Annotated in this window: 51 protein-coding genes, 1 tRNA gene and 1 pseudogene (2 of these 53 cut by a window edge); 28 read left to right on the top strand and 25 right to left on the bottom strand. The window is 68.5% G+C overall.

The genetic code is table 11. The annotated features are described in order from the left end of the window. The 3 genes from BLV31_RS06560 to BLV31_RS06555 all read right to left on the bottom strand — a co-directional run. Positions 1-160 carry the beginning of an Rdx family protein gene (locus BLV31_RS06560; RefSeq protein WP_039584985.1) on the bottom strand. It extends 167 nt beyond the left edge of the window, so the window shows 160 of its 327 coding nt (coding positions 1-160); the start codon lies at positions 158-160; its stop codon lies beyond the left edge, outside the window. 218 nt (positions 161-378) lie between these two features. Further along, complete coding sequence (locus BLV31_RS24935) at positions 379-540, bottom strand: hypothetical protein (RefSeq protein ID WP_019290926.1); 162 nt, start codon at positions 538-540, stop codon at positions 379-381. Positions 541-623: 83 nt separating this feature from the next. Then, the gene (locus tag BLV31_RS06555; protein ID WP_064060413.1) at positions 624-1,766 is read right to left on the bottom strand and encodes a glycosyltransferase family 4 protein; all 1,143 of its coding nucleotides are present in this window, start codon (positions 1,764-1,766) and stop codon (positions 624-626) included. Between the two features lie 176 nt (positions 1,767-1,942). Here BLV31_RS06555 and BLV31_RS06550 point away from each other — a divergent pair, with 176 nt between their 5' ends. From BLV31_RS06550 to BLV31_RS06535, 4 genes are read left to right on the top strand one after another with little or no spacing between them, the layout of a single operon-like run. Next, positions 1,943-3,934 (top strand): hypothetical protein, encoded by a 1,992-nt coding sequence (locus BLV31_RS06550; protein WP_052227257.1) that lies wholly within the window; start codon positions 1,943-1,945, stop codon positions 3,932-3,934. A 5-nt stretch (positions 3,935-3,939) separates the two neighbouring features. Then, positions 3,940-5,424 (top strand): archaeosortase/exosortase family protein, encoded by a 1,485-nt coding sequence (locus BLV31_RS06545; protein ID WP_248846192.1) that lies wholly within the window; start codon positions 3,940-3,942, stop codon positions 5,422-5,424. Continuing rightward, on the top strand, positions 5,409-6,884 hold the full coding sequence (locus BLV31_RS06540; protein ID WP_064060411.1) for a glycosyltransferase: 1,476 nt from the start codon (positions 5,409-5,411) through the stop codon (positions 6,882-6,884). Before BLV31_RS06545 ends, BLV31_RS06540 begins: the two co-directional genes overlap by 16 nt. Next, a complete protein-coding gene (locus BLV31_RS06535) occupies positions 6,881-8,527 on the top strand; it encodes a glycosyltransferase family protein (protein WP_174556307.1) in 1,647 nt (548 codons plus the stop codon). The genes BLV31_RS06540 and BLV31_RS06535 overlap by 4 nt, the downstream gene beginning before the upstream one ends. Here BLV31_RS06535 and BLV31_RS06530 read toward each other — a convergent pair. From BLV31_RS06530 to BLV31_RS06520, 3 genes are all read right to left on the bottom strand, one after another. Next, complete coding sequence (locus BLV31_RS06530) at positions 8,519-9,583, bottom strand: beta-mannosidase (RefSeq protein WP_039584990.1); 1,065 nt, start codon at positions 9,581-9,583, stop codon at positions 8,519-8,521. The genes BLV31_RS06535 and BLV31_RS06530 overlap by 9 nt on opposite strands. 87 nt (positions 9,584-9,670) lie before the next feature. Beyond that, positions 9,671-10,261: a dCTP deaminase gene (gene dcd / locus BLV31_RS06525; RefSeq protein ID WP_016696219.1), complete on the bottom strand. Its 591-nt coding sequence runs from the start codon at positions 10,259-10,261 to the stop codon at positions 9,671-9,673. Positions 10,262-10,295: 34 nt separating this feature from the next. Then, a complete protein-coding gene (locus BLV31_RS06520; RefSeq protein ID WP_006552639.1) occupies positions 10,296-10,931 on the bottom strand; it encodes a TetR/AcrR family transcriptional regulator in 636 nt (211 codons plus the stop codon). Between the two features lie 27 nt (positions 10,932-10,958). Here BLV31_RS06520 and BLV31_RS26070 point away from each other — a divergent pair, with 27 nt between their 5' ends. The 3 genes from BLV31_RS26070 (at position 10,959) to BLV31_RS06510 (ending at position 11,411) form a co-directional block, all read left to right on the top strand. Next, positions 10,959-11,156 (top strand): oxygenase MpaB family protein, encoded by a 198-nt coding sequence (locus BLV31_RS26070; RefSeq protein ID WP_367889050.1) that lies wholly within the window; start codon positions 10,959-10,961, stop codon positions 11,154-11,156. Next, positions 11,153-11,350: a hypothetical protein gene (locus BLV31_RS06515; protein ID WP_024102017.1), complete on the top strand. Its 198-nt coding sequence runs from the start codon at positions 11,153-11,155 to the stop codon at positions 11,348-11,350. The genes BLV31_RS26070 and BLV31_RS06515 overlap by 4 nt, the downstream gene beginning before the upstream one ends. Next, a tRNA-Gly gene (locus tag BLV31_RS06510) sits at positions 11,341-11,411 on the top strand. Before BLV31_RS06515 ends, BLV31_RS06510 begins: the two co-directional genes overlap by 10 nt. A gap of 161 nt (positions 11,412-11,572) precedes the next feature. Here BLV31_RS06510 and BLV31_RS06505 read toward each other — a convergent pair. The 3 genes from BLV31_RS06505 to ahpC form a co-directional block, all read right to left on the bottom strand. Continuing rightward, complete coding sequence (locus BLV31_RS06505; protein ID WP_064060410.1) at positions 11,573-12,460, bottom strand: hypothetical protein; 888 nt, start codon at positions 12,458-12,460, stop codon at positions 11,573-11,575. A 206-nt stretch (positions 12,461-12,666) separates the two neighbouring features. Next, on the bottom strand, positions 12,667-14,262 hold the full coding sequence (gene ahpF / locus BLV31_RS06500; RefSeq protein ID WP_033096297.1) for an alkyl hydroperoxide reductase subunit F: 1,596 nt from the start codon (positions 14,260-14,262) through the stop codon (positions 12,667-12,669). A 146-nt stretch (positions 14,263-14,408) separates the two neighbouring features. Further along, the gene (gene ahpC / locus BLV31_RS06495) at positions 14,409-14,972 is read right to left on the bottom strand and encodes an alkyl hydroperoxide reductase subunit C (RefSeq protein WP_006552642.1); all 564 of its coding nucleotides are present in this window, start codon (positions 14,970-14,972) and stop codon (positions 14,409-14,411) included. Between the two features lie 214 nt (positions 14,973-15,186). Between ahpC and BLV31_RS25695 the strand changes: the two genes are divergently transcribed. Continuing rightward, a complete protein-coding gene (locus BLV31_RS25695) occupies positions 15,187-15,315 on the top strand; it encodes an alpha/beta fold hydrolase (RefSeq protein ID WP_255312757.1) in 129 nt (42 codons plus the stop codon). Between the two features lie 62 nt (positions 15,316-15,377). Here BLV31_RS25695 and BLV31_RS06490 read toward each other — a convergent pair whose 3' ends face one another. After that, the gene (locus BLV31_RS06490) at positions 15,378-15,620 is read right to left on the bottom strand and encodes a DUF2630 family protein (RefSeq protein ID WP_006552644.1); all 243 of its coding nucleotides are present in this window, start codon (positions 15,618-15,620) and stop codon (positions 15,378-15,380) included. A gap of 100 nt (positions 15,621-15,720) precedes the next feature. Here BLV31_RS06490 and BLV31_RS06485 point away from each other — a divergent pair, with 100 nt between their 5' ends. Further along, positions 15,721-16,143: a hypothetical protein gene (locus tag BLV31_RS06485; protein WP_064060409.1), complete on the top strand. Its 423-nt coding sequence runs from the start codon at positions 15,721-15,723 to the stop codon at positions 16,141-16,143. Positions 16,144-16,235: 92 nt separating this feature from the next. On the opposite strand, the gene BLV31_RS06480 is transcribed toward BLV31_RS06485, so the two are convergent. After that, positions 16,236-16,742 carry a VOC family protein gene (locus BLV31_RS06480; protein WP_006552646.1) on the bottom strand — a complete coding sequence of 169 codons (507 nt, stop codon included), beginning with the start codon at positions 16,740-16,742 and terminating at the stop codon, positions 16,236-16,238. A 237-nt stretch (positions 16,743-16,979) separates the two neighbouring features. Here BLV31_RS06480 and BLV31_RS06475 point away from each other — a divergent pair, with 237 nt between their 5' ends. After that, entirely contained in the window at positions 16,980-17,408 is a 429-nt protein-coding gene (locus BLV31_RS06475; protein WP_006552647.1) for a hypothetical protein, read from the top strand. A 3-nt stretch (positions 17,409-17,411) separates the two neighbouring features. Here BLV31_RS06475 and BLV31_RS06470 read toward each other — a convergent pair whose 3' ends face one another. Further along, on the bottom strand, positions 17,412-18,197 hold the full coding sequence (locus BLV31_RS06470) for a DUF1206 domain-containing protein (protein ID WP_006552648.1): 786 nt from the start codon (positions 18,195-18,197) through the stop codon (positions 17,412-17,414). A 180-nt stretch (positions 18,198-18,377) separates the two neighbouring features. On the opposite strand from BLV31_RS06470, the gene BLV31_RS06465 reads away from it, so the two are divergent. Beyond that, positions 18,378-21,689: a bifunctional proline dehydrogenase/L-glutamate gamma-semialdehyde dehydrogenase gene (locus BLV31_RS06465; protein WP_072740555.1), complete on the top strand. Its 3,312-nt coding sequence runs from the start codon at positions 18,378-18,380 to the stop codon at positions 21,687-21,689. Between the two features lie 66 nt (positions 21,690-21,755). Beyond that, the gene (locus tag BLV31_RS06460; protein ID WP_016696235.1) at positions 21,756-22,136 is read left to right on the top strand and encodes a hypothetical protein; all 381 of its coding nucleotides are present in this window, start codon (positions 21,756-21,758) and stop codon (positions 22,134-22,136) included. A gap of 4 nt (positions 22,137-22,140) precedes the next feature. On the opposite strand, the gene BLV31_RS06455 is transcribed toward BLV31_RS06460, so the two are convergent. Then, on the bottom strand, positions 22,141-23,715 hold the full coding sequence (locus BLV31_RS06455; protein ID WP_064062068.1) for an SGNH/GDSL hydrolase family protein: 1,575 nt from the start codon (positions 23,713-23,715) through the stop codon (positions 22,141-22,143). 110 nt (positions 23,716-23,825) lie between these two features. Between BLV31_RS06455 and BLV31_RS06450 the strand changes: the two genes are divergently transcribed. From BLV31_RS06450 to aroD, 3 genes are all read left to right on the top strand, one after another. Next, positions 23,826-24,149, top strand: coding sequence for a hypothetical protein (locus BLV31_RS06450; RefSeq protein ID WP_064062075.1), 324 nt, complete (start codon positions 23,826-23,828; stop codon positions 24,147-24,149). A gap of 117 nt (positions 24,150-24,266) precedes the next feature. Next, the gene (locus BLV31_RS06445; protein ID WP_064062069.1) at positions 24,267-25,919 is read left to right on the top strand and encodes an MDR family MFS transporter; all 1,653 of its coding nucleotides are present in this window, start codon (positions 24,267-24,269) and stop codon (positions 25,917-25,919) included. 41 nt (positions 25,920-25,960) lie between these two features. Beyond that, positions 25,961-26,731 (top strand): type I 3-dehydroquinate dehydratase, encoded by a 771-nt coding sequence (aroD, locus tag BLV31_RS06440; RefSeq protein WP_064062070.1) that lies wholly within the window; start codon positions 25,961-25,963, stop codon positions 26,729-26,731. Here the strand turns inward: aroD and BLV31_RS06435 are convergent, their stop codons facing one another. From BLV31_RS06435 to BLV31_RS06425, 3 genes are read right to left on the bottom strand one after another with little or no spacing between them, the layout of a single operon-like run. After that, a complete protein-coding gene (locus tag BLV31_RS06435) occupies positions 26,732-27,100 on the bottom strand; it encodes a fluoride efflux transporter FluC (RefSeq protein ID WP_064062071.1) in 369 nt (122 codons plus the stop codon). Continuing rightward, a complete protein-coding gene (locus BLV31_RS06430; RefSeq protein WP_019290899.1) occupies positions 27,097-27,558 on the bottom strand; it encodes a fluoride efflux transporter FluC in 462 nt (153 codons plus the stop codon). Before BLV31_RS06430 ends, BLV31_RS06435 begins: the two co-directional genes overlap by 4 nt. Further along, entirely contained in the window at positions 27,543-28,442 is a 900-nt protein-coding gene (locus tag BLV31_RS06425) for an alpha/beta fold hydrolase (protein WP_064062072.1), read from the bottom strand. The genes BLV31_RS06430 and BLV31_RS06425 overlap by 16 nt, the downstream gene beginning before the upstream one ends. Before the next feature lie 85 nt (positions 28,443-28,527). On the opposite strand from BLV31_RS06425, the pseudogene BLV31_RS06420 reads away from it, so the two are divergent. Next, a pseudogene (locus tag BLV31_RS06420) lies at positions 28,528-28,770 on the top strand (cytochrome P450); the annotation flags it as partial. Between the two features lie 19 nt (positions 28,771-28,789). Then, a complete protein-coding gene (locus BLV31_RS06415; RefSeq protein ID WP_139192936.1) occupies positions 28,790-30,910 on the top strand; it encodes a thiamine pyrophosphate-dependent enzyme in 2,121 nt (706 codons plus the stop codon). 16 nt (positions 30,911-30,926) lie between these two features. Here BLV31_RS06415 and BLV31_RS06410 read toward each other — a convergent pair whose 3' ends face one another. Both BLV31_RS06410 and BLV31_RS06405 read right to left on the bottom strand, forming a co-directional pair. Continuing rightward, positions 30,927-31,634, bottom strand: a complete 708-nt coding sequence (locus BLV31_RS06410) for an HNH endonuclease family protein (protein WP_006552660.1) — start codon at positions 31,632-31,634, stop codon at positions 30,927-30,929. Positions 31,635-31,675: 41 nt separating this feature from the next. Then, the gene (locus tag BLV31_RS06405) at positions 31,676-32,698 is read right to left on the bottom strand and encodes a beta-ketoacyl-ACP synthase III (protein WP_006552661.1); all 1,023 of its coding nucleotides are present in this window, start codon (positions 32,696-32,698) and stop codon (positions 31,676-31,678) included. A gap of 163 nt (positions 32,699-32,861) precedes the next feature. Between BLV31_RS06405 and BLV31_RS06400 the strand changes: the two genes are divergently transcribed. Together BLV31_RS06400 and BLV31_RS06395 are read left to right on the top strand one after the other, a co-directional pair. Next, positions 32,862-33,470 (top strand): class I SAM-dependent methyltransferase, encoded by a 609-nt coding sequence (locus BLV31_RS06400; protein WP_064062073.1) that lies wholly within the window; start codon positions 32,862-32,864, stop codon positions 33,468-33,470. Positions 33,471-33,567: 97 nt separating this feature from the next. Beyond that, a complete protein-coding gene (locus BLV31_RS06395; protein WP_006552663.1) occupies positions 33,568-35,403 on the top strand; it encodes an acyl-CoA dehydrogenase in 1,836 nt (611 codons plus the stop codon). Positions 35,404-35,634: 231 nt separating this feature from the next. Here the strand turns inward: BLV31_RS06395 and BLV31_RS06390 are convergent, their stop codons facing one another. Together BLV31_RS06390 and BLV31_RS06385 are read right to left on the bottom strand one after the other, a co-directional pair. Next, a complete protein-coding gene (locus tag BLV31_RS06390) occupies positions 35,635-38,166 on the bottom strand; it encodes a VanW family protein (protein WP_064062074.1) in 2,532 nt (843 codons plus the stop codon). A gap of 230 nt (positions 38,167-38,396) precedes the next feature. Beyond that, entirely contained in the window at positions 38,397-39,710 is a 1,314-nt protein-coding gene (locus BLV31_RS06385; protein ID WP_006552665.1) for an acetyl-CoA C-acetyltransferase, read from the bottom strand. A gap of 124 nt (positions 39,711-39,834) precedes the next feature. Here BLV31_RS06385 and BLV31_RS06380 point away from each other — a divergent pair, with 124 nt between their 5' ends. Together BLV31_RS06380 and BLV31_RS06375 are read left to right on the top strand one after the other, a co-directional pair. Further along, positions 39,835-41,181 (top strand): 3-oxoacyl-ACP reductase, encoded by a 1,347-nt coding sequence (locus tag BLV31_RS06380; protein ID WP_072740558.1) that lies wholly within the window; start codon positions 39,835-39,837, stop codon positions 41,179-41,181. Continuing rightward, entirely contained in the window at positions 41,182-42,039 is an 858-nt protein-coding gene (locus tag BLV31_RS06375) for a MaoC/PaaZ C-terminal domain-containing protein (RefSeq protein WP_033096310.1), read from the top strand. A 114-nt stretch (positions 42,040-42,153) separates the two neighbouring features. Here BLV31_RS06375 and BLV31_RS06370 read toward each other — a convergent pair whose 3' ends face one another. Next, complete coding sequence (locus tag BLV31_RS06370) at positions 42,154-42,762, bottom strand: TetR/AcrR family transcriptional regulator (protein ID WP_006552668.1); 609 nt, start codon at positions 42,760-42,762, stop codon at positions 42,154-42,156. Between the two features lie 75 nt (positions 42,763-42,837). Then, positions 42,838-44,016: a glycoside hydrolase family 3 N-terminal domain-containing protein gene (locus BLV31_RS06365; RefSeq protein ID WP_024102046.1), complete on the bottom strand. Its 1,179-nt coding sequence runs from the start codon at positions 44,014-44,016 to the stop codon at positions 42,838-42,840. A gap of 113 nt (positions 44,017-44,129) precedes the next feature. Between BLV31_RS06365 and BLV31_RS06360 the strand changes: the two genes are divergently transcribed. From BLV31_RS06360 to BLV31_RS06345, 4 genes are all read left to right on the top strand, one after another. After that, entirely contained in the window at positions 44,130-44,597 is a 468-nt protein-coding gene (locus tag BLV31_RS06360) for a universal stress protein (protein WP_006552670.1), read from the top strand. Between the two features lie 55 nt (positions 44,598-44,652). After that, positions 44,653-45,735 (top strand): isochorismate synthase, encoded by a 1,083-nt coding sequence (locus BLV31_RS06355; RefSeq protein ID WP_064061924.1) that lies wholly within the window; start codon positions 44,653-44,655, stop codon positions 45,733-45,735. Positions 45,736-45,875: 140 nt separating this feature from the next. Next, positions 45,876-46,049: a DUF2613 domain-containing protein gene (locus BLV31_RS06350; RefSeq protein WP_006552672.1), complete on the top strand. Its 174-nt coding sequence runs from the start codon at positions 45,876-45,878 to the stop codon at positions 46,047-46,049. Then, a complete protein-coding gene (locus BLV31_RS06345) occupies positions 46,030-50,316 on the top strand; it encodes an alpha-(1->3)-arabinofuranosyltransferase (protein ID WP_064061925.1) in 4,287 nt (1,428 codons plus the stop codon). The genes BLV31_RS06350 and BLV31_RS06345 overlap by 20 nt, the downstream gene beginning before the upstream one ends. Here BLV31_RS06345 and BLV31_RS06340 read toward each other — a convergent pair. Further along, entirely contained in the window at positions 50,205-51,377 is a 1,173-nt protein-coding gene (locus BLV31_RS06340) for an acyltransferase family protein (RefSeq protein WP_033096313.1), read from the bottom strand. The genes BLV31_RS06345 and BLV31_RS06340 overlap by 112 nt on opposite strands. 246 nt (positions 51,378-51,623) lie before the next feature. Here BLV31_RS06340 and pgfA point away from each other — a divergent pair, with 246 nt between their 5' ends. Next, positions 51,624-52,859: a cell envelope lipid trafficking protein PgfA gene (gene pgfA / locus BLV31_RS06335; protein WP_072740554.1), complete on the top strand. Its 1,236-nt coding sequence runs from the start codon at positions 51,624-51,626 to the stop codon at positions 52,857-52,859. A gap of 28 nt (positions 52,860-52,887) precedes the next feature. Here pgfA and BLV31_RS06330 read toward each other — a convergent pair whose 3' ends face one another. Next, positions 52,888-54,189 carry a lipopolysaccharide biosynthesis protein gene (locus BLV31_RS06330; protein ID WP_019290885.1) on the bottom strand — a complete coding sequence of 434 codons (1,302 nt, stop codon included), beginning with the start codon at positions 54,187-54,189 and terminating at the stop codon, positions 52,888-52,890. Between the two features lie 42 nt (positions 54,190-54,231). Here BLV31_RS06330 and BLV31_RS06325 point away from each other — a divergent pair, with 42 nt between their 5' ends. Beyond that, entirely contained in the window at positions 54,232-55,983 is a 1,752-nt protein-coding gene (locus BLV31_RS06325) for an MmpA family trehalose lipid delivery protein (protein WP_064061926.1), read from the top strand. On the opposite strand, the gene BLV31_RS06320 is transcribed toward BLV31_RS06325, so the two are convergent. Further along, on the bottom strand, positions 55,894-57,123 hold the full coding sequence (locus tag BLV31_RS06320; protein ID WP_064061927.1) for a glycosyltransferase family 4 protein: 1,230 nt from the start codon (positions 57,121-57,123) through the stop codon (positions 55,894-55,896). The two genes, BLV31_RS06325 and BLV31_RS06320, sit on opposite strands and share 90 nt — an antisense overlap. A gap of 165 nt (positions 57,124-57,288) precedes the next feature. Between BLV31_RS06320 and BLV31_RS06315 the strand changes: the two genes are divergently transcribed. Further along, positions 57,289-57,671 carry the 5' portion of a class I SAM-dependent methyltransferase gene (locus tag BLV31_RS06315; RefSeq protein WP_006552681.1) on the top strand. The gene runs 373 nt beyond the window's last position, so only the first 383 of its 756 coding nucleotides appear in the window; its start codon is at positions 57,289-57,291; the stop codon falls past the right edge of the window.

Genomic DNA, 57,671 nt, shown 5'->3' with positions numbered 1-57,671 from the left:
CAACGATGCGGAACACTCCCCCCGTCCCGGGAACGAGCGCGACCTCGCCGAGAGCGGTACCGAAGGTGTTCAGCATTTCCTGCGCCATCCATCCGGCGCGCAGCAGCCACTTGCACTGCGTGCAAAAGGTGACCGCGACGCGGGGAGCCTGCTCGGTCATGAGCGACAGGATATCTCCGCCGGAAACAGGCCCGGGAATAGGTGAAGCCCCGGCAATCGTGGTGGTGGATCGGCCGGGGCTTCTGCACGGACCGGCGATGGGGGGTAGCCGACCCGTGCGGCCGTCCTCACATGGGGGGACAGGAGGACGACGCGGAACCGAGTCTAGACACGAGAAATTGTTACTCGCGAGTATCGCGCAGGCGGACGTCCGGCGTGTCAGGAAGCGACGGGAGGATTCGCAGGATCGCGCTGCTCCCGCTGCATCTCGACGAGCTGTTCCTCCCTCTCGGAGACGAACAGGAACCGACCGACCGCGAGCGCGCCGAGAGCCGAGAGGCCCAGCCACGCCGCCAGCGCCGATGCGATCCACACCCACATGGCTCACAGTGTGCGCGAATCCGCCGGGAACACCAAACATCGGCGATCACAACATGGTTGCAAAAGCAATACTCGAGGCCGCCTCACGATGTGACGCCCGTCGCCCACAAGGCGTTCACCATGGCCGGCAACGTGACTTCGATGTCGTGGCGCTCCTCCACCCGGCGACGCGCGGTGACGGCAATGTCGTTCCGCAGGTCGGGAGCGGACATCAGTCGCCGCAACGCCTCTGCCAGAGCCTTCGCATCGCCGGGCGGAACGAGCAGTCCCGCGCCGTCGGCCAGATGCTCGGCGGTCCCTCCGTGATCGGTGCCGACGACGGGCACACCGTGCGCCATCGCCTCCAGTGCGACCAGCGGCCCCGCCTCCGGCGAGGTGCTCGCGGAGACCATCACGTCCCACACCGCGAAGACCTCGGCGGGATCGACCCGACCCAGGAACGACACTCGTCCGCGCAGGTCGGGGGCGTGTGCGCGACGCCGCAGTTCGTCGAGGAAGGCTTCGTCGCCGGGGAACGGTTCCCCCGCCACATCGAGACGGATCCCGGGCACCTCGGCCACCGCCTCGAGAAGGACACGGTGTCCCTTCCATTCCGTCACCGACGCGAGGATGCCCACCCGCACGGTCGAGGCATCGGGAGTCGAGTCCTCGGGAGTCGAGGCATCGGGAGATGTCGACCGGGACGGAACAGGCGGGATCGGGACGCCGTGCGGTGCGACGACCACCGGATATCCGCATTCACGGACCGGCACGGCCGAGGCCCGCGAGACGGCGACCGCTCCACCCACGGCACCCCTGCCCATCCGGGCGACGATGCGCTGCTTACGGGAGGACAGAGTGTCGTGCACCAGCCACCCGGTACGTTCACGGTGGGACGTGCCGAGCACGGCGAGCCGCAGGGACGGCAATGCGAACAACGAGTTGCACACGACCCGCGGCCGCTCCGCGGCGAGCACGCGACGGAGCCTGCGCGCTCCCACCAGCCACCGCACCGGAAGACCCGCCAGGCCCGCGATCCGCCCGACTCCCCTCTGACCCCACATGCCCAGCCGGGGCAACCGGACACGGACGCATCCGGCCGGGAGGGCGTCGGCGAGCGGCCCGTCAGGGCACGCCACCACGACCCGACGCCCCTGCGCGAGAGCGACGTCGACGAGCATCAGCATGACCTTCTCGGCACCCGACCGCTCACCGGTGTGCGCGACGAACAACAGCGGATCGCTCACGGCGCCGCAACCGTCCGATCCCTCGCTGCTTCCGCCACGGGGCCTCCTGATTCGTCCGATTCGAGTCGTCGGCTGAAATCGAGGCCGGCCGTCGTTCCGTTACAACAGCGCAACGTCACACCGAATTGTTGCCGCGTCTGCAATATTCTCGTGATCGGACGCAATACGCTGCTCGAGTGACATCGCCCAGAACCGGTCGCCGTTCCCGTCGCACCCTCGTGCTGGCTCTTGCCGCCTCGATGACGTTGTGCGCGAACCCGCTTACCGCTGCAGCGCAGGATCTCGAACCGACGGAACCGACTCCTCCGGGCGAGGTCGCATTCCCGACCCGCAAGCTCGGGCTCGGGCCGAACATCGAATTCCGTGGCAATTCCGATGTCGTCACACTCGCATTTCCTGTCCCGGCCGGAAATACTCCCGCCTTCCTGGACACCACCGCCGAACTGCCCACGAATGTCGCGCGCGGATGGATCGACGTCGTCTCGGACGGGCGCCTGCTCACCCGCGTGGAACTGCCGCCCGGTGGCGCCATCGTGCCCCTGTCGATTCCGCTCGCCGGGGCGAAGGTGGAGAACGGCGCCGCGGTGGTCTCGCTCGATCTGCACCTGGTCGCCGTCGACAACATCTGCCCCGACGACTGGACGCTGGGTTCGGTACGTCTGCGCGACGGTCTGGTCCGGTACGCGGGCACACCCGCGGCGCCGCAAGCGGTCGCCGACTACCTCCCGCCGGTCCTCGATCGCCTCGAGTTGTATCTGGCCGAGGACCCCACGGACGCCGAAGCGGGCGTCGCCCTCGACCTCGCAGCGACCGTGAGCGCCCGGTATCCCGGGCGGCAGGTGCCCGTGGACGTACGTGAACTCCCGGCGAACGGCCTACCCCCCGCAGCCGACACCCCGCTCGTCCGGCAGATCGTCGTCAGCGAGGGCGACCAGACGGGTGCGGAGGTCGTGCCGGTGCCCGACGGGCCGCCCGCCCTGTACGTCCGAGGCGACGCCCAGACCCTCCTCGACCAGGTAGGCCTGGTGAACAGCATCCTGTCCGGTCTTGCCGTCGGTTCCGACGTCGCCGTCGGCACCTTCGACGTCCCGCCCATCCTCGCTCCGGACTCGACCACCCTGTACGACCTACGCGTGTCCGACCTCGAGACGAGCGGTCTCGGCCTCGCCGACGTACACCTCTTCCTCGACCAGACCGAATTCGGGCGGCCGGTGCGCGATGTGCGCATCGACCTGCAGGGCACCTACACCCCGCTCCCCGCCACCCAGGGCGGGTCGATCACCGTCTCCGTCGGCGACATCATGCTCGATTCGTGGGCCGCCGACGCGAGCGGCGTCATCGACCGTGTCGTCACGGTTCCGAACTCGGCCCTCGGGCGGCTCACCGACATCAGTGTCGAACTCCGCACCACCGGCGCGCAGCAGCAGTGCGGTCTGCAGCAATCCGTCACCCTGCGCATCGACGGCGGCAGTCGTGTCTTCAGCACCCTCGCGGATCCGCCGCTGCCCGTCGGCTTCCCGTCGCTGCCCCAGACGCTGATGCCGAAGGTCGACGTCGCCACCTCCGATCGCAGCCTCGTCGACGTCGCCCGTGCCGTCGAGCTCGTCGCCGGGCTCCAGTCGCTCACCAGCCGTCCGCTCGACCCCGAATGGGTGACGATCGACGAAGCGCTCGCCTCGTCGGGACCGGCAGTGATCGTAGCCGCGAACGGTCTCCTGCCCGAAGATCTGCAGTCGCAGCTGCCGCTCGTCCGCACCGAGGACCGCCGATTCGAGGTCCGCAACGCCGACGGCGAGAGCACCAGCCTCACTTTCGGCACCGAGGTGGACTTCGCCTCGTTGCAGGTCGTGCGGGACGACGGACGCACCGTGCTGGTCGCCACGTCGACCGGTGCTCCCGAGGAACTCGATCGGACGCTCGACTGGCTCTCCGCCGAGCCCGGTCGCTGGTTCGAACTCGAGGGCAGCGTGCTGTTCACCGCGCCCGACCGCGAACCGATCACCCTCATCGATCCCCACACCCGGGACGACGACGTCGACGCGGCGTCGTCGGAATCGGACAGCACGGTGACCGCAGTGGTCGTCGCGGGGGTCGTCCTGCTCGTCGTCGGTGCGGCGGGCGCCGCGGTGTGGTCGCTCACCCGTCGGCGCCGTCCGCAGTCGCGGTGAACACGATGACCACGACAACCGAGCATCCGTCGTTCATCGAGCGGTTCTTCACGAACGCGATGCTGCACACCACCAATCGGTGGATCGCGATAGTCGCCGCAACCCTGATCGGCTTCCACTCCACCTGGCTGCAGCTGCTCGACGAGATCCGCACCGGCACCACGGGTGGTTACGTCCTCATCGTGCCGCCTCTCGTCGCGATCGTTGCGATCGGCATCACGCGGCAGCGGAAGAACGAACTGCCGATCCACGACCGGCAGACCGACATCATCACGTCGGTGCTCCTGCTGCTGATCGCGCTCGCGATCAAGGGGCTGCTGATGCCGCGCTACGCGACGAACTATCAGGTGATGCACCTCGACGTGCTCGCCGCGTGGGTGTTCGTGTGCGGGGCGTGCGTCGCGATGTTCGGCCTGCGCGTGACCGCGGCGTACTGGCAGGCGTGGGCGATGCTCTTCCTGAGCTCGCCCGTGCTCTACCGGATCGTGCTCGTCGAGGCCGGGGGCACGAAGCTCGCGGCGGGACAGGTCACGCTCGTGCTCGCCGCCACGGCTGTCGGACTCGCGACGCGGCGCACCCGGGCCCGCGGATTCTTCTACGGCTCCGCAACATTCGTGACCGGTCTGATGGTGCTCGTCCTGGTCGATCAGCGGTGGCCGGACGCACCCATCGCCGTGTCGCAGTACGTGCCGGCGGTGGTCGCGACGGTGGTCGTCGGGGCCGGTGCCTATCTGTGGACCTACCGCGGGCTCGCGCCACGCACGCTGCCACCGAATCCGGTGTCGGTTCCCCAGGCCGTGCGCGGAGCGATGTGCGTCGCGGTGGCCACCCTGCTCGCCGCACTCCTGCCGCTTCCCGACCAGCGCCTGACGCCGGTCTCGGTCGGGCCCCCTTACTCGGGCACCGCCACCCAGATCGTCCCATCCGGATGGGTGCAGTTGTCGTCCGTCGACTACGACTGGCCCCGCGCATACTTCCGTCAGGGATCGGTGCTGCGCCGGCAGATGCTCCGGGCGGAGGAACCGAACCCGGAGTGGGATCGGCTGCTGCGTCCCCGCACCGTCGCCGTGCAGACCCTGCAGGTGCGTCGTGTCGGTTCGTTCGCGGTGTACCCCACCGAATCGATGTACGCACTGGGCAAATCACGGGTGAGCCCGAAGGAATATGTCGATCTGGGTCGCGGCGTCACCGCCGAGTACTTCACCGTCGTCGACGACAACCTGCTCCTGACGTGGAGCCTGCTCAGCTTCGTGTGGACCCGCAGCGACACCGTCGCCCAGCGCGTGAGCCTGCTGACGGTGGACAACCACGAACTCGATGCGCCGTTCCCGCAGCCCGAGCCGAACACCGTCGCCAACGCGCGCACTCTGATGCGAGTGTTGCTGCGCGGCAACGGCACCGTCGAGGACACCGATCCCGAGTACAAGGACCGTTCCATGCTCATCGAGGTGGGTCGCGAACTCGTGGAGGCGCAATGGCAGGGCGAGTGAACGTCGGCTCGGGACACGATGTTCCGCCCGAAGACACCGTCGAGTTCGACGCCTACCGGACCGCGGCCCTGCACGAAGCGGTGCACGGACTGCGCGAACGCAGCCCCGTCTCGTCGGCGTCGGTCGCGTTCGTGCCGTGGCAGAAATACCTCGGATTCGCACTCGCGGGGGCCTTCGTTCTCGCGCTCGTCGTGGCGACGAAACCGACCCTGATCGTCTTCACCGTGCTGTGCACCTTCGGGTACATCGCGACCCTCGCCGACCGGCTGCTGCTGTTCACCCGCGGCATGGCACGCGACGCGCAGTTCATCGTCGACGACGAGCAAGCTCTCGCCCTCACCGACGACCAGTTGCCGCCGTACACGGTGCTCGTCCCCGCTTACAACGAACCCGAGGTGGTGGGCGATCTGCTCGCCGCGATGGCCGCGCTCGATTATCCGGCCGACAAGCTCCAGGTGTTGTTGCTGCTCGAGGAGGACGACACCGTCACGATCGAGGCCGCGGAGAAGGCCGGGCTCGGCGAGAGCGTCGAGATCCTGCTCGTCCCGGCCGCCGACCCCCGGACGAAACCGAAGGCGTGCAATTACGGACTGCACTTCACGACGGGCGAGATCGTGACGATCTTCGACGCCGAGGACCTCCCCGAGCCCTTGCAGTTGCGCCGGGTGGTCGTCGTCTTCGACCGTCTCGGCGACAACGTGGCATGTGTGCAGGCGAAGCTGGCTTTCCACAACGGAACCCAGAATCTGCTGACCGGCTGGTTCACCGCCGACTACGCGCTGTGGTTCAACTTCATCCTGCCCGGACTGATGAAGTCGCACTCGCCGATCCCGCTCGGCGGGACGTCGAACCATATCCGCCGATCGGTGTTCGACGAGATCGGTGCGTGGGATCCGTACAACGTCACCGAGGACGCCGATCTCGGTGTCCGGATCGCCGAATCCGGCTACTCCACTGCGGTTCTCGACTCGACCACGCTGGAGGAGGCGAACAGCGATCCGATCAACTGGGTGCGGCAGCGATCCCGGTGGTACAAGGGCTATCTGCAGACCTGGCTGGTCCACATGCGCCGGCCCGTCCGGTTGTGGCGGGTGATCGGCACCGCGGGGATGCTGCGTTTCACGACCCTGCTCGCGGGCACGCCGATCATCGCGTGCCTGAACATGGTGTTCTGGATGACAACGCTCGCGTGGCTGCTCGGCCAGGCGGAACTGATCGAGGAAATCTTCCCCTGGTACGCCTACTTCCCCGCGCTGATCTCGCTCGTGTTCGGCAACGTCGCCGTGATGTACATGAACTTCGTGGCGTGCCGCGAGACGGGCCACTCGAACCTGTGGTGGCCGTGCCTGACCGTGCCGTTCTACTGGGTCCTCATGTCGATCGCGGCGATCAAAGGCACCTATCAGCTCATCCGTAATCCTTCCTACTGGGAGAAGACCTTCCACGGGTTGTCGTCGTGAGGACCCGCAGCACGTGGGTGTTCTGGACCGCCTGCCTGATCTATCTGGTGGTAGGACTGTGGCTCGCGCTGGACGTGCAGTACTACCAGGGTGATTCGCTCAGCCGTGTCAGCGCTGCGCGGTCGGTGCTGCTCAGCCGCGACCCGCACCTCGCCGCCATCGGTTTCGTGTTCACACCCCTCACCGCGCTCGTCCAGGTGCCCCTCACAGGACTGTCGGCGTGGTTCCCGGGACTGTCGGCCTATGCGGTGACGGCCGTGCTCATGTCGGCGCCGTTCATGGCCGGCGCGGCGGTGCAGATCCACCGCGTCGCGTGCGATCGCGGCTGCACGCCGTGGTTCGTGTGGACGGTGACGGCGGTGTTCGCCCTGAACCCGATGATCGTCTACTACGGCGCGAACGGGATGAGCGAGGCGCCGTTCCTGTTCGCCTTGTGCTGGGCCGCGCGTCGTCTGATCCGCTGGTGCAGCACCGACGACATCCACGACCTGGCGCTGGCCGGAATCGCCCTGGCACTGGCGTATCTCGCGCGGTACGACGCGCTGGCCGTCGGCGGGGCGGTGACGGTCTTCGTCGCACTGCTCGTCCGGTACCGATCGCGACGGTACGCTCCCGGCTCGGGATGGCAGCCGGCGATCATGGACGCGATCCTCGTCGCCGCTCCCCTCGCTCTGGCCTTCGTCGCGTTCGTCGTGACGAGCTGGCTCGTCACCGGTGAATGGCTCGCGCAGTTCACCTCGGCCTACGGCAACGCCGCCATCCTCGAGCAGAGCGGTGGCGGGTCGTCGGGCGGGCTCGGTGCGATCGCCTTCTCGCTCGCCGAGACCGTCGTGCTCGGGCCGGCGCTTCCGCTGCTGATCCCGGTCGTGGCGGTGCTCGCATGGCGACGACGCGATCTCGAACCGCTCGTGCCGTTCGTCGTCTTCGGCGCGGTCCTGGGCTTCGCGGCCCTGTCCTATGCACGCGGAATGACCTTCCCGTTCCTGCGCTTCTACATTTGCGCGATCCCGCTGCTCGCGGTGTGGGTCGTACAACTGGCTCCGCGACGTGGACTGCTCACGGCACGACGCCCCGGGCCGCATGCCGTTCCGAGGACGGAGGACCCCAGCGGCGCAGCACCCTTGGGTGCGGTGCTCCTGGTGTGCAGCCTGCCCGTCACGTTCGTCGCGATGGGCTCGCCCACCCTGTCGCAGGAACAGCACGCGCTGCGCACGGCCCTGTTCCCGGACGACAACGATCCGTCCGAGGTGCGTGAGAAGCAGCGACAGGTGATCGCGGCATTCTCCACGGAACGACGCATCGCCGAATACCTCGACGCGATGGACCTACCGCCGGGCTCGGTGCTGATGGACACGGTCTACGGGTTCGCGATCTTCTCGGCCACCGAACGCCCCGAGACGTTCGTCATCCCTTCGGACTCCGACTTCACGGCCGTGCTCAACCGCCCTTCCGCCTCCGGGGTCGAGTACATCCTGACCGTCCCCAACGAGGGCCGCGGAACATCGGACGCCGTCAACCGCCGCTACCCCACCATCTACGAGACCGGCAGCGACATCGCGGTACTCGAACTCGAAATCCCCAACGACGGTGCCGACCAACCAGATTGGCGACTCTTCCGGGTACTCGACCGGACGTCACCCTGAGCCGTGGTGACGCCGTAGGACGTAGTGGACCGGGTCGTCCGGGCCGATGTCGTAGGTGCACTCGTCCGGTCGCGGGTCGGGGACGAACGACCACATCAGTGCGCCGTCGGCCCCGAGATCGCGGTACCGCGTGAGCGTGCGGTCGACGATATCGGCACGTTCGCTCACCGCGCGGCACGAACCGGCCCGGACACCGAGTTCGGCGACGAGCATCGGCTTCGACAATCCGTCGAGCCGCCGTTCGAGGAACTGTGCGTCGTCGTAGTCGTGGTACTGCACCACGTCGAGCTGCTCGGCGTCGGTGACGGTCGCGAAATCGTCGCCGGCGGAACCGCACTGGTCGCCTCCGATGGTGCCGACGGTGACGAGCCGGTCCGGGTCGTGCTCGCGGACTATGCCGGCTGCTTCGTCGATCCAGTTGCGGAGCAGCCGAGCACCGCCGGGCAAGCACTCGCGTCGTTCGAGGGCGCACTCGTCGTCGGTGCAGGTCGCGGTCTCGGGTTCGCCGATCAGCTCCCACATCGCGACCGCCGGTGACGAACCCCACCGTTCGACGGCGGTCGCGACCCAGTCGTCGTAGGCGAGCACATGACCCGGCAGCGGGTCGTGCCAAGCGGCGTCGTACCAGTCCGCCTGCTTGTATCCACCCGCGTCGCAATCACTGTCCTGCGGGGCAAGCACCGGGATCAGGTACACCCTGTGCCGCTCGGCGGCGTCGAAGACGGCATCGAGCGCCGTGAAGTCGAGCGTGCCGCCGATCCGGTGGACAGCGTGGGACTGGAAGGCGTCGAAACGCACGATCGAACGCGGCGCCAGCGTGCCGAAGAAGTCGTCGAGGTCCACCTCGGCACCGCATCCGTGGTTGACCTCCCAGCGGGTACCGAGCTGGTATGCGTTGAGTCCGGCGGGCCACCACGTCCGGCCGTCGAGGACGAGCCGGTCACCGTCGGCACGCACTACCGGGAGATCCTCGGGAGACGAGGGGCGCGACGAGGTGTCCTGCGCGCAGGCCGCGAGCAGGAGCAGCAGTGTGGTGGCGACCGCAGCGACGCGCACATGCAGAGATTAACCCGGGCGAGAGGGTGCCCGACCCGCACGGCCGAGATTCACCCCGGGGTTCGTCTGCGACGTGCGCAGGACGAACTAGCTGGGACGCGCGTCCGGATGCTTGTGCACGAAGTTCAGGTACGCCTTCGACGGCGTAGGCCCGCGCTGGCCCTGGTACTTGGACCCGACCTTCGCGCTGCCGTACGGGTGCTCGGCGGGGCTCGTCAGCCGGAACAGGCACAGCTGACCGATCTTCATGCCCGGCCACAGCGTGATCGGCAGGTTAGCAACATTGGACAGCTCGAGGGTGATGTGCCCGTCGAAACCCGGGTCGATGAACCCGGCCGTCGAGTGCGTGAGCAGACCGAGCCGGCCCAGCGACGACTTGCCTTCGAGGCGACCGGCGAGGTCGGCCGGCAGGGTGCACCGCTCCATCGTCGACCCGAGCACGAACTCGCCGGGGTGCAGCACGAACGGCTCACCCTCGGGAACCTGCACCAGCGACGTCAGTTCGTCCTGCTGCTTCGCCGGGTCGATGTGCGTGTAACGCGTGTTGTTGAAGACGCGGAACAGGCTGTCGAGTTTGACGTCGACACTCGAGGGCTGCACCAGCTCCGGATCGAACGGGTCGATGCCCAGATGCCCGGAGGCGATCTGGGCGCGGATGTCGCGATCGGAGAGCAGCACGCGTAGAGGTTAACAATCGCGCGGCCGCGGGGTTCTACGTGGCCGAGTCGCGTCGCAATTGGGCCGACATCGTGATCAGCAGTTCGGTGCACTCCTCGACGACGTCGTCGTGGCTCAGCGGCACGGTGCCGTCGAGCCAGGCCGTCAGCGCCTGGGCGAGTCCGCCGACGACGTAGTGCGCCGCCAGGTCGAGCCGGGGGCTCGGGGTGATGGCGTAGATGTTCTCGGCCTGGGCGGTGACCAGCCCGGCGAACATGCGGGTCGAGTCGAGGCGCCGCTTCGCGAGCTGCGTGTTGGCCTGGCTGACGGAGAACAGCATGCGGCCGAGCCGCGGGTCCTCGTCGATCTCGCGGACGATGTTCTCGACGCAGGCCCGCACGATCGCGCGGTCGTCGTCGGCCGGTGCCGAGGCCACGGCGGCGAGCGTGCTCTCGGCGATGCGCTGGACGACGTGGTCGTAGACGGCACCGGTGAGCTCGTCGCGGTCGGCGAAGCTCTCGTAGAAGTAGCGCGAGGCCAGACTTGCGCGCTTGCAGACACCGCGCACCGACAGGGTGGCTTCGCCGTCGGCAGCTCCGAGGAGATCGAGACCGGCCTCGATCAGCTGCGCTCGCCGATCGGCCTGTCGTTCCTCGCCTGCGCGTCCACCGTAGAGCCGTCCAGTTGCCATGCCTCTATCTTCGCAGCGTCCGCTTCCGTGCCGCGCAACCTCCGGTCTTTACCGTCGGCGCGCATCTGGGTGACAGTCGTGGTCACTTCTGACGATGCGGGACATTCGATGACGACGCCCGTCGACAAGGCACACGCGCAGGTGCGCTCCACCGAGTCGAGCCCGGCCGAATATAACGCGATGGACCCGGAAAGCAGTACTGGGAGGACAACCTCCACAAGGTGAAGATCGACGACACGATTTTCGAGCAGATGCTGCTGCCGTGGACGCCGCGCGACCAGCGTCGCTTCGACCGCGTCTGCGGGCTCTCGGTGTGGTCCAGGGGTCCCGCGATCGACCCGGAGAGTCTGCTACAGTTTGCTCCGAAAGCTCGGGCCGGAGTCGATGAGAATCGGCAAAAGCCCAGCGTGCCGATGTAGTTCAATGGTAGAACATCAGCTTCCCAAGCTGAATACGCGGGTTCGATTCCCGTCATCGGCTCTCACACGAAGCCCCGACCACACGGTCGGGGCTTCGTCGTATGCGGGGCGTTCGTCGTATCGGGGCCGACGTTGTTGTCGATTTTCCCGCGTTCTTCGACAACAACACCTGCCTCGACATCCCTACCCGCAGCCTTCGAGGTACGCGCGGCTCCCCGAAGTTCACTGGAGGTACGACGCGTAATCGGCGTAGGGCACCTGACCCGTGGGGCTCGCCTCGATGGCCTCGGCAACCTCGGGCGGGATGGGAGCCCAGTAGGCCGGCATCGCGGCTGCGAGGGAAGGGCTCACGGCGTAGATAAGAGCGAAGTTCACGATCCACAGCGGTGGCGCCATCGACATGCCGACGGTCGAGACGACGTCGCCCTTCGTATTGGTGACCAGCTGTGCGGCGCCGGATATCTGTTGCGCCGCGAAACCGAAGGTCGCTTCGATCGGGTACGCCGACCGGTACAGCGCCACCAGCGTGTCCGTCGCGTCGTTGTTCCGCAGCCAGGTGTCGACGTACCCGCCGGGCGCGATGAGCGTGTTCACCTGCCTCGTCGGCGCCGACGCGTTGGCCGGGCTCTGCAGCATCCCGTCGGGCGTCACGTAGAGGCCGTAACTGCCCAGCACCGTCGGGGTGGAGACACCGTTCACGTCGGAGTACAGGGGGTGGCCGGTCGTATTGATGAGGATGTCGATGGAACCCTGGATGATCTCGGCGGCCTCCTTGCTGCCGCCCACTCCCCCGCCGGTGGTGAAATCACGGGCCTGCTGCTCGGACAACGCATCTTCCGGCTTCAGCCCGATCTGCCGGGCGATGTCCTCGGCCCATTCCCGACCGAGCGGAGCGTGCAACCGGGACGGGTCGGTGACCTGCGTCGGCGCCAGATGCTCGTAGGCCGGTGCTCCGGAGAAGGGAAGCGAGAATCCCGTGGACTCGTCCGCCGACGCCGCGGGATTCACCCACAGGGCGACCAGTCCCATGAGCGCCACCGCCGTGGCGGCTCTGCGATACAGGCGTCCTTCGCGTCTGCGCCGCCGTTCGGACTTCCGTGTGCTGCGCATAGGTCGACCTCCTGGGACACCGTCGCGATGGGGACACACGTACGCATTTCAGTGAAGCGCCGGGGTAAAGAGCGCGTCAATGCCTGTGCTGGGTGAATTGGGGGAGGATATGGGCGATTTCCGCAGAATCTTCGACAACAACCTCCCCGAGGAAGCAACGTGGCCGCCACCCGGAAGGGGTGACGGCCACAGGGCTGCAGTGACGCCTAGACGGTCGCGGCGACCGCTTCCTCGGCCTGGGCCGGGGCGCTCGTGCGGATGAGGTGGTCGAACGCGCCGAGCGCGGCCGTCGCACCCGCACCTGCGGAGACGATGATCTGCTTGTACGGGACGGTCGTGCAGTCGCCGGCGGCGAACACGCCGGGCACCGAGGTGCGGCCGTGGTCGTCGACGACGATCTCGCCGCGCGGGCTGAGTTCGACCGTGCCGGTGAGCCATTCGGTGTTCGGCAGCAGACCGATCTGGACGAACACGCCGTCGAGCTCGAGGGTGCGCGACTCGTCGGTGGTGCGGTCGGTGTAGGTCAGGCCGGTGACCTTCGAACCGTCGCCGAGGACCTCGGTGGTGAGGGCGCTGACAATGATGTCGACGTTAGGCAGGCTGCGGAGCTTGCGCTGCAGCACCTCGTCGGCGCGCAGGACCGAGTCGAACTCGATGAGGGTCACGTGGGCGACGACGCCGGCGAGGTCGATCGCGGCCTCCACACCGGAGTTACCGCCACCGATGACCGCGACGCGCTTGCCCTTGAACAGCGGGCCGTCGCAGTGCGGGCAGTAGGTGACGCCCTTGTTGCGGTACTCCTGCTCGCCCGGCACGTTCATCGCGCGCCAGCGGGCACCGGTCGCGAGAACGACGCTGCGCGAAAGCAACCGGGCGCCGCTCTCGAGCTCGACCTCGACGAGGCCGCCCTCGGTGGGGGCCGGGGTGAGCTTCGAGGCCTTCTGGACGTTCATGATGTCGACGTCGTACTGGCGGACGTGGTTCTCGAGCTCGGCAGCGAACTTCGGGCCCTCCGTGTAGGGGACGGAGGAGAAGTTCTCGATGGCCATGGTGTCGAGCACCTGGCCACCGAAGCGCTCGGCGAGAACGCCGGTGCGGATTCCCTTGCGGGAGGCGTAGATCGCGGCAGTCGCGCCGGCGGGGCCGCCACCGACGACGAGGACGTCGAAGGGATCCTTCTCGCTGATCGCGGCGGCGGTGCGCTCGGCGGAACCGCTGTCGAGCTTGCCGACGATCTGCTCGAGGTTCATGCGTCCGGAGCCGAACAGCTCACCGTTGAGGAAGACGGTCGGCACTGCCATCACCTGGCGTGCGTCGACTTCGTCCTGGAAGAGCGAGCCTTCGATCGCGGTGTGCTTGATGCGCGAGTTGGTCACACACATCACGTTCAGGGCCTGCACCACGTCGGGGCAGTTCTGGCACGACAGTGAGAAGTAGGTCTCGAAGTGGAAGTCGCCCTCGAGGTCGCGCACCTGCTCGAGCAGCTCCACGGCCTCCTTCGAGGGGTGGCCGCCGACCTGCAGCAGGGCGAGCACGAGGGAGGTGAACTCGTGGCCGAGCGGGATGCCCGCGAACTCGACCGCGATGTCGGTGCCGACCCGGCGGATCAGGAAGGAGGGGCGACGGGTGGCTTCACCGTCGCGCACATGGGTGACCAGATCGGACATGCCGGCGATCTGATCGAGGAGATCGGCGAGTTCCTTCGACTTCGGCCGGTCGTCGAGAGACGACACGAGCTCGATCGGCTGGGTGACCTTTTCGAGAAGGGACTTCAACTGGGCGGCGAGGGAGGCGTCGAGCATGAGGATTCACTCCAGAGGTGGAAGAACTGTGACCGGAAGAGATGGGAGTCGGCGAACTTCTCAGCTCGAGCCGAGCGGACCCGGACGGTGCCCGGTGGCACGGGACGTTCGATCCCGTGCCACCGGAACGAATTTCCGTCGACGAATCAGATCTTGCCGACGAGCTCCAGCGACGGAGCGAGGGTGTCGTCGCCCTCTTCCCACTTGGCCGGGCAGACCTCGCCCGGGTGGCTGCGGACGTACTGAGCAGCCTTGACCTTGCGAACGAGCTCGGCGGCGTTGCGGCCGATGCCTTCAGCGGTGACCTCGGTGAACTGGACGACGCCGTCCGGGTCGACCAGGAAGGTGCCGCGATCGGCAAGGCCCTGGTCCTCACGGAGGACCTCGAAGTCGGTGCTGATCTGCAGGGTCGGGTCACCGATCATGGCGTACTTGATCTTGCCGATGGTCTCGGACGAGCCGTGCCATGCCTTGTGCGTGAAGTGCGTGTCGGTCGAGACGGAGAAGACCTCGACGCCGAGCTTCTGCAGCTCCTCGTAGTGGTCCGCGAGGTCGCCGAGCTCCGTCGGGCAGACGAACGTGAAGTCTGCGGGGTAGAAGAAGAAGATCGCCCACTTGCCCTTGATGTCCTCGTCGGACACGGTCACGAAGGCGCCGTCCTTGAAAGCCTCGGCCTTGAAGGGCTTGATCTTCTTGTTGATCAGCGACATGTAGAAACCTCACTCGTCTCGATGGGGTTGACGGCTTCGACGTTATCCGCGAACTATTAATTGTGCCAATCGATAGTTTCTAGAAATTCGATAAGCAAGGGCTATAACACGGCATTCGGCCAGGTCGTTGCTTTTCCTTCCTCACGAATGTGACAGAACACACAGCCTTTGCGACAGAGCACTCCGGCCCGTCCGGAAGGGAAAGATGGAACCGATGCACTCACGACCGAGCTACCGCCGCACCGGATCCGGTGAACCCCTACCCCTCCTGCACGGGATCGGCGCCACGATGGACGACTTCTCCACCCTCGTCCCGCACCTCGCCGAGCACTTCACGTGCTGAACGCCGAACTACCCGGCCACAGTTCGTCGCCGAAGCAGAACGGTCGACCCACCGTCGGCGCCCTACTGTCGGTAGGACTCGACCTCGTCGACCGGCCGCGCCTGGGCGTCGTCCGGGTCGTCGCCGAACTCGGCCTTCGCGCGACGCTGCCGCAGCAGGTCCCAGCACTGGTCGAGCCTCTTCTCGACAGCGGCCAGCCGCTGCAGGTCCTCGTCGCTCGGACCGTCCGCGCCGGTTCGTGAGCGCAGTGTCTTCTCTTCGTCCACCAGCTTCTCGATGTGCTGGAAGAGTTCGTTTTCGTCCATGGGAAACTCCCTCGATGTGGTGTTCCGTCGGCATAGCCTCATCCGGCAGGAGTGAAACCGCCGCCGGTTTCGCACCCGGCCGGCCGGGTATCTCCTCGACATGAGCATCGAAGACGGTCCCGGCGACACCCTCAGCCCCAGCGAAGGCCTCGACGCCGACGAAGTGCGGAACGACGACGGCGACGAGGTCGTCGACCCGCCCGAGGACTGGAGCGGCGCCGACAAGTTCGGAACGACCCAGCGTGAAGAGCAAGAAGGCGAGTCGCTGGACCAGCGCCTCGCCGAGGAGGAACCCGACGTCGAACCCGCCGAGCCGCTGGACAAGCCTGTCGCGGCGACACCGGAGGACGAGCTCACCGAGGACGTCGACGAGGTGATCGACGACGCCACCACCGGCCCCCCCGAGGACTCGAAACTCGCCGACGAGGTCGACGGGGTGATCGTGCAGGATTCGCGTGTCGACCGCGGCCAGATCAGCGGCGCCCCCGAGGACGGGGAGTCGATCTTCCCGATCGTCGAGTAGGAGTTCGGCGAACAGACGAAGGGGAGGTTGTGTGCGTGTCCGGTAGACGGACACGCACACAACCTCCCCTTACCCCGTGCTAGAGCTTCGCGCTAGAGCACCTTCGAGCCGTACATCTCGCCGAGCGGGTCGGCGATGAGTTCGAGGCGGGCTCCGTCTGGGTCGCGGAAGTACAACGAGACGTCGCTGTGTTCGACGAGCTCGACACCTGCGTCGATCAGCTTGTCGCGCAAGCGCTCCCAGGCGGGAAGGGCGACGCTGATCGCGATGTGGTGCAGACCGCCGAAGACCTCCTGATAGGGGCCGACGTCGAGACCGGGGAAGTCGAAGAAAGCCAGCAGATTGCCGTTGCCGATGTCGAAGAAGAAGTGCGAGGAGCCGGGATAGTCGCGGTTCTCGATCAGCTCCGTCAGCGGGAACTCGAGGAGATCCTGGTAGAAGCGCACGGTCCGTTCGACGTCGCTGCTGATCAGCGCAGTGTGGTGCAGCCCCCGCGCCGACGACTGCGGGCGCGCGTCGGCAGGCTTCAGGTGTGCGTCGCGGATGAGTGCACGCCGACGCTCGAATTCTTCGTAGCGCTGCTGCTCGTCGGCGATCATCGATCCACCTTCTTTCCGATGTGGTTGCTTTCTCAACCAGGATGATCCCAACTAGTTGCGTTGTCAACTAGTTGGGTCGAGGCGGTAGCTCTTCGTGACCCGGGGAGTCACGGACCGGGTACGACGATCTCGTCGCCGTCACGTCTTCTTCACAAACATCCGATTCGCCCGTTCCCCCGGATGTCGAGTGCGGACGATGAATATGTCGGGGACTCACCGCGGTTCCGAGGAGATCCCATGAACCATCGCAGGACCCTGCGTGCGACGGTCTCGTTGCTCGCACCGCTCGCACTGCTCGCCGGTTTCGCACCTGCCGCGAGCGCAGCGGCGGATACGGACACCCGAGGATTGTGGACGGTCAGCACCCGCGGAGACACCGTGCTGGTGAAGCTGATGTACACGTCCCCCCCGGACGAGGACCACCCCTTCATCTGCGTCGCGGCGCTCGGCACCGGCGAGTCCGGAATCGCGGAGATCTTCGGAGCGAACTACCAGACCCTCGAGTTCACCGGGATCGCCGCAGGACTCAACATCGCGACCGCCAGTTGCGAAGACAACGACGGGGAGCTGCGGCCGGTGGGCGCGATCGAGTTCGAGTTGCCCGGCCCACCGACCCTCCACTACGTCGCGACCGAGTCGTTCTGGTTCGACGACGCAGACGACTGAGCGTCACATCTTCGCGTCGCGGGCCATGACGAAGCTGTAGAGGCCGTAGACCGCGATGCCGAGGCCCATGAGAACGAGCAGCACCGTACCGAAAGGCTGCGAGCCCAACGTCTTCAGAGCACCGTCGAGGCCCGCTGCCTTCTGCGGGTCGGCCTGGAAGACCGCGACGATCACCAGAACACCGACGAGACCGAGCGCGAGACCCTTCGCGACGTAACCGACAAGCCCGAGACGTTTCACGAACGTGCTCGGGTGGCTCTTCAGATCGTCGACGAAGTTCTTCGACGCGCCCTTGTAGACGTGGTAGGCGCCCACACCGAGGATGACGAGTCCCGCGACGACGAGGACGAACTTGCCGGCACCGGACTGCAGCAGCTTCGCCGTCAGACCCGCGTTCTGTTCACCACTGGACTTGCCGCTGCCGCGGGCGAACCCGAACGCGGTGTACGCGAAGGCGAGATAGACGACACCGACGCAGGCGGCCTTGAACCGGTCGAACGCTTTGTCCTTCATGTCGGCGTCGGGTTGTTCCGGTTCGGACGCCTTGCCGAAGGTAGCCTCGGCGAACCGCCACAGGCCCATCATCACGAAGACGACGACGGCGATCCACAACGCGATCTTCCCGCCGGGCTGCTCGCCCAGTTCCGCCATCGCACCGGACTGCGACGCCTCCTGCTCGCCGCGACCGAACGCGACCCTGATCGCGAGGTAGCCGATGAGCAGGTGCACGATGCCACTGCCGACGTAGCCGGCACGTGCGAACTTCTCGAATACACCGTTCTGCGCCATGCGCTCGGCGGATGACGCCGCGCCACGTGACGCGGGGGCCTGACGGTTCACTCTCGTCTCCTCATCGGTCGGGACTGTCCCCTTCGCGCTGTATTCCCGGCACCGCGGACCGCAAACGCGAACCGGCTCCGGTGGGTAGATTGGCGTCAGGTTCGAAACGCCGTCGATCGGAGGCGCATCGTGCGGATCGTCGAGGATGCTGTCGCCCTGGCCCGCCGGTGGGTGGAGGAATCGTCGAAGGTCGCACCCGACCGTGCGGCCCGCCACCTCGCCGACGTTCTGAAGGATCCCCACGGACTCGAGTTCACCGTGCGCTTCGTCGACGAGGTCATCCGCCCCGAGGATCCGGCGACCGCAGCGCATGCCCTTGCCGAATTGTCGCGGAACATACCGGATTTCCTTCCCGTCCACCTCCGCGCGGCCGTGCGGGCGGGCGGCGCGATCGGTCCCCGCTTCCCGCACCTCGTCGTCCCCGCCGCGCGTCGCGCGCTCCGGACGATGGTCGGGCACCTCGTCGTCGACACCGACGATGCCGCGCTGGGCCGGGCCATCGCACGACTGCAACGCCCCGGCATCCGGCTCAACCTCAACCTGCTGGGCGAAGCCGTCCTCGGCGAGGCCGAGGCGCGTCGCCGTTTCGAGGGCACCCATGCGTTGCTGGCACGTGACGACGTCGACTACGTCTCGCTCAAGGTCTCGGCGGCCGTCGCGCCGCACTCGCCATGGGCGTTCGACGAGACCGTCGCGGACATCGTCGAGCGGCTCACCCCGCTGTACCGTCTCGCCGCGACCTCGCCGACGCCGAAGTTCGTCAATCTCGACATGGAGGAGTACCACGACCTGGACGTGACGGTCGCGGCGTTCACGACGCTGCTCGACCGTCCCGAGTTCCTCCATCTCGAGGCCGGAATCGTGCTGCAGGCGTATCTGCCCGACGCCCTGACCGCCATGATAGAACTGCAGCGGTGGGCGGCGGCGCGACGCGCAGGCGGCGGCGCCGCGATCAAGATCCGGGTGGTCAAGGGCGCCAACCTGCCGATGGAACGGGTCGACGCGTCGCTGCACGGATGGCCGCTCGCGACGTGGAGCACCAAGCAGGAGACCGATACGAACTACAAGCGGCTGCTGCACTACGCGTTCACGCCCGAGCGGATCGAGAACGTGCGGATCGGGGTGGCCGGGCACAATCTCTTCGACATCGCCTACGCGTGGGAGCTCGCCGGTCGCCGGCAGGTGCGCAACGGGATCGACTTCGAGATGCTCCTCGGCATGGCGCAGAGCCAGGCCGAGGTGATCCGTCGACACGTCGGCAGCCTGTTGCTCTACACACCCGTCGTCCGCCCCGACGAGTTCGACGTCGCGATCTCGTATCTGGTGCGTCGGCTCGACGAGGGTTCGGGGCAGGAGAATTTCATGTCGGCGGTGTTCGATCTGGCCGACGATCCCGCCCTGTTCGGACGCGAGGAGCAGCGGTTCCGTGCGTCGGTGGCGGCGCTCGACGACAGCGTCCCCTCCCCCAACCGCACGCAGAACCGGCAGGGTCCTCCCACCCCTGCGCCGCCGGTGTTCACGAACACACCGGACACCGATCCGTCCCTGCCGCAGAACCGGGAGTGGGGGCGCCGCATCCTCGAGCGGGTGCCGTCGTCGAAACTCGGTATCGACACCGTGCGCGCCCACACCCTCTCCTCCGAGGACGACCTCGAGCGCGTGCTGGTCGACGCGAACGCGGCCGGTCGTGTCTGGGGTGCCCGCAGCGGTGCCGAACGCGCACGGATCCTCGAACAGGTGGCCGATGTGCTCGAGGCGCGGCGCGCCGATCTGCTCGAGGTGATGGCGGCCGAGGGCGGTAAGACGCTCGACCAGTCCGATCCGGAGGTCTCGGAAGCGATCGACTTCGCGCGGTACTACGCCGAGCGGGCCCGCGCGCTCGACGAGATCGACGGTGCGCGGTTCGTGCCGTCGACCCTCACCGTCGTGACGCCGCCGTGGAACTTCCCGGTCGCGATCCCGGCGGGGTCGACGCTCGGGGCGTTGGCGTCCGGTTCGGCGGTGGTCCTCAAGCCCGCGACGCTCACGGCTCGGTGCGGGTCGGTGCTCGCCGAGGCGATGTGGGATGCCGGCGTGCCCCGCGACGTCCTGCACCTCGTCCACGCCGACGAACGGTCGCTGGGCACGAAGCTCGTCTCCGCCCCGCGCGTCGACCGGGTGGTGCTCACCGGTGCCTACGAGACCGCCGAACTCTTCCGTTCGCTGCGTCCGGGGATGCGACTGCTCGCCGAGACGAGCGGCAAGAACGCGATCGTCGTGACGCCGAGCGCCGATCCGGATCTGGCGGTGCGCGACATCGCGCAGTCGGCGTTCGGGCATGCCGGGCAGAAGTGCTCGGCGTCGTCGCTCGTGATCCTCGTCGGCTCCGTGGCGACCTCCCGCCGGTTCCGCGACCAGCTCGTCGACGCGGTGCGGTCACTGCCGGTCGGGCCTGCGCACGATCCGCGAACACGCATGGGGCCGTTGATCGAACCGGCGCAGGGCAAACTGCTCACCGCGCTCACCGAACTCGACGACGGCGAGTCGTGGCTCGTCGAACCGCGCCGGCTCGACGAGGAGGGCCGGCTGTGGACGCCCGGTGTGCGCACCGGGGTGCGACGCGGGTCGCGCACGCATCTCGTCGAGTTCTTCGGTCCGGTGCTGGGGGCGATGACCGCGGCCGATCTGGACGAGGCGATCGCGATCCAGAACGAGGTGGACTACGGGCTCACGGCGGGTCTGCACTCGCTGGATTCGGACGAGATCGCCCGCTGGCTCGATCGGGTGCAGGCCGGGAATGTGTACGTCAATCGCGGTATCACCGGTGCCATCGTGCGACGGCAACCCTTCGGGGGTTGGAAGAAGTCGTCGGTGGGAGCAGGCTTCAAGGCGGGCGGGCCGAACTATCTCTTCGGCTTCGGTTCCTGGGAACCGTGCGCCTGGGACGAGGACACGCTGCGCCGGGCGTTCGAGGACGACGAGCGAGCATGGACGTCGGAATTCGCTGTGGCACAAGATATCACGGGACTCTCGGCAGAGCGGAACCTGTTCCGGTACCGGCCCGTTCGCACACACGTACGCCTCGGTGAGGCCGGGCGGCCCGACGAACTCGTGCGCGTGCTCGGTGCCGCGGCCCGGGCGGGCGCGCCGGTGGAAATCTCTTCGGCTTTCGCCGTCGATCTCGTAAGATGCTCGAATACAGCACGTTTCGGCGGTCGCGTGCGCGTGGAGAGTGATGTGGAATGGGAGGAACGGATCGTCGACACGACCCCGGCTCGTGTCCGCCTGATCGGCGCAGCGCCGCCCGCCGAATGGAACACCCGATGCGACATCGCGGTGTTCGACCATCCGGTGACCGGATCCGGACGAATCGAAATGCTGCCGTTCCTGGCCGAACAGTCCGTCACGATCACCGCTCATCGATTCGGCACACCACACCGGCTCACCGACGAGATCATCTGAAAACAAACCCCGAAGCGGTTCTGCCGAAGCCCTGTGAACCCCGACACTGTGAGGTGGAATAGGAAAATGGATATCGCCACGACACCCCCTACCGAACGTCGCAAGCTCGCACTCGCCGCAGTGAAGGAACTCGGACCCCAGCGCACCGAGAAGGCCGTCCTCAAGGTTCGTTGTCCCAAGGGCCATACCGTAGCGGCGGTGTACAACACCACCGAGGGTCAGGTCGTGGTCTCCCGCAGCGGTCCCGGCGGCCGCGGCAACCGCGACCGCGAAGCGACACCGCACAACGGCACATCACTCAATTCGGAGTATGTGGACACCCTGGAGGTGACGCAGTTCGAGGACGACGCCATTCCGTCGGGATGCGCGTGCGGTCCGCGCTCGCTGTCGCGGAAGAAGATGCAGGACGCCGTGGCGACACACGCTCACGTCATCAACCTGACCTGATCCCTCACAGACCGAAACGCAACTGCACCCGGAACACGTCGAGCACCTCGTCGACCCACCCCAGGATCGACAGCGTCGAATCGATGTTCTGCGGTGGCGTACGCACAAGGGTGTCGTGCCGGAGCAGACGATCGAAATCCACGGCGACAGGACCGTTTCGCACCGTTCCGTTCGGCGACCGGAATTCGACGCCGGCACGCACCATCACGTCGATGATCTCCTGGGCGAGGATCCCGTAGGCGACCGTCGTCGGGTGCACACCGTCGAGGGAGAACAATCCCCCGCTGTCGCGACCGCCGTGACCGTCGGCCGACAGGAAACGCGTGTCCGGTACCGGGTCGAGCGCGGCGAGCGTCGGCGGTAGCGGGTACGGCTGCCACCACGCGGGTCGCGCATCGAGGTCGTCGACGTAGCGGCGCGCGGCCAGGCGGTCGAGGATGCCCGCGGTGTCGAGCAGATACCAGTCCAGTCCGGCACGTCGCGCGTCGGCGACCGCTTCGGTGATCGTCTCGTCGAACAGGTCGATCGCGGCGTCGACCATGCGGGCCTGCGCACCGGTGATGTGTTCGTCGCGGCTCGCATCGAAGCGGCGCGCGTCCACCCACGGCCGGGTGTAGTAGGGGAAGTACGGCGAGCCGTTCTTCGTCCCGATCCCCCGGGCGATCGGGGCGATGGTGACGTGCGGGACGGTGCACAGCACCACGTGCCGCGCGTCGATGTCGCGGAGCTTCGCGACGACCGCCGCGAACTCGCTGTCGAAATGTTCGGGCCGCCAGATCGTGTAGGCCTGTTTCGCGTCGAGGTCGCGGAAGTCGTCGCCGCTCCACACGACCTGCAATTCGGTGACGGTCTGCAGCGCGTTGTTCGAACCGAGGAAGACGACGAGTGTCTCGATGCCCGCCTCGGTGTCGCCGTCGTGCTCGGCACCGAGTTCGGCCGCGACGTCGAACAGTGTCATCTCGCGGCGCCGGTCGTCGGTGTTCGGATAGACGTACAGCGCCGCCCGCTCCCCGTTGTTCTCGACGAGTTGCCGCACGAGATCGTCGCGGGGTGTTGCGATGCGTTCGGCGCAGACGCGGGCGGTCTTCTGCAGCGCGTCGCGCAGATCCCAGCCGAAACACGACAGGTTGTGGAGATATCCGACGAGCGGTGGTGTCGCGCCGGGTCCGCGTTCCCAGTAGTCCTCGACCTCGTCCATGAAGCCGCGCGCCGTGAACAGCGCCGTCGGCAGCTCCCACGGTTGCAGCGTCGATCCGTGCCGCTCCTCGATCCGGCGCAACAGCACTTCGACGTTCAACGGCAGTCCGCCCGGTCCACCGAAGCGCGGGTATCGGAGATCGGCGCCGAGCTCGTGGGCGACGATCGCCGGGACGGAGACGTCGGTGTTGTAGATCGCGCCGCTCTGGAAGCCCTGCAGCAGGGAGTCGCCGAGCGCCACCAATCGGTGTGGCGGTGTGCCGCGGAAGGACCGGGGAACGTCGATGCCGAGGGTCGGGTCGAACACCGGCACCCGCGGCGGCCGGGCGGCACGGGCCACGACCGTGTCGGGTGTGCCCTCCGGGATCTCGTCGGCCGTCATCACGCCTCCTCGGCCCCCTCATCGAGGGTAGACAGACGGCAGCACCGTCGTGGCCGGATCCGGGATCGTCGACGGTGAACCCGATCCGGGCCGGCGCGTACCTTCGGAGCATGAGCGACGCCGACTTCGCCCACACCGATCGCGCCGAGAAGAACCGGCGGGACAAGGCCGTGACCCTGGCCCGGTATGCATGGAACCGCGGCATCTCGGGAGCCGAACTGCTCGCCATGACCGACGAGACGCGACGCAAGCTGGCGCGGGCCGCGGATGCGCATCCGCCGCGCACGATGGAGACCTGGGAACTCGCCGCGAGATTGATGGACGAGAAGACGGCGTGGGCGCAGAAGCACCCGGATCATCCGGCAGCGGTCCGCATCGACGAGGACGAGAAGATCATGTGGGTCAAACCGCCCGTGCGGTCCTGGTTCGAGTGACCCGGAGGAAATTGCCTTGCAGCAGAAGTTACCGAGTGCAACAATTTCCGATCGCCTCACCTCTGTGCAGGCCACCTTCGCCTGACAGCTCGATATTCCTATTCCGACAGGAACACCGTGACCACCACTTCGGAACCTCTGGTTCTCACCCAGCGACGGATCTGGATCATCTTCTCCGCGCTCATCGCGGGCATGATGCTCGCCAGCCTGGACCAGACGATCGTCTCCACTGCCATGCCCACGATCGTCGGGCAACTCGGCGGCGTCGAACACCAGGCGTGGATCACCACCGCCTACCTGCTCGCGGTGACCATCGTGATGCCGATCTACGGCAAGTTCGGCGACGTCTTCGGGCGCCGGTACCTGTTCCTCATCGCGATCGGCGTGTTCACCCTCGCCTCCGCGGCGTGCTCGATGACCGACGACTTCTGGACCTTCGTGGTCTTCCGCGCGATCCAGGGCTTCGGGGGTGGCGGTCTGATGATCCTGTCGCAGGCGATCATCGCCGACATCGTGCCCGCGAGCGAACGCGGTAAGTACATGGGCCCGCTCGGCGCGATCTTCGGTCTGTCGGCCGTCGGTGGCCCGCTGATCGGCGGCTTCTTCGTCGACCACTTGACGTGGGAGTGGTGCTTCTACATCAACGTGCCGGTCGGCATCATCGCGTTCGTCATCACCTGGTTCGCGCTGCGCCTGCCGGTGAAGAAGCCGACGAAGCGGATCGACATCCTCGGCGTGCTCACGCTCTCCCTCGCCACGACCTGCCTGATCTTCTTCACGGATTTCGGTGGCGACGCCGATCGCGGCTGGACCGCTCCGCTCACGTGGATGTTCGGCGCCGGACTCGTGGTGTTCGTGTGCCTGTTCGTGCTCGTCGAGTCGCGGGCGCAGGATCCGATCATCCCGCTGTCGCTGTTCCGCAACTCGATCTTCGTCAACGCCACGGCCATCGGTTTCGTCCTCGGCCTCGGCATGTTCTCGGCGATCGCGTTCATGCCGACCTTCCTGCAGATGTCGTCGGGCACCTCGGCCGCGGTCTCGGGTCTGTTGCTGCTGCCGATGATGGCCGGTCTGATGATCACCTCGATCGGCTCGGGTCTGGCCATCACCAAGACCCAGCGCTACAAGATCTATCCGATCGTCGGTTCGCTCATCACCGCGGCGGGCATGCTGTGGCTGACCACCCTCGAGGGCGACACCCCGCTGTGGGTGATCTGCTCGATGCTGTTCGTCTTCGGTCTGGGTCTCGGCCTGATCATGCAGGTCGTCATCCTGATCGTGCAGAACGCGGTGCCCGCCGACGAGATCGGCACCGCGACGAGCTCGAACAACTACTTCCGTGAGGTCGGTGCGGCGCTCGGTGTCGCGATCTTCGGCACCATCTTCACCAACCGCCTGGCGGAGAAGCTCGTCGAGGTCTTCACCGCGGCCGGTGCGACACCGGAGCAGGCCGGCCAGGCCACCGCGACCGTCGATCCGGCGGCGATGAAGCTGCTGCCCGATCCCGTCCGCGAAGGCATCGTCGACGCCTACGCCGACTCGCTGGCGCCGGTGTTCTGGTACCTCATCCCGTTCCTGCTCATCGCATTCGTCCTGGCGTGCTTCATCAAGGAGATCCCGCTCTCCGACGAAGCACTCATGGTCGCGCGTGGCGAGGCGATCGCCGACCCGTCGAAGGCGGCGAAGGCGGCGAAGGACGACGCCGTCGTGGTCGTCGAGGGGACCGAGGCCGGTGCGGACACTGCGGACAGCGGTTCGAAGCGGTCGTGATCGAATAGGCCGATCATCGGACGAGGGAACGGAGACGGCACGTGGGACGAACGATCACACCGGTTCGCGTCAAGGACGTGGTGATCGGTGAAGGCGCACCCACGATCCTCGTCCCCGTCACCGGCCGCACCCCCGAGGCGCTGCGCGAACAGATCGCGGCCGTCGCCGAGCGGGCCGACGTCGTCGAATGGCGCGTGGACTTCTTCCACACCGTCGACGACGTCGCCTCGGTGGTCGCGCAGGCCGGCTCGTTGTCCGAGCAGTTGCAGGGCACTCCCCTGCTCGCGACCTGCCGCACCGCCGACGAGGGCGGCGAGATCGCGATCGACGACGAGGCGTACGCCGATCTGACGGTCGCACTCGCCGAGAGCGGCGCGGTGGATCTGGTGGACGTCGAGTACCGCCGCGACCGTGCCGCCGTCGAGCGGATCGTCGCGGCGGCCCACGCCTGCGGTGTTGCGGTGGTGGCGTCGAACCACGACTTCGACGCCACTCCGCCGAAGGACGAGATCGTCGCGCGGCTACGCGAGATGCAGGAACTCGGCGCCGACATCTGCAAGATCGCCGTCATGCCGCAGTCGACGGCCGACGTGCTCACCCTGCTCGACGCGACCCGCACCATGCACGAGGACCACGCCGACCGACCGTTGATCACCATGTCGATGGGCGGCCTCGGCGTGGTGTCGCGGATCGCCGGGCAGGTCTTCGGATCGGCGGCGACGTTCGGGATGGTCGGCACCGCCTCGGCACCCGGGCAGGTCGACGCCGACGAACTGCGCTCGGTGCTCGGCCTCATCGACCGCGCTCGCTGATCACCACACGGCGGCGAGAGCGAGTCCGGCGGCCGCCGCGATGAGCGTGGTCGCCAGGGTGCCCAGCGCGATCGCGCAGGCGGCACCGTAGCGGCGCGCCACGATCAGGCGGACGGAGTCGACGCTGGTCGTGCTGAAGGTCGTGTAGCCGCCACAGAAACCGACTCCCGCGATCGTGAGCATCGTCGTCGGGGCGTCGTGGAGCAGCACCGCACCGGCCAGCAGCCCCAGCAGCAGCGATCCGGTGACGTTGATCAGCACCGTCGGCCACGGCAGGGACGACCCGGAACGGGCACGCAGCGCGCTGTCGACGACGAACCGCGTCACCGCACCGGCGCTGCCGGCCAGCGCCACCCACACCGCGATCATCGCCGTGCCGCTCGGCGACTCCCGAACCACGCGCCCAGCGCGACACCGATGCCGGTCGCGAGAAGGCCGACGAGCACCGTGCCGAGCGCATAGGTTGCCGCGGCGACGAGTTCACCGTCGCGCAGCAGCAGGTCGGTGTCGACCGCGAGCGCGCTGTAGGTGGTGAACGAGCCCAGCGCACCGGTGCCCACCCCGAGCCGGACCACCTGACGCCAGGAGGTGTCGGGACCGATGCGGATCAGTGCCTCGAGCAGGAATCCGAGCAGCAGCGCACCGAGGACGTTGATCGCGAAGGTCGTGACCGGCCAGCCCCCGGACTCGACGGGGAACCACCGGCCGAGGCCGTAGCGGGCACTCGTCCCGAGCAGACCGCCCACGGCGACCGCCGCCAGCGCCGACGGTCGCAGGTGCAGCGCTCTCGGCAGCGGGCGTTCGCCCTCGGTCAGTCCTGGTCCCACAACTTCAGAACCGTAGTGAGGATCTCCTCCGACGCACCGAGACCCCCGAGATGACTCTCGCCGGGCAGGTGGTGGAACTGGGCGTCGGGCAGCAGGTCCACCATGTGCAGGCCGTGTTCGATCGGGATGATGTGGTCGGTGTCGCCGTGCCACCACCGCACGGGCACCTTCACGTCGGAGACGCGGAAACCCCAGTCGCGGGTGAATACGACGATGTCGGCGAACGGCGCGGAGATCTGACGTCGGCTGCCGTTGAGCAGGTCGTCGAGGAACATCGTCTTGAACTCGGGACGGGCGAGGAGGCGGCGGTCGGGCTCGGGTGAGAACCGTCCGTACAGGTCGATGATCGGCGACGCGAACGGGCGCACCACGCGGATCGCCGCGCTCATCGCCACGCCGATGGGGACGCCCGCGGTCTGCAGTGCCGGCGCGACGAAGGCGCCCAGCTTCATCAGGTTGCTGTCGATCGACTCGGGACCGACGACCGGTGCCACACCGCCGAGGACCGCAGCCGCGACGACCCGTTCGCGCAGTGCATAGGCCGCGGCGAGGGTGTAGGGGCCGCCGCCGGACAGTCCGACGAGGGCCATGCGGTCGACCCCGAGGGTGTCGGCGACGATGCGCAGGTCGTCGCTGAACGCGAGGACGTTCTCGTAGATATGCGGTGTAGACGAGCCGATCCCCGGGCGGTCGATCCCGATGAGGCGGATGTGGTTCCGTTCGGCGAAGGCGCGGGCCTCGATGGGAACCTGGCGGCGCGCACCCGGCGTGCCGTGCAGCCAGAACACCGCGCGGCCCTGGGCCGACCCGAACTCGGCGAAACCGAGCCGGCGGCCCTCCCCGACCGCGACGGTGCCTTCGAGCTTGGGGCGTTCGACGTCCATGGCGCCAGCATGGCACGCACCCGCACGCCCGACCAGCGACCGTCCCGTGGCACGAATCGACGCAACCGAGATGTGATGCACGCTTCCCGAGCGGTTCTCGCCGGAGCGCCGCGAGGACAAGGTACACAAGTACGCGTGGGCGCCCTTCGGCGGTGGCGCGCATCGGTGCCTGGGCATGCATTTCTCGGGAGCGGAGATCAAGACGGTGCTGCACCATCTGCTGTTGCGTTTCCGCTGGCACGTGCCGGCCGACTACGTCGCGCCGATGAACTTCACGTCGTTGCCGTTCCCGAACGACGGGGGGCCGATCCACCTCCTTCCGAGGTGATCGGGCGTAGAAAGAAGGAGTGACCGCCGCCGACGAACTCGACGAACGTTTCGTCACCGCGGTGCGCGCTCTGCCCGGGCACGCACCGCCGACGCGTCCGGTCGACCGGCAGGTCGACGACGACCTGTTGGCGCGGTACTTCGACGCCCAGGTGCAGTCGCGGCACCTCGATGTCGCGGCCCGCACCCTGCAGGGACGCGGCGAAGGCTTCTACACCATCGCATCGGCGGGCCACGAATCGAACGCCGCGCTGGGCCTGTGCACGCGGGTGACGGATCCCGCTCCGCTGCACTACCGTTCGGGCGGTTTCTACGCGGCTCGCGCGTCGCTCGTCGAGGACAGCACCCCGATCCGCGACGTGCTCGCCGGATGTGCGGCGTCCACGCTCGATCCGATCTCGGCGGGCCGGCACAAGGTGTTCGGCAACGCCGGCCTGAACATCCTGCCGCAGACGTCGACCATCGCCTCGCACATGCCGCGGGCCGTCGGTCTCGCCCTCGCGCTACCGCGGATGCAGCGACTCGGGCTCGACGCGGCGTGGCCGTGGGATTCGGTGGTGGTGTGCAGTTTCGGTGATGCCTCGGCGAACCATTCGACGGCCGTCGGCGCCCTGAACGCGGCCGCCTACTGCCGGCACCGCGGGTTGCCGTTGCCGTTGCTGCTGGTGTGTGAGGACAACGGACTCGGCATCAGTGTGCCCACCCCGCCCGGCTGGCTCGAGCGGTCGCTGTCGTCGTATCCGGGGATCGAGTACCGGTCGGTGGACGGCGACGATGCGGTGGAGATGCTCGCTGCCGCAACCGATGCCGTGGAGACGGTGCGCACGACCCGGGCTCCGGTCCTGTTGCACGTGCGGGCAGTGCGTTTCCTCGGCCATGCCGGTTCCGACGTCGAGTCGGCCTACCGCAGCCCGTCGGATCTTGCCGCGGACCACGAGCGGGACCCACTGGTGGGTACGGCCCGTGAACTCGTCGCACGCGGAATGCTCGATGCGGCAGGGGTTCTCGACCGGTACGAGCGGATACGGGCCGAGGTCGGCTCCGTCGCGGACTCACTGACCCGGCCGCCGCGACTGGCGACCGCCGCCGACGTGATGCGCCCGCTCGAATCCGGGCTCGTGCTCGTCGACGACGATCCGCATCCTGCCGGTGAACCGCTCACGCTCGCCCGGGCCGTCACCCGCACGCTCGGACAGCTCCTCGAGGAGGATCCCCACGCCTGCGTGTTCGGCGAGGACGTCGGCCTCAAAGGCGGGGTCTACGGCGTCACCCGAGGGCTGCAGGAGCGCTTCGGGCGCCTGCGCGTGTTCGACACCCTGCTCGACGAGCAGACGATCCTCGGCACCGCGCTGGGCTTCGCCGTCGCGGGCATGCTGCCGATCCCGGAGATCCAGTACCTGGCTTACCTGCACAACGCCGAGGACCAGTTGCGCGGGGAGGCGGCGAGTCTGGCGTTCTTCTCCGACGGGCGGTACCGCAATCCGATGGTCGTGCGCATCGCTGGCCTGCCCTACCAGCGCGGCTTCGGCGGGCACTTCCACAACGACGATTCCGTCGCCGTGCTGCGCGACATCCCCGGTCTCGTGCTGGCCGTGCCGAGTTCACCCGCCACGGCCGGCGCCCTGCTGCGCACGTGCGTCGAGCTGGCTCGTCAGGAGGGCCGGGTGTGCGTCTACCTGGAACCGATCGCGCTGTACCACCGGCGCGACCTCTACGACGAGGGCGACGGACTGTGGCAGCAGATCCCCGACACCGCCGGGCTTCCACCGGGATCGGTGTGCGTCTACGGCGACGGGCGCGACGTGCTGGTGGTGACTTTCGGGAACGGGGTGCCGATGAGTCTGCGTGCCGTCCGTCGCGCGGGAGTCGCGGCAACCGTCCTCGACCTGCAGTGGTTGTCGCCGCTGCCGACGACCGCGCTGCTCGAACACGTCCGCCGCTTCGAGCGCGTGGTGGTGGTCGACGAGACGCGCCGCAGCGGAGGTGTCGCGGAATCGGTCGTCGCGACGCTCGTCGACGATGCGTGGCAGGGCCGGATCACGCGGGTCACCTCCCACGACAGCTACGTGCCCCTCGGGCCGGCCGCGGCGCACGTACTGATGTCGGAGGACGACATCGCGCGGGCCCTGCTGGAGGCGTGATCAGCAGGAAGCGGTATCAGCAGGAGGAGAGGATCCGCGACATCGCGTCGTGTTCAGCCTGGGTGACCCACAGTTCGTAGGTCGTCTTCACCTCGATCTGCCGCACGACGTACTCGCAATGGAAGGCGGTATTCGGCGGCAGCCACTCCGACGCGTCGGAGTCGCCCTTGCCCTGGTTGGTGGGGCCGTCGACGGCAATCAGGTTGCGCGGATCGTTCGCAAGATTCCGCTTCTGCTGGTCGTCCAGATGGCGGGCGCCCTTCTTCCACGCATCCGACAGGGCGACGACGTGGTCGATCTGCACGGCGGACGAGGTCTCGACCCCGCGACGGAAGGAAATCGTCTTCCCCGTGTACGGGTCCTCGAGCGTGCCGGCAGTGACCGTGCACTGCTTCTTCCCGGGCTCGAAGGAGACGTCGACGAGATCGCGCTGCAGGATGTCGTTACGAGTGTCGCAGCCGTTGCGCCCCAGGTCGACGGTCACTTCGTCGGTCCACGCCGAGCCGAACAGTGAGCGGTCGTAGCCGCTCTGCGATTCGGCGGGCCGGACGGGCAGTGCCTCCAGCGCCTCGAGGGCTTCGGAGGGGTTCTCGACCGTGCCCCCGCCGGTACCGCCCGGCTCGTCGTCCCCTATCGGTTCGAGGAGGACGACGGCCACGGAGACCACGACGAAGCACAGGATCCAGACCCAACGGGGAACGGACGACGTGCGAATACTCGCCATATGTCGATACTGCTACGAAGTCGTATTGCTACCGCTGCTTCCTACTTCGCGAGCGGGGGCATCTTCACGACCTGGCCCGCATAGGACAGGCCGGCACCGAACGCGAGGAGCAGCGCGGTGGATCCGACCCCGACCTGGCCGGTACGCAGCATCTTCTCCATCGCCAGCGGGATGGACGCGGCGGAGGTGTTGCCGGTCTCGATGATGTCGTCGGCGACCGCGACGGTCTCGGGCAGTTCGAGCTGCTTGACGATGACGTCGTTGATGCGCAGGTTGGCCTGGTGCGGGACGAAGGCGTCGAGGTCCGCGAGGGCCACGCCGGCCTTGTCGGCGATCTGCCGGGCGAACTTGCTCATCTCGAAGGCGGCCCAGCGGAAGACCGCGGTGCCCTCCATGATGATCCAGGGACGCTTCTGGTCCGGGTTGGTGGCGAAATCGACCCAGTCGGGTTCCTGACGGATCGCGTTGGCCTGCGAACCGTCGGAGCCCCAGACGGTGGGACCGACGCCGACCTCGTCGGACGGGCCGACGACCACGGCACCGGCACCGTCGCCGAAGATGAAGCGCACCGAGCGATCGGTGGGCTCGGTGGTGTCGCTCATGCGCTCGACACCGACGACGAGCACGTGCTCGGCCGTTCCGGCGCGCACGAGATCGGAGGCGACACCGAGGGCGTAGCAGAAGCCCGCGCAGCCGGCCTGGATGTCGAGCGCCGCGGCGCCGCCGGTGCCGATGCGGTCGGCGACGAGAGCCGCGGCCTGCGGGGTCTGGAAGGGGTAGGTGGAGGTCGCGACGATCACGGTGTCGATCTGCGCACCCGTGAGGCCGGCGGCCACGAGGGCCTGCTCGGCGGAGCTCGTCGCCATGTCGACGACCGACTCCTCCGGATGCTGCTTCGCGAAGCGGCGCTCCTTGATGCCGGACCGCGACTGGATCCATTCGTCGCTCGAGTCGATCTGCTGGCAGATCTCGTCGTTGGTGACGATGCGCTCGGGGCGGTGCACACCCAGACCGAGCAGCGCGCTGTTCCTCAGCGGGGCAGGGACAGCGATCTGTGCACCCATCAGACGAACTCCTCCTCCTCGACGTACCGCGTGTCGGCACATCGCATCCGGTCAACGATATCGCAGGTCACGATTTCGTCACAGCGCTACCCCGACGATGCGCTTCCGTAACCCTCACCGCAAGCGGGGGTCCCAATCGCCACGCGAGGCTAGCGTCGCGGTCATGGATGCACAGGCCTGGAACGAGAAGTACGCGGCGTCGGAACTGATCTGGGGCGCGCCGCCCAATCCGGTGATCGTCGAACACGTGACGTCGCTACCGCACGGTCGCGCCCTCGATCTCGGCTGCGGTGAAGGTCGTCACTCCCTGTGGTTGGCGACGCGCGGATGGGAAGTCGTGGGCGTCGACTTCTCCGAGGTCGCCCTCGACAAGGCCCGGCAGGTCGCTGCGCAGGCGCCGTCCCGCTCACGAGACCGGCTCCGCTACGTCCGCGCGGATGTGACGACCGACTCGTTCGACGGAGAGTATGACCTGATCCTCTCGGTCTTCCTGCATTTTCCTCCGCCACAGCGGAAGGCGCTTCTCGACCACGCGATCAATTCACTGAAACCTGAAGGAATCCTCATATTCCTGGGGCACGACGCAATAAATCCCCACGAAGGAGTGGGCGGACCCCAGGACAAGGAAATCCTCTACACACCAACCGATCTCGTCGAGGAAATCGACAGCAGATTGGACATCAGGATTGCCGAACGGCGATATCGGGAAACCGATGCGGGAACCGCGATCGACGCGCTCGTCGTGGCGAGCAAACCACCTCTTGGCAGTTAGTTGCCCGACGAGTAACATGGAGATGTTACCGACGAGTAATAACTTGGGCGGTACTTGAAGCCAGCTGGACCGCACCACACTGGGAGACACCGACGACATGGGCCATTACAAGAGCAACCTCCGCGACCTCGAGTTCAACCTCTTCGAGTTCCTGAAGATTCAGAAGGTCCTCGAAGCAGGCAAGTTCGGCGACCTGGACGAGGACACCGCGCGCGGCATCCTCGCCGAGGTCAAGACACTGACCGAGGGGCCGGCAGCCGAAGGCTTCGCCGACGCCGACCGCAACCCGCCGGTCTTCGACCCCGAGACCCATTCGGTGTCGCTTCCCGAGCCGTTCAAGAAGTCGTTCCGCGCCTGGTGGGACGCCGGTTACTGGTCCATGGGCATCCCCGAGGAGCTCGGCGGCACCGACTCACCGCGCAGCCTCCTGTGGGCCGTCAACGAGATGATGCTCGGCGCCCAGCCCGCGGCCTTCATGTACGCGGCCGGCCCCGCCTTCGCAGGCGTGCTCTACGACAACGGCACCGATGAGCAGAAGAAGTGGGCCGCCACCTGCGTCGAGCGCGGCTGGGGCGCCACCATGGTCCTCACCGAGCCCGACGCCGGTTCCGACGTCGGCGCCGGTCGCACCAAGGCGATCAAGCAGGACGACGGCTCCTGGCACATCGAAGGTGTCAAGCGGTTCATCACCTCGGCCGACTCCGACGACCTGTTCGAGAACATCTTCCACCTCGTCCTCGCCCGCCCCGAGGGCGCCGGCCCCGGCACCAAGGGCCTGTCGCTGTTCTTCGTCCCGAAGTTCCACTTCGACTTCGAGAAGGACGAGTTGGGCGAGCGCAACGGCGTGTTCGTCACCAACGTCGAACACAAGATGGGCCTCAATGCCTCCGCGACCTGCGAGGTCACCTTCGGTGGCCACGGCGTTCCGGCCAAGGGCTGGCTCGTCGGCGAGGTCCACAACGGCATCGCACAGATGTTCGACGTCATCGAGCACGCCCGCATGATGGTCGGCACGAAGGCCATCGCGACCCTGTCGACCGGCTACCTCAATGCCCTCGACTACGCCAAGGAGCGCATCCAGGGCGCCGACCTGACCCAGATGTCCGACAAGACCGCCCCGCGCGTGTCGATCATGCACCACCCGGACGTGCGGCGTTCGCTGGCGATGCAGAAGGCCTACTCCGAGGGCCTGCGCGCCGTGTACCTGTACACCGCGGCGCACCAGGACGACGTCGTCGCCGAGCAGGTCTCGGGTGCCGACGCCGCTCTCGCGCACCGCATCAACGACCTGCTGCTGCCGGTCGTCAAGGGTTGCGGCTCCGAGCGGGCCTACCAGTACCTGAAGGATTCGCTCCAGACCCTCGGCGGTTCGGGCTTCCTGCAGGACTACCCGATCGAGCAGTACATCCGCGACTCGAAGATCGACTCGCTGTACGAGGGCACCACGGCCATCCAGGCGCAGGACTTCTTCTTCCGCAAGATCGCCCGCGACCGTGGCGTGGCGCTCGCCCACATCGCCGGTGAGATCAAGAAGTTCGTCGAGCGCGACGACGCCGACCAGCGTCTGAAGAAGGAGCGCACGCTCCTGGCCACCGCGCTCGGCGAGACCCAGACGATGGTCGCGACGCTCACCCAGTACCTCATGGGTGCGCAGGAACAGCCCACCGAGCTGTACAAGGTCGGCCTCGGTTCGGTCCGTTTCCTCGAGGCGTTCGGCGACCTGATGATCGGCTGGCTGCTGCTCGAGCACGCCGAGATCGCTCTCTCCGCGCTCGACGCCGGCGTCGATGCCTCGGACAAGGCGTTCTACGAGGGCAAGGTCGCGGCCGCGTCCTTCTTCGCCAAGAACGTCCTGCCGGAGCTGAGCGTCGCGCGTCAGATCATCACCGACGTCGACCTCGACATCATGGAGCTCGACGAAGCAGCGTTCTGATCGAACCGCTCACGGCGGTAGCGCGATAGACGAGACCGACGTTGTGCGCGATTTCCCCCACGGATTTCGCACACGACGTCGGTCTCGTCGTTTCTCGGGAGCAGCTCCGCCTCCTCGACGGCCAGATCCCCGACGTGGTGCCGCTTCCGGAGTGACGAAGTAAGGGGAGGTTGTGTGCGTGTTCCTTCACCGGAACCGCACACAACCTCCCCGAAGTTTCGAGGACGTCCGCTACTCCTCTTCGGTTCCACCCGCTGCAGGTGCCTCGACTGCCGGCGCTTCGGCCGCAGGCGATTCGGGTGCGGGCGCCGGTGCGTCCTCGGCCTCGGCGTCCTCCGATCCGGTGTCGCCGGAGGTCGCGTCGCCGCCGCCCGAGGGCTCGTCGCTCGGTTTCGGTTCGGGGCTGATGCACTTCACGATCGGGACCGGGTCGTACCGGACCGTTCGGGTCGCGCTCGAGATCTGCGCGCCCGTCCGTGCGTCGGTGACGATCCGGGTGTCGGTGACGGTGAAGCCCTGCGCGCCGCTCGACGGAATGCAGGCCGAACCGGCGGGCAACGTGATCGTGTTGGGCGAGGTGAAGTTCGTGCGGTTGCCGGTGACCGACTGGACGTCGACGGTCTTGGTGCCCCAGATGCGCACCGTGATGTCCGAGCTCGTGCCGATCGTCTGGATCAGGACGCCCGTGTCGAACGGGTTGCGGAACTTCAGGTCGATGGCGCCGTCGTAGATCGTGGCCTCGCGGGCCGCCGGGTACCGGGAGATGTAGTAACTGTGCTCGGTGTGCTCGACGTCCTCCATCCCGGCGAAGTAGGTCGCGTTGTAGAGGGTGGTCGCGAGCTGGCTGATGCCACCGCCCACGGCCTTACCGGGACGTCCGGCCTCGATGATGCCCGACTCGATGTACCCCTGCGCCGCACCGCGCGGACCGGTGTAGTCGTTGAAGGAGAAGGTCTCCCCCGGCTTCACGATGGCGCCGTTGATCTCCTGCGCGGCCAGCCGGATGTTGACGCCGGAAGCGTATTCGAAGCCGCTGGTGGTGAACTCCGAGACCACCTCCCTGATGCCGAGCTTCTCGGCGCCTTCGGTGGTGAGTTCGGGTTCGGCCTTCCTGTACACCGCGTCGGTGCTGCGGTCGCCCGCTTCCTTCAGCAGGTCGGGCAACCTCTCGAGGGTGACGGGCCAGTCGACCATCTCGCCGGTCTCGCTGGGCACGATCGTCGGACGACCACCGTCGAGGACGATCCGCGCATCCTTCGGTTCGGTCTCCGACGGGGCGAGCTGCGGCGCCAGGATGCCGATCGCGGCCTCGGTGTCGTACTGCGGTTCGAGTCCGCCCGAACCGTCCGGCACGAACGACAGGACAGCGCCCACCGCATCGCGCGGCAGCACACCGACGGCCCCGTCGAGTCCCCGGACGACCAGATCCTGTGCCACGGCCGGAACGGCGACCTCCGCCAGCGCCCGGTCGAGGCCCTCGCGGGTGACGGTGACGTCGACGCTCTCGACGGGCAGCGAGACATCACCGTACGGCCAGCGCTCGGCGAAGACGTCGCCCGCGACTGCGACGTCGAGCTGCTGGCCGGGCTGCGGCGTCACCGGAACGGGTGTGCCGTCCTCGAAGACGATGTTGCCCTCGCGCGGTTCGTGCGCGGCGGCAGCGGCGGCCTTTTCGATGGCTGCGGACAGGGCGACCTCGTCGCGTGTGGAGACCACGCCGACTTCGTCGTTCCCGAAGAACGACGCGAGTCGCGTGAACGGATTGAGCGGCTGCGAACCCACCTGGTCGAGGGTCGCGGGCCAGTCGATCCCGATCCCGGCCTCCGAGGGCACGATCTGCCCCTGAGTGTCGCCGGCGGTGACGTCGACGGGCATGTCGAGCCGCGGCGTCAGTTGTTCGGTGAGCTCTGCCTCCGCCGCGTCGAGCGACATGCCGCCGATCTCGACACCTGCGACGGTGACACCGCGCGGCACCTTGCCCGACGACAACGCCAGATCGGCCACGTAGAACACGGCGAACAGTGCGACGACGCCACCGACGACGAGCGCGATCGTGCGCCGGGGCAGATTCGATCCAGGCTTGCCCGGTTCGTCGCCGTCTCCGCCGGAACCTCGCGGTCCGCCGGTGGGCGGAGGAGTGACAGGAGGCGGTCCCTGCGGCGGCGGACCCGCCTGCATCTGCTGGGTCGGCTGGTCGCCCTGCGGTGGGTGGGCGGCCGAGGGCATTGCCGTCGACGTGGGTGGGACGGGAGCCCCCGCCTGTTCGGGACCGGGCTGTGCCGGGTTCTGTTCCCCCTGCAAACGGAGGAGCCGATCGGTGGCGGCGGACGATCCGTCACCCGGTGCCCGGTTTCCCGGCGCGACGACCGGGATGACCGCGGTGGGCTCCTCCGAGGGATGGACCTTCTGGGTCGGGGGTTCGTCAGCACCGGTGGGAGCCGCCTGGTTCGTGCCATCGGCTCGGACCTCTGTGGGAGCCTGCGAGGCAGCCGTGGCCTCGGTTTGCGACTCGGTCACATCACTCGCCTGCGACTCGGTGACACTGCTCGCCTGCGACTCGGTGACACTGCTCGCCTGCGACTCGGTGACACTGCTCGCCTTCGCCTCGGCCACCTCCCGGTGAGGATCGACCGCTTCGAACCGCTCGGTAGGAGCCGACGCGCCTTCACCCTCACGAGCGGATTCCGGCGACGAACCGATGTTCTCGGTCCGTGCGTCGTCGTGCTCGTGAGGGGACTCGTCGGTCCCGTTGCTGCCGCTCACCCAGATCCCTTCGCAAAGCTGGGCACGCCTTCGAATTCGCGCGCCGACTACCTGCTTTCAAGGGTAGTGCCCCGGTTCAGAGCGGCTGCGCCCGGAATGCGAAGACCCCGCGTTGCTACCAGGTCGGGGGTCAGGCAGCAGCGCGGGGTCGATGGGTCTATCGCTGTCCGTCGCGGAGCGTTACACACCGAACGGAACTATTTCTCTCAACGACTTCCGAGGGGTGTCGATCAGGCCTCGAGAATCGCCGTCACGCCCTGTCCACCTGCGGCGCAGATGGAGATCAGGCCGCGGACGGGCTTGCCGGTCTCCTGCTTCTTCTCGTGCAGCATCTTGGCCAGCGAGGCCACGATCCGGCCGCCGGTCGCGGCGAACGGGTGGCCGGCCGCGAGCGACGAGCCGTTGACGTTGAGCTTGCTGCGGTCGATCGAGCCGAGCGGGGCGTCGAGGCCCAGCTTGCCCTTGCAGTACTCCTCCGATTCGAACGCCTGGAGGGTGGCGAGCACCACGGAAGCGAACGCCTCGTGGATCTCGTAGAAGTCGAAATCCTGCAGGGTCAGGCCGTTGCGCTGCAGCAGGCGCGGGATGGCGTAGGTGGGTGCCATGAGCAGCCCGTCGCCACCGTGGATGTAGTCGACCGCGGCGGTCTCGGAGTCGACGAGGTAGGCGAGCACGGGGAGCTTACGCTCGGCGGCCCACTCCTCGCTCGCCAGCAACGCGGCCGACGCGCCGTCGGTGAGCGGCGTCGAGTTACCGGCGGTCATGGTGGCGTCGCCCAGCTTGGTGCCGAAGACCGGCTTCAGCGTCGACAGCTTCTCGACCGACGAGTCGGGACGCAGGTTGTCGTCGCGGGTCAGCCCGAGGAACGGGGTGACGAGGTCGTCGAAGAAGCCCCGGTCGTAGGCGGCGGCCATGTTGCGGTGGCTCGCCACGGCCAGTTCGTCCTGCGCCTCGCGGGAGACACCGAATTCCTTGGCGGTGATCGCGGCGTGCTCACCCATCGACAGGCCGGTGCGCGGCTCGCCGTTGCGCGGGATCTCGATGCCGAGCATCGACGGGCGGACGTTGCCGAGCAGCTTGACCCGGTCGGCCGTGGTGCGGGCCCGGTTCAGGGAGAGCAGGAACTCGCGGAGCTGGTTGTTCACGGCGATCGGGGCGTCGGAGGTGGTGTCGACGCCGCCGCCGATACCCGCCTCGATCCGTCCGGCGGCGATGGCGTCGCCGACCGCGATGATCGACTGCAGGCCGGTGCCGCAGGCCTGCTGGAGATCCCAGGCCGGGGTGTAGGGGCTCAGCGCGCTGCCGAGCACGCTCTCGCGGACGAGGTTGAAGTCGCGGGCGTGCTTGAGGACCGCACCGCCGACGACGGCACCGAGGCGCTCACCCTGCAGGTTGAAGCGGCCGACGAGACCGTCGAGGGTGGCGGTGAACATGTCCTGGTTGGACGCGCGGGCGTACTTGCGGTCGGACCGGGCGAACGGGATCCGGTTGCCTCCGAGAACGGCGACACGGCGCTGCTGCGTGGAACGGGCTTTGGTGGTCACTGGTGTCTCCCGGTTTCGGACGGATTCGAATTCTGGCTACTATTCTTACTCACGGGTAAGTTTGTTGTCGAACACGCTTGCTGTCGAACACTGCACCGACGACCGAATCGAAGAAGGTGGAATCGTGGCCGAAGCCAAGGGCGCACCCAAGCTCTACGCCCAGCTCATCTCGTCCGCACCCGGAGCGTTCCTCGCCAAGCAGTTCGGTCTGCCACAGCCCGAGAAGCTCCGGCGCTACCAGCCCGGCGAGCCCCCGCTCCCCGGCCCCGTCCTGCTCGGCGGCAACGGCCGCCTGGTCGAACCGATCCGCAACCTCCTGAGCGACTACACGTTCGCCGAGCCGTCCGACACGAAGTTCGGCGCACTCGTCTTCGACGCTACCGGCATCACCGACCCCGCGGGGCTCGAACAGCTCTTCACGTTCTTCCAGCCCACCTTGCGCAATCTCGCCCCGAGCGGCCGCGTCGTCGTCCTCGGCACCACGCCCGAGGAGGCCGGGTCGGTCGACGAGCGCATCGCCCAGCGCGCCCTCGAGGGCTTCACGCGCAGCGTCGGCAAGGAACTGCGTCGCGGTGCCACCGTGCAGCTCGTCTACGTCTCCCCGAAGGCCGCGACCGGCCTGTCCGGCGTGGAGTCGACGCTGCGCTTCCTGCTCTCGGCGAAGTCGGCCTTCGTCGACGCCCAGGTGATCCGCATCGGTGAGGGTGACGCCACGGCCCCCGAGTCCTGGGAGCGCCCGCTTGCCGGCAAGGTCGCGGTCGTCACCGGCGCGGCCCGCGGCATCGGCGCGACGATCGCCGAGGTCCTCGCCCGCGACGGCGCGACCGTCGTCGCTGCCGACGTCCCCGCTGCAGGCGACGCGCTGACCCAGACCGCCAACAGGGTCGGCGGCACCGCCTTCGCGCTCGACGTCACCGCCCCCGACGCCGGCGAGAAGCTAGCCGCTCACCTGCTCGAGCGTCACGGCGGCGCCGACATCATCGTCCACAACGCCGGCATCACCCGCGACAAGCTGCTCGTCAACATGGACGCCGCTCGCTGGAATTCCGTGATGGGCGTGAATCTGATCGCCCCGCGGAAGATCACCGACGTGCTCGTCGAGAAGGGCGCGCTGAAGGAGGGTGGCCGGGTCATCGACGTGTCGTCGATCGCCGGTATCGCCGGTAACCGCGGCCAGACCAATTACGGCGCCTCGAAGGCCGGTGTCATCGGCCTCGTCCAGGCGACCAGCGAGGCGCTCGCCGACAAGAAGATCACCGTCAACGCCGTCGCTCCGGGCTTCATCGAGACCGCCATGACGGCCGCGATCCCGGTCGCCACCCGCGAGGCCGGTCGTCTGATGAGCTCGCTGCAGCAGGGCGGTGAGACCGTCGACGTCGCCGAGACCGTCGCGTGGTTCGCGAACCCCGCGTCGAGCGCCGTGACCGGGCAGGTCGTGCGCGTGTGCGGCCAGTCCATGCTGGGGGCCTAGATGGCACGGATCGAACTGCCCTCGCTGCCGTCGACCTTCGACATCTACAGCCGGGCCGTACTCGGGGCGCTGCCCGTGGTGGGCGCGTCGGGCGACAGTCTGCCCGACGACGTCCTGGTCCTGCGGTCGCTGAAGGTCGATCCCGACGATCTCGCCGAGTACACCAAGGTGTGCGGGTTGCGGTTCGGCGACAGCCTGCCGCTGACCTATCCGTTCATCCTCACGTTCCCGCTCGTGATGAAACTGATGGTGTCGAAGGGCTTTCCGTTCGCCGCCGTCGGTTCGGTGCACGCCGAGAACGTGATCGAGCAGTTCCGGCCGATCTCGGTCACCGAGCCGCTCGACATCGCGGTGCACGCGGAGAACATGCGCGAACACCGTAAGGGCCTGCTCGTCGATCTCGTCAGCGAGGTCAACGTCGGACGCGAGTTGGTGTGGCGGCAGACGTCGACCTTCCTGCACCAGCAGCGCACGTCGCTGTCGGGTCAGCCCAAGCCGGAGCCGAAGGAGGAGGAGATCCCCCCGGTCCCCACCTCCACACTGCGGGTCGACCAGAAGGTCATCGACCGCTATGCGGCGGTCTCCGGTGACCGCAACCCGATCCACGTGTCGACCCTGGGCGCCAAGGCCTTCGGATTCCCGAAGACCATCGCCCACGGCATGTGGAGCGCGGCGGCCACCCTCTCGGCCGTCGAGGGACGGATCCCCGGCAAGGTGACCTACGCGGTGCGATTCGGGAAGCCGGTCCTGCTGCCGTCGTCGCTGAGCCTGTACGCGCAGCACGTCGCCGACGGATGGGATCTCGCACTGCGGCATCCGAAGAAGCAGTACCCGCACCTGACCGCCACCCTGCGGTAGGGCGGGGAATCACCGAGATTTCGGGCGGGGCGGGACGCGATGGGGGCGTCCCGCCCCGCCCGAACCCTCGTGCGGTGAATATCCTTGTGGCCGAGGTGTTCCCGGCGGGACGGATCAGTGCATCTGATCGGAGCGCTTGCGTCCCGCGAGACCGCGCCATGCGAGGTTCTCGAGCAGATCCGCTGCCTGCTGCACATCGATCTCACCGCCGGCGATGCGGTCGGCGACGGCCTCACCGGCACCGACGAGCGCGACGGCCATGATCGTGAAGTTCGTGTCGGGTTCCGGATCGCGCGTGCTCGATTCGAGCAAGTGCGCGGTGAGTTCGATCAGCCGGTCGCGGCTGCCCTGCACCTGGGGCGCGAAGGCCTGCTGCGACAGCGCCTGACGATAGAGGACCATCCACGACGGCCGGTGCTCGTCGACGAAGCCGAGGAACGACTCGAGCGCGACCCGCAGTTGTTCACGCGGGGCGAGGGTGGGGTCGCCCGCCGGTGTGAGTGCCTCGACGAACCGCTGCCCTTCGCGGGCGATACACGCCGCGAACAACTCGTCCTTCGACCCGTAGTACAGGTAGAGCATCGGCTTGGAGATCGACGCCCGCGCCGCGATGGCGTCCATGGATGTGTTGTGGAAACCGTGCTCGGAGAACACTTCGACGGCGGCGTCCAGCATCTGTTGCTCGCGGACCGCACGCGGCAGTCGCTTGGTTCCGCCCGCCATGACTCCTCCCGGACTCCTCGAATGAAGTTCTTACTCTACGGTAGGAAGCCTGTGGTCGAAGCAACCTGCGACATTTCAGCAGTCCAGAGCGCCCTTCGCGCGTGTCACGGTCCGTACCGACTCGTCGACCCATTCCGGTGAGAGCGTGCCCTCCGCGACGACCTGCTCGAGATGGTCGAGCACGGCGGGCACCTCGTCGGTGGTCAGCCACAGTGCCTGGTTCACGCCCGCCACCATCGCGGCCTCGACGGCCTCGGTGATGCCGTAGGTGTCGGTGATCGCGCGCATCCCCGACAGATCGTCGGTGAAGATCACGCCACCGAAGGCGGGGCCGCCGTAGGCACCCGAGCGGAGCAGGTCCACCGCTGCCGGGCTGATGCTCGCGGGCAGCCCGCCGGTCAGACCCGGCACGTCGAGGTGGCCGAGCATGACGCCCACCTCGGGCGAGACCAGGCTGCGGTACGGCACAAGATCGCTCTGCTGCAGTTGCTCGATCGGTGGGGTGGTCACGGCACCGGTGTGCGAATCACCGGAGGCCGAGCCGTGTCCCGGGAAGTGCTTGAGCACCGGCATGATGCCCGCGTCGATCAGTCCCCGCGCATAGGCGCCGGCGTACTGCGTGACGACCTCGGGATCGTCGGAGAACGAGCGGTCGCCGATGACGGAGTCGTCGGGCTGGCTGCTCACGTCGACGTCCGGCGCGAAGTCGACCGTGATGCCCAGCGACTTCAGTTCCTGTCCACGTTCGAACGCCATTCGGTAGGTCTCGTCGACCGTCATCGTCTGCGCCGTCACCCGCGCGGACGGATCGGGCCCGAACAGGTCGCCCACGCGCGACACGCGGCCGCCCTCCTCGTCGATCGTGACCATGAGCGGCAATGCGCTCCGCGCGGCCACCTGCGGCACGAGACGGTCGGTGAGCATCGACGCGTCGGTCCAGCTGCCGATGAAGATGCCACCGATCTGCTCGGATTCGACGACGGCCTGCGCGTCGGCGGCTCCGGTGACCCCGACGTTGAGCAACTGGGCGAGCTTCTGCCGCAGCGTCAACCGGGCGAGCAGATCGTCGCCGCAGGTCGCCGACGTCGCGGCCGCGGTCGCCTCGGTGGTCGTGGCGGTCGCTGTGGTGGACGAGGCGGGCGCGGTGTCGGACGTCGTCTCGACCGGGTCGTCGCCGCCCGAATCGGACGAACCGCATCCCGCGGTGGTGAGGGCGACCGCGAGCACGGCGGCGACAGTGTGACGGATCCGCATGGTGCCGACGGTAGCGGACGAACCTCGCGGATCCACAGCTCGAACCTCCCCCGGGGACGCTCCGGCGGGTTAAGGTGCACCCGAGCATCCGAATCCGACCCAGGGGGTACGCGGTGGGCGCAGATCTGATCCTCATCGCCTACGACGGTTCCGAGAACTCGAAGCGTGCCGTGCAGTATGCGGGTCGTTTCCTCGAGTCGTGCCGTGCCGTCGTCGTCACCGCCTGGGAGCCGATGGTCCGGCAGGCCGCCCGCATGTCCGGCCTGTCCGGTGTCATGCAACCCGACTGGGTGCCCGACGAGAACAGCGAGGACGTCGCCCTGTCCGACGCGCGCATCACCAACGACGAGGGGCTCGAGATGGCCCGCTCGGTGGGTCTGCACGCCGAGGGCCGCACCGTCGAGGTCGTCAACGCGGTGTGGTCGGCGATCATCGAGGCCGCCGACGAGCTGGACGTCGACATCATCGTCACCGGCACCCGCGGCACCACCGGTCTGCGGTCCCTGTTGCAGTCGTCGGTGGCCGATCACGTGCTCCGGCACAGTCACCGGCCGGTCCTGATCGTGCCGCCGGGTCGCTGACGCCCCGCACCGGGTCACCGGCGCCGGGTGCGGGCAGGGATATTGTCGATCCACCATGGACGGATTCCTGCTCTCGCGCACCGAACGCTCGGTGCACGCCACCGGCACCCGCCGGTTCTTCGACGACGTCCACTCCGCCACGCAGGCACTCCGCAGCGGTAAGGCGACGATCGTCGTCGGTGCACTGCCGTTCTCGCGGCACCGTCCGGTGGCCCTCGCGCAGCCCGACGACGTCGAGATCCTCGACGGCCCGTGGCAGGCCCCGCCCGACCTGTCGGACCTGCCGCCGGTGCGGATCTCCGCCGAACTGCCACTGCCCCGCGTGCACGTCGAGCGGGTGCGCCGGCTCGTGGAGCAGATGTCCCTCGGGGAGATGGAGAAGGTCGTCGCCGCCCGGCGGGTCGCCCTCGAGGCCGACGCACCGCTCGACCCGCTCGCTCTCGCGGCCCGCATGATCGAACGCCATCCCGACGCGGCGACGTACGCGCTGGATCTGAGCGCGGCGGGCGAACGCTATTGGGGTCACACGCTGGTCGGGGCGACGCCCGAACTGCTCGTGAGCCGCCGTGGCGAGACCGTCACGTGCCGTCCCCTCGCCGGGACCGCCGCGCGCCGGGCCGATCCGGACGAGGACCGCCGCGCCGGTGAGGATCTGCTGACCTCGGACAAGAACCTCACCGAGCACGGTTACGTCGTCGACTGGATCCGCACGCGACTGGCCCCGCTGTGCAGCGACCTCGACATCCCCGACAAGCCCGAGCTCACCGCGACACCCGATGTCTGGCATCTCGCCACGCCGGTCACCGGCACCCTCCGCGACCCCGACACCGACGCGCTCACCCTCGCCCACGTTCTGCACCCCACCCCGGCCGTGGCGGGCACCCCCACCGAGGCCGCGCTGGACGTCATCTCCCGGGTCGAGGGCGACCGGCGCTTCTACGGCGGCGCGGTGGGCTGGTGCGACGAACAAGGCGACGGCGACTGGTTCGTCGCCATCCGGTGCGCGGAGCTCAGTTCCGACGGCCGACGCGCCGTGGCCTGGGCAGGAGGCGGCATCGTGGCCGACTCCGACCCCCTCGCCGAACTCGACGAGACCACCGCGAAACTGCGCACACTGCTCGGCGCACTGGGCGTCTAGCGCACCGCGGCGACGGTAAAGATCGACTCGGAGGCTCGCACCGTCCACCACCGCCTTCCGGGGTGATAGTTTGGCGCGGACCGATAGACAGCGTGGCGGCCGGCGATGACTGCCTGCGTCACTGGAGATGGGGAGACGGAATGGGGAAGTTCCTGGGACCGGGCCTGGGTAGCGTGGTCGTCGGTGCCGTACTCGGCGCCGTGGCGGTCTTCGGCGTAACGGCCGCTGTGCAGGAGAATTCGCGCCCTCAGATCGATCGCAGTGGCAACGCCGATTCGTCCCTCCTGAACCAGGTTGAGTACGGCAGCCGCTGACGGCGCCGGCAACGCTTCGAGTTCACGCACGTACCGAGGCGAGACGGAGCTCCCGTCCGCCGAACCGCTGTCCCGCCGGTGGCTGTACGCAGTCACCGCGGTGGCGGTGGTCCTGTCCTTCGCCCAGGTTCCGGGCCTGGTCGTCGCCGACACCAAGTACGACCTGACGCAGAACCCGATCGGATTCCTCACGCGCGCCGCTCACCAGTGGAGCAGTGTGGCGCCGCTCGGGCAGGTGCAGAACCAGGCGTACGGCTACTTCTTCCCGCACGGCTCGTTCTTCGCCGCGGGTCAACTGCTGCACATCCCCCCTTGGATCACCCAGCGGGTGTGGTGGGTGCTGCTGCTCGTCGCCGGATTCTGGGGTCTCGTCCGCCTCGCCGAAGCCCTCGGTATCGGGAGCCGTAGCTCCCGTCTGATCGCGGCGACGGTGTTCGTGCTGTCCCCGCGCGTCCTCACGACGCTCGGTTCCATCTCGTCGGAAGCACATCCGATGATGTTGGCGCCGTGGGTGCTGCTGCCGCTGGTGCGGTATCTGAACACGCAGAATCCGGGCTCGGCCCGCCGGCTCGCCGCGCAGTCCGCCGTGGCGGTGGCGCTCATGGGCGCGATCAACGCGGTCGCGACCGCCGCGGCCTGTCTCGTCGCGGCGCTGTGGTGGGCCGCGCACCGTCCGAACCGGCGCTGGTGGCGCTTCACCCTGTGGTGGCTGCCGCTGTGCGTCGTCGCGGTGACCTGGTGGATGGTGCCGCTGCTGCTGCTCGGTCGCGTCAGTCCGCCCTTCCTCGACTTCATCGAATCGTCCGGTGTCACCACCGAATGGACGTCGCTCGCCGAGGTGCTGCGCGGCACCAGCAGCTGGACGCCCTTCGTCTCCCCCGAACGCATCGCGGGCGCCGTGCTCGTCACGCAACCGGCCGCGGTCCTCGTCACCGGCGCCCTGGCCGCGGTCGGTCTCGCCGGTCTCGCGATGCGGTCGATGCCCGCGCGCGGTCGTTTCACCCTGATCCTCGTGGTGGGTCTCGTCGGCATGGGCGTCGGTTACGTCGGCCAGCTCGACTCGCCGTTCGCCGAGCAGGTCCGGTTGTTCCTCGACACCGCCGGTGCGCCGCTGCGCAACGTCCACAAGCTCGAGCCGCTCGTGCGACTGCCGATCGTGCTCGGGATCGCGCACCTACTGCGCGCCGTTCCTCTGCCCGGATCGGTGCCGTGGACGCGTGCCCGGAACGCCTTCGCGCATCCCGAACGCAATCCGATGGTCGCGGTGACGACGCTGATCCTCGTCGCGATGACGCTCGCGACCTCACTCGCGTGGACCGGGCGGCTCGCTCCGCGCGGCGCTTTCGACGAGGTCCCCGAGCACTGGCACGCCACGGCGGCCTGGCTCGAGGACAACACGAGCGAGCGCGGCGAACGCGCCCTCATCGTTCCCGGCGCGCCGTTCGGCAGCCAGATGTGGGGGCTCACCCGCGACGAACCGCTGCAGGCACTCGCATCGACGCCGTGGGCGGTGCGCGACGCCGTCCCGCTCGTGCCACCCGGCGCCATCCGTGCCCTCGACGCCGTGCAACGCGACATCGCCGACGGCCGCCCGTCCGACGGTCTCGCCGCGACCCTGCGCGGTCAGGGCATCGGCTTCCTGGTGGTGCGCAACGACCTCGATCCCGACACCTCTCCCGCCGCGCGACCGGCACTCGTGCATCGCGCGCTCGACGGTTCGCCGGGCATCGAGCGGGTCGCCGAGTTCGGTGACGACATCGTCTTCGACAACCCCGACGACTTCGTCACCGACGCCGACCTGCGACCTGCCTATCCGGCCGTGGAGATCTACCGCGTCGCCGAACCCGCCGCGGCACCCGTCGGTCCCTACGTCGTGGACATCGCCGACGTGCCGGTCGTGCAGGGCGGCCCCGAAGCGCTGCTGCGCCGCAACACCGCGCAGCCCGAGTTCGTCGGTCCCACGCTCCTCGCCGCCGACGCGGCCCGCGCGGGTCTGCCCGTCGACGAGGTGACGGTCACCGACACCCCGACGGACCGCGAGACGGACTACGGGCAGGTCGACCATCATTCGTCGACGATCCGGACCGCCGACGACCCGCGTCGCACCCACAACGCCGTCCCCGACTATCCGGTGCCCGACACCGAACTCGTCCGGGCCGAATGGGAAGGCGCCCGCATCAGCGTGTCCAGCGCGGCGTCGGATGCCACCCAGCTCGGTGGCACGTCGGTCGCAAGCAGCCCGGCCGCGGTGGTCGACGGCGATCCGACGACCGGCTGGCACAGCAACGGACTCGAATCGGCGATCGGCCAGTGGCTGCAGCTCGACCTCGACCGGCCGATCGAAGCGGGTCTGCTGCACCTGACGACCAGCTCCGGTGCTCTCGGCGATCCCGTCAAGTGGCTCGAGGTGTCCACCGACCGGGGCAGCACGGCGGTGCGCGTCGACGAACCGGGACGCGAACAGACGGTCGCGCTGCCGCTGGGCACCACCTCGTGGATCCGCATCACGTCCGTGCACACCGAACGCGGCACGGTCGGCAACCAGTTCGGTCTCACCGAGGTGGTCGTCGAGGACTTCACCGACCGGAACGAACCACGCCCGATCGACATCCGTCGCCGCATCGTGGTGCCGGGCCCGGTCGAGGACGCCGCGGTACGCGGATGGCAGCTCGGCCAGGAATTCCCCGGCCGCGGCAGCTGCGTCGACACCGACGACCGTGTCCGTTGCGCGCGGGGACTCGCCACCTCCGCCGAGGAACCCGGCATGTTCACCCGCACCCTGGACGTGCCGCAGGAGACCTGGGTCCGCCCGGAACTGCTCCTGCGCGCGCGCCCCGGGCCGGCGCTCGAGGACCTCGCGGACCGTTCGGATCGGGTCGTCGCGCGCGGTGACGCCGACGTCGTCGACCTGCATGGCTCGGCGTTCGCCCTCACCGACGGCGACCCGCGGACGTCGTGGACCGCGGAGGAGAGCTCGCTCGAAGCGGGTGCGCCGCGGCCGTCGCTCACGCTGGAGCTTCCTGAGGAGCAACGCGTCACGGGATTGGAGATCAGGACGGCGCTGGGAGCGCTGCCGGTCGCGCCGTCGCGGGTCGCGGTGAATCTCGGCAACGGACCGCAGGTGCGCGAACTCGACGGTGACGACACGATCGTCGATCTGACCCCGCACCTCACGGACCGGATCGAACTCACCGTGGTGCACTGGCGCGACACCCTCGATCGCACAGTGCTGGGTTTCTCGAAACTCACCCCGCCCGGGCTCGCCGAGGTGTCGGTGCTCGGCGACGACGGGCCGATCGGGGCACAGGGATCCGTCTACGACGAGACGGTGACCGTCGACTGCGAGCGCGGACCCGTCGTGGAGATCGACGGACGCAGCTACCGCACGTCGCTCACCGCGCGGGTCGCCGATCTCGCGGCGGGCGTGGAGGTCCCCGCGACACTGTGCGGCACCGACGTCGTCGGCATGAACCCGGGCCGGGTCGACATCGACGTCGATCCCGGTGCGGCCTTCGTCGTCTCGGGCCTTCGGCTCGACGTCCCCGGTCCCGACGCGCCCGTCGCGGAGCCGACGGAACTCGACAAGGGCCGCTGGACGGAGAACCTGCGCGAAGTGACGGTTCCGGCGGGCGACGAGGACCGGCTCGTGGTGGTGCCCGAGAGCACCAACGTCGGCTGGGTGGCGCGCACCCCGGACGGTGCCGTGGCGACGCCGGTCGTCGTGGACGGCTGGCAGCAGGGCTGGATCGTGCCGGCCGGGCCGGAGCAGACGCTGACACTCGAGTTCGCGACCGACCGCTGGTACCGGCTCGGGATCTTCGGCGGGTTGCTGTTGCTCGTCCCGTTGTTCGCGGCGGCCGTGTGGCCGCGGCGGCGGGTCGAGGATCCGGGTCCGATGCCGCGCACCTGGGGTTCGTCGGTTCTCGCGCTGACCGGTGTGCTGGTCGCCGCGACGCTCCTCGCGGGATGGGCCGGTGCCGCCGTCGCGGTCGCCGGCGCGGTGGGGATCGGTGCGCTCGCGGTGCGCCACGGCCCCGTCCTGGCGTCGCGTGTGCTCGTAGGCACCGCGGGTGGCGCGACGATGCTGGCGATGGCGCTGCTGTCCACCGGGCCGTGGCGATCACCCGACGGATATGTCGGGCACTCGTTCCTGATTCAGTTCGCGGCGCTCGTCGGCGTGGTCGCGGTGGGCCTGGCGGCGGTACCGCGCCGGGCCTTGTCCCAGCGGTGGAAGGCGGCCCGCGCCGGCTCCTCGACGAGGGCGTAGCTGACGGACGCGACGGCCAGACTCAGCACGACCGTCACCGTCAGGACGAACCAGAAGTGCCCCGCAAAAGCCGGGATCCCGAAGACGGGGAAGACGATCGACAGCACCGCGAGATGCCAGATGAACACGCCGTACGACCAGCGTCCGACGGCCAGTGCGGCCGGGCTCGCCAGGACGCGGTGCTGCCGGCGCGGTGCGAGGGTCAGCGGGGCGAGCAGGGCGAAGCTCATGATCGCGCCCAGGGCGATCTTGGCGAGATATTCGGTGGGTGCGAGATCGGTGAGCGTCTCCGGTCCGGCCAGCGGGGTGGTGGCGGCAGCGAAGGCGGCGACGGCGATCGCTCCCATCACCGTGCGCCGCGCCGCGAAGCGGTGCATCCACGTCTCGGGGCCGGTGACGAGTTCGGCGAGGATCATTCCCGCCGCGAACCAGGGCAGGTAGCCGGGCAGCCAGTTGGTGTGGTTGATGTGGTCGGGGGTGCCGACCGGTAGCCACGCCCACAGCAGCGACAGTGCGCTCACGGCGAGCAGCAGCGGGACGCGGTAACGGGCGGCGTCCCCGCGCAGCCCGCTCACCGCCAGCGCCAGCAGCGGCAGCACGAGATAGAAGGCCACCTCCACCGACAGACTCCACATCTGGGTGAGGCCCTCGGTGAGGGTCAGTGGGACGAACACTTGCACGAGCGCGAGATTCGACCACCACACCGTCGCGCCGCCGCCCGCGCCGGGCAGCAACCACAGCACCAGGATCACGACGGTCCAGTAGGCGGGGAGGATGCGGGTCGCGCGGGAGAGGAAGTAGCGGGTCGTCGAGGGGGACGGACCGAGCGCGCGGGCCGCGGCGGCGTGCGGTCGCCACAGCAGGAAACCGGACAGGGCGAAGAACAGGGCGACGGCGAGGTCGAACCGCGCCCACACCAGGCCGATCACTGAGTCGTGCACCGCGCCGGTCTGGAACGCGACGTGGGTGATCAACACGCCCACTGCGGCGAAACCGCGCATTCCTTCGAGTGCCGGAAGGAATCCGCTCATGCTGCGGTTCCGGTCGGTGGTAGTGGTCATCGGGCACCAGTGTGCCGTGTCGCGGGAGCGGTGGACAGAGCAGGATCACCCGGAACGGGACGATCCCGGCAGCGACGAAGATCGACTACCGATCCATCCCAGCGGCGAGCGGGCGCGCATATTGCCATACCGGGCTGTTAGTGTCTGAGCTCACGTGGTGTTCGCGGGCCGGATGCCAGGCGATCCGTGCAGCCCTGCTGCTGCCGGTGGGGGTACTCGATGACGACCGTTGAGTGAGGAGAAAGCATGGCTGAGCGTTCGAGCTCCGGCCGGATACTGGCAATGATTCTGGTGGGCCTGGGGGCCTTCCTCCTGGTGATCGCGATTCTCGTGCCGACGTACACGCTCGGGAAGCTGAGAACGACACCGCTCGATCTCGAGGTGACCACGGTCGCCGAAGGCACGGGCGACATCCTCAATTCCCGTCAGCTGCTCGCCGGCAACGCGCAGGTCGATCGCGACGTGCCGATCGTCGCGCAGCGCTTCGTCACCGTCGAGGATCCCTCGAACGCCGAGGTCATGACGCTGCAGGCAGGCCAGACCGTGCGACGACTCGACATGCAAGGGGACACGGGCCTGGTCTCGGCCGTCGTCGACCGTCTCACGATCGACCGGAAGACCTCCATGCCCGTCTCGGAGGAGGAGTTCCCGGAGCGCGTGAGCACGATCCAGGTGAGCGCCGACAAGCCGCCGGTGGAGATCGACAACCGCGCCGGACTGCAGTACAAGTTCCCGTTCGACGTCCAGCAGGAGTCGTACCCGTACTACGACATCAACGCTCGCGAGAACTTCCCCATCGACTTCGTCGGTGAGGAGGAGATCAACGGCATGAAGGTCTACCACTTCAGCCAGGAGATCGGGCCGGTCGACCTCTCGAAGGCCGACCCCGAGGTCCCGACCTACAAGCTCAGCCTGCCCGCCTCCACCTGGGGTGTCGGTGAGGGCGACGAGCCGATCACGATGACCCGCTGGTACAACAACATCCGCGACCTGTGGGTCGACCCGGTCACCGGTGTCGTCGTCAAGGGCCAGGAGCAGCAGGACCAGTACTACGCCCGCGAGGCCGACAAGCCCGAGGTGACGGTCCTCAACGTGACGCTGCCGTTCGACGAGGAGACGATCGAGTACCAGATCGGCCAGGCCAAGGACGGCCAGGACACCATCTCGCTGTTCGGCCGCACCCTGCCGATCATCCTCGGCATCCTCGGCGTCATCCTGCTGATCGTCGGCTTCGTGCTCGGCATCCGCGGTGGCGGCAACCGTCGTCCGGCCACCGCGACCGGCGGTCCCGCCCCGGCAGGTCCGGCCACGACCACGGTCGGCCCGGCGCATTCGGGCGGCGCGCAGCGCGATCACACCGAGGACCGCACCGAGGTCATCCCGCGCCAGACCGATCCGAACGCGCAGCAGCGTGATTGGACGACGGATCGAACGCAGGAGATCCCGCGCACCGATCTGCGGAAGCCTCCGACGCAGGAGTGATCGTCCGGTAGACGAACCGAGCCGCCCCTCACCGATCCCGGTGGGGGGCGGTGTCGTTCGCGGGTGACTCGTCGGTGGACGGGGTCACCGCGTCGTCCGTGGACGACCGGGCCACTGCAGCACCGCGCAGAGCGAGCACCGCGACCACCGCGGCCGTCGCGGCGGCCACACCGACAGCGACGGCGATGAACTGCCGCAGGGTCGACGCCACCGTGAACATCAGCACCGCCTCGAGGGCGAGGCCCACCCACGCGACGAGCGCGAGATGGGTACGTTCCCCGGCGATCGCCGACAGCAGCGCGCCCTGCAGGACGGCCAGACACGCGCCCTGCAGTGCGAACAGCCACAGCAGCGACTGCACCGGCCCGTAGGCGTCGCCGACCAGCATCGGGACGATCGGTGCGCAGATCGCCGCGCCGGCGACGAGCACCGCGCCGATCGCGACGAGGACGGTGAGCGCCGACCGCACCGCGGCCGCCGACTGGGCGGGATTCGCCATCCGCGGATAGAGCACCACACCGACCGCCTGCGGCAACCAGAAGGCGACCTTCGTCGCCACCGCCCCCAGCGCGTACAACCCGGCGGAATCGGGATCGAGCAGCATGCGGGCGAGCAGCAGGTCGAGCGACGTGAGCGCGATGAGGGCCAGCTGCACCTGGGAGGCACGCAGCACCGCCCCGGCGGTCGGGACCGGTTCCGTCCGTCCACCCGACGTCCGGCCCACGAGCACACTCGCGGCCAGCGCGACCGCACCCGTGCCGAGCGCCCCGGCGAACAGCGCGGCACCGGGGCCGCCTCCGACGGCGAGCACCGCCACGGCCGGCACCACCTTCGCGACGCCCGCGGCGGACAGGACGACGCTGAGCGCTGCGAACCTGCCCCGGCCCTGCAGCAGGCCCTGTTCGGCGGCGAGGAGGACGAGCAGCGGCGCGGTGACGAGCGACCCGAACGCCCCGCCGACACTCGTGTCGAGCGCCCACGCCACGACGGGCACGAGGAGCATCGCGACGACGATGGCGAGCACGGCGCAGCGGTAACCGAGACGACGCAGCGCCGCGGCGCCGGTGCCGTGCACGGCCTCCCGGGCGACGACCGTCTGCAACGCCAGTGCCGGCACGGCGAGGACGAGCTGCGCGGCGAGCAGGCTCGCGAACTCGCCGTATCCGGCGGGCCCGAGCCAGCGTCCCGCCGGCAGGTGCAACAGATAGGACGCGAGGTTCGCGGTCATCGCGCCGACCGTCACCAGTGTCATGCCGGTGACGGCGGTTCCCGTCGTCGAACCACGAGTGGTCTCGGTTCCCTCCGACGCGGGTCGGGGTGTTCGCGGCATCCGCTCATCCTCCCATCCGGAACGACACCGTATTCTGCCGCCATGTCCCGCCCGGAGTCGTCCCGCATGTCCACGACGGCGGCTCTCCCGGCGGTCTGGCCCCTCGTCCTGACGGTCGCGGTGCTCGGTCCGTTCCTCGTCTCCCCCGGCTACCTGCTCTTCCGCGACGCGGTGAGCACTCCCCGATCGTTCCTCACCGATTCTGCGCTCGGTCTGTCCGACGCCGCCGCCCGCGCGGTGCCGCAGGACGCCCTGCTGGCGTGGGTGAGCACCGTCGTCGACGGTGGTGTCGCGGTCACGGCGCTGCTCGTCGCGTCGTTGTGGGCGGCGGGATGGGGTGCGGCACGGCTGGTCGCGGTGGTGCTGCCGACGAGCGGAACCGGCGCCCGGCTCGTCGCGGCGACGGTCGCGATCTGGAATCCCTATGTCGCCGAGCGGCTGCTGCAGGGCCACTGGAGTCTGCTCGCCGGGTACGCCGCGCTGCCGTGGACGATCTGTGCGGCCGTCGCGATCCGGCGACGGAGACGCGGCGGCTGGGCGTCGCTGGCGGTCTGCCTGGCCGCTGCGGGGCTGACCCCGACCGGTGCCCTGCTGGCGATCGTGACGGCCTGCGCCGTCCTCGTCGCGCCCGGTGGGCGGACGCGGGTGCTGCCGCGCGTGGGCGGCGCACTCGCGCTGGGTGTCGCGGTGTCGTTGCCGTGGCTGATCGCGACGGCGCTCGCCGGTGGCGGCACCGAAGCGGACCCGGCCGGTGTGCGCGCCTTCGCCGCCCGGGCCGAACCACTGCTCGGCACGATCGGTTCGGTGGCAGGGCTCGGCGGGATCTGGAACGCCGAATCCGTCCCCACCTCGCGCACTACCGCATGGGCGCTGATGGGCACCCTGCTGCTGCTCACGGTGGTGGCGTGCGGGGTGCCGGCACTGTGGCGGCGACGTAGGAACTCCGTGATCGTCGCGGTCGCGGTGCCTGCCGTCCTTGCGGTGCTCGTCATCGCCCTCGCCGCGACCGGCCCGGGACTCGCCGTCGGCGAATGGGCGATGGTGAACGTGCCCGGCGCGGGACTGCTGCGCGACACCCAGAAGTGGGTCGCGTGGGCGATGCCCGCCTACGCGCTCGCCGCGGCGGCCGGCACGACCGTCCTCGCCCGGCGCTTCGTGGCGCCCGAACCGGTGTGGGCGGCGGCCGCGATCGCCGCCGTGCTGGTCGCGCTGCCCGACCTGGTGTGGGGTGTGGGCGGGCAACTGCAGCCCGTGCGCTATCCGTTGGGCTGGGAGAAGGTGTCGCAGATCGTCACGGCCGACGACGGCGACGTGGCGGTGCTGCCCGTGGGCATGTTCCGGGTCTTCGACTTCTCCGGGCCCGTACCGGTGCTCGATCCGTCCCCGCGCATGCTGCGCGCCGACGTCCTGCAGACCGGAACCCTGATCGTCGCCGAGGGCAGTGTCGCCGGGGAGGGTCGTCGCGCGGAGGACGTCGAAGCCCTGCTGCTGTCCGGCGCGGATCCGAGTGCGCTCGCCGCCCGCGGGGTGGGCTGGGTGCTCGTCGAGCACGGCACGCCGGGCGAACTCGGTGACGCGCAGAGCACGCTCGGAGCCCTCGAGACCGCTTATCAGGACGAGGATCTGAGCCTGTACCGGGTGGAGGGAGTCACTTCGACCCCGTCACCCCATCGCGCCCTGGCGATCGGGGCGCACGTCGTGTGGCTACTGGTACTGGCCGGCGGCGCTGGCTGCGCGCTCGGGCAGCGGGTCGGCGAGCGTCGACGGCTCGTCGGCGCGCGGGAACAGTCCTGAGACGGTGTGCCCGAAGGTCGTGACGGACAGGACCTCGTGCACGCCCTCTCCCGTGGCCTCCCACGAGAACTCGCCCGCGCGGATGCGGGCCTTGGTGCCGAGCTGACGACGACGGTCGGCGTCGGCGATCAGATCGGCGACGGCGGCGGTCAGTTCGGCGGGCGAGTCCACGAGCACACCGGTCACGCCGTCGATGATCGAGTCGGTCAATCCCTTGGAGCTGCGGTAACCGATGGTGGGCACACCGTGCTGGGCGGCCTCGACCACCGCCAGTCCCCACCCCTCCTTGCGCGAGGGCATCACGTGAATCCAGGTGCGGGAGAGCAATTCGTGCTTGCGCTGCTCGTCGACATGGCCGTGGAAGGTGACGGCGTCGCCGATGCCGAGTTCGGCGGCCGCATCGCGGAGGTTCTGCTCCCACCAGCCGCCGCCGATGACGTCGAGATGCAGACCCGGGACGGTGCCGCGCAGCGCCGCGACCGCGGCGAGGGCGTCCTCGATCTGCTTGTGCGGCACCAGCCTCGAGAGCACACACACGCTCGGGTGGGCCGTGCGCGTGTCGTCGCCACCCACCGCGACACCGGCGGGAACGGCGTCGACACCGTTGCGGACCACCGCGATCCGCTCCCGGTCGACCCCGAGAGCGCGCAGTTCGTCGGCGGACGGAAGGGAGACGGTGAGGTACTGGTTGCGGTGGTGCACGCGCGGCGAGAGCGACGACTCGATCCACCAGCCGAGCTTGGCCATCAGCCTGCCCGCGACCGGCCACTGTTCGCGGTGGCAGTGGTGCACGAGCACCGTGACGGGCGCACCGGCGACGAGCCGGGCGAAGAACGGAATGCCGTTCTGGGTGTCGATGACGGCGTCGGGACGGATACCGGCGAGGGGGCCGACACCGAATCTGCCTGCGAGGATCGCGGCGAGCGCGCGCGGATAGACGGTGAGCCGTCCCCCGCCGCGGCTGACGGTGATGCCGTCGATCCGGTCTCGCTCGGCGGCTCCGGGATAGGAGGCAGTCCGCAGGACGACGCGGACGCCGCGCGCCGCGAGCTGCGCCCCGACCTGTTCGAGATACCGCTCGCTGCCACCACCCTGCGGATGTCCGCTATCGCGCCAGCAAAGCAGCAGAACCTCCCGCACGCGGTGACCCCCTGTATGTCGACTCGACCACCCGGCCGGGCAGATGTGACTCGGACGATGACAGGGACACAGTAGCGGGTGCCGGGCGGCAACAGGTGAGGGACGAGTGTGAGGCCCGCACTAAGGTGACTGGACGTGCCATCGACGACCCGACCCCGCACCGACGTGACCCGGCTGTTCGCCCGCCGCGCCACACTGCGCCGCTCCGTGGGGTTGCTCGGCAGCTTCCGGTTCGAGCAGACAGCACCCGAGAAGTTCTACGGCGGTCTCGCGCGCGACACCGTCGACCTCATCGGCGATCTCTACACGGGTCTGACCGGCGCCGATCTGACGGGCACCACGGTCGTCGACGTCGGCGGCGGACCGGGCTACTTCGCCGACGTGTTCACCGAGGTGGGTTCGCGCTACGTGCCGATCGAGCCCGACCCGTCGGAGATGCACGCCGCCGGCCTGCAGGTGGGCGGCGCGATCCGCGGCTCCGGCCTGGCGCTGCCGTTGCGCACCGGGTCGGTGGACGTGTGCTTCTCGTCGAACGTCGCCGAACACGT

Source organism: Rhodococcus pyridinivorans (assembly GCF_900105195.1).
Classification (GTDB): Bacteria; Actinomycetota; Actinomycetes; order Mycobacteriales; family Mycobacteriaceae; genus Rhodococcus; species Rhodococcus pyridinivorans.
Note: the sequence above shows the minus strand (reverse complement) of the source record. Positions and strands in the feature narration are given on the sequence as shown.

Excerpts from the sequence above, each read along its gene's own strand:
- BLV31_RS24935 (WP_019290926.1), bottom strand. The coding sequence starts at position 540 with ATGTGGGTGTGGATCGCATCGGCGCTGGCGGCGTGGCTGGGCCTCTCG.
- BLV31_RS06545 (WP_248846192.1), top strand. The coding sequence starts at position 3,940 with ATGACCACGACAACCGAGCATCCGTCGTTCATCGAGCGGTTCTTCACG.
- BLV31_RS06540 (WP_064060411.1), top strand. The coding sequence starts at position 5,409 with ATGGCAGGGCGAGTGAACGTCGGCTCGGGACACGATGTTCCGCCCGAA.
- BLV31_RS06520 (WP_006552639.1), bottom strand. The coding sequence starts at position 10,931 with ATGGCAACTGGACGGCTCTACGGTGGACGCGCAGGCGAGGAACGACAG.
- BLV31_RS06505 (WP_064060410.1), bottom strand. The coding sequence starts at position 12,460 with ATGCGCAGCACACGGAAGTCCGAACGGCGGCGCAGACGCGAAGGACGC.
- ahpF (WP_033096297.1), bottom strand. The coding sequence starts at position 14,262 with ATGCTCGACGCCTCCCTCGCCGCCCAGTTGAAGTCCCTTCTCGAAAAG.
- ahpC (WP_006552642.1), bottom strand. The coding sequence starts at position 14,972 with ATGTCGCTGATCAACAAGAAGATCAAGCCCTTCAAGGCCGAGGCTTTC.
- BLV31_RS25695 (WP_255312757.1), top strand. The coding sequence starts at position 15,187 with ATGCACTCACGACCGAGCTACCGCCGCACCGGATCCGGTGAACCCCTA.
- BLV31_RS06490 (WP_006552644.1), bottom strand. The coding sequence starts at position 15,620 with ATGGACGAAAACGAACTCTTCCAGCACATCGAGAAGCTGGTGGACGAA.
- BLV31_RS06485 (WP_064060409.1), top strand. The coding sequence starts at position 15,721 with ATGAGCATCGAAGACGGTCCCGGCGACACCCTCAGCCCCAGCGAAGGC.
- BLV31_RS06480 (WP_006552646.1), bottom strand. The coding sequence starts at position 16,742 with ATGATCGCCGACGAGCAGCAGCGCTACGAAGAATTCGAGCGTCGGCGT.
- BLV31_RS06475 (WP_006552647.1), top strand. The coding sequence starts at position 16,980 with ATGAACCATCGCAGGACCCTGCGTGCGACGGTCTCGTTGCTCGCACCG.
- BLV31_RS06470 (WP_006552648.1), bottom strand. The coding sequence starts at position 18,197 with ATGGCGCAGAACGGTGTATTCGAGAAGTTCGCACGTGCCGGCTACGTC.
- BLV31_RS06460 (WP_016696235.1), top strand. The coding sequence starts at position 21,756 with ATGGATATCGCCACGACACCCCCTACCGAACGTCGCAAGCTCGCACTC.
- BLV31_RS06455 (WP_064062068.1), bottom strand. The coding sequence starts at position 23,715 with ATGACGGCCGACGAGATCCCGGAGGGCACACCCGACACGGTCGTGGCC.
- BLV31_RS06450 (WP_064062075.1), top strand. The coding sequence starts at position 23,826 with ATGAGCGACGCCGACTTCGCCCACACCGATCGCGCCGAGAAGAACCGG.
- BLV31_RS06435 (WP_064062071.1), bottom strand. The coding sequence starts at position 27,100 with ATGATCGCGGTGTGGGTGGCGCTGGCCGGCAGCGCCGGTGCGGTGACG.
- BLV31_RS06425 (WP_064062072.1), bottom strand. The coding sequence starts at position 28,442 with ATGGACGTCGAACGCCCCAAGCTCGAAGGCACCGTCGCGGTCGGGGAG.
- BLV31_RS06410 (WP_006552660.1), bottom strand. The coding sequence starts at position 31,634 with ATGGCGAGTATTCGCACGTCGTCCGTTCCCCGTTGGGTCTGGATCCTG.
- BLV31_RS06405 (WP_006552661.1), bottom strand. The coding sequence starts at position 32,698 with ATGGGTGCACAGATCGCTGTCCCTGCCCCGCTGAGGAACAGCGCGCTG.
- BLV31_RS06400 (WP_064062073.1), top strand. The coding sequence starts at position 32,862 with ATGGATGCACAGGCCTGGAACGAGAAGTACGCGGCGTCGGAACTGATC.
- BLV31_RS06395 (WP_006552663.1), top strand. The coding sequence starts at position 33,568 with ATGGGCCATTACAAGAGCAACCTCCGCGACCTCGAGTTCAACCTCTTC.
- BLV31_RS06375 (WP_033096310.1), top strand. The coding sequence starts at position 41,182 with ATGGCACGGATCGAACTGCCCTCGCTGCCGTCGACCTTCGACATCTAC.
- BLV31_RS06370 (WP_006552668.1), bottom strand. The coding sequence starts at position 42,762 with ATGGCGGGCGGAACCAAGCGACTGCCGCGTGCGGTCCGCGAGCAACAG.
- BLV31_RS06365 (WP_024102046.1), bottom strand. The coding sequence starts at position 44,016 with ATGCGGATCCGTCACACTGTCGCCGCCGTGCTCGCGGTCGCCCTCACC.
- BLV31_RS06355 (WP_064061924.1), top strand. The coding sequence starts at position 44,653 with ATGGACGGATTCCTGCTCTCGCGCACCGAACGCTCGGTGCACGCCACC.
- BLV31_RS06350 (WP_006552672.1), top strand. The coding sequence starts at position 45,876 with ATGGGGAAGTTCCTGGGACCGGGCCTGGGTAGCGTGGTCGTCGGTGCC.
- BLV31_RS06340 (WP_033096313.1), bottom strand. The coding sequence starts at position 51,377 with ATGACCACTACCACCGACCGGAACCGCAGCATGAGCGGATTCCTTCCG.
- pgfA (WP_072740554.1), top strand. The coding sequence starts at position 51,624 with ATGGCTGAGCGTTCGAGCTCCGGCCGGATACTGGCAATGATTCTGGTG.
- BLV31_RS06330 (WP_019290885.1), bottom strand. The coding sequence starts at position 54,189 with ATGCCGCGAACACCCCGACCCGCGTCGGAGGGAACCGAGACCACTCGT.
- BLV31_RS06325 (WP_064061926.1), top strand. The coding sequence starts at position 54,232 with ATGTCCCGCCCGGAGTCGTCCCGCATGTCCACGACGGCGGCTCTCCCG.